The organism is Lactobacillus amylolyticus, from assembly GCF_003999355.1.
Lineage (GTDB): Bacteria > Bacillota > Bacilli > Lactobacillales > Lactobacillaceae > Lactobacillus > Lactobacillus amylolyticus.
Genome location: NZ_CP031835.1, coordinates 1324944 through 1381261 on the forward strand (window position 1 = coordinate 1324944; position 56318 = coordinate 1381261).

Sequence of the window (56318 nt, forward strand, 5' to 3'; positions counted from 1 at the left end):
GTTCAACAACTCTTCTAAGTGGACGTGCACCGAAGTCTTTGTCGTATCCTTTTTCTGCCAAAACCTTCTTAGCTTCGTCAGATACAGTTACTTCAATATTTCTCTTCTTAAGAACGTGTGACATCCTCTTAAGGTAAATGTCGATAATCTTGCTCATGTCGTCTTGAGTTAATGAGTTGAATGGAACAATTGCGTCCAAACGGTTAAGGAATTCAGGTCTGAAGTAGTTTTCAAGAGCGTGGATTAACTTGTCTTGATCTACTTTGCCATCCTTAAGCAAGTTGTCTGAGTAGCCTGCGTTTGAAGTCATAATCAAGATTGTGTCCTTGAATGAAACAGTTCTGCCTTGAGAGTCAGTCAAACGACCATCATCCATGATTTGAAGCAAAGCGTTGAATATTTGTGGGTTAGCCTTTTCGATTTCGTCGAACAAAATCAAGCAGTAAGGTTGGTGACGAACTTTTTCAGTTAATTGACCACCTTCACCGTAGCCTACATAGCCTGGTGCTGAACCGATCAACTTGTTAACTGCCATTTCGTCTTGGTATTCAGACATGTCCAAACGAATGAAGTGATCCTTGCTGCCGAAGAGGTTAATAGCTAATTGCTTAGCAAGTTCCGTCTTACCAACACCAGTTGGTCCAGTAAGAAGGAATGAACCTGTTGGACGGTCGCTGTCTTTGAAGACTTGCTTACGAGCAATAGCGTCAGTAATAACATCAATTGCCTTGTCTTGGTCGATAACGACTGCCTTTAATTTCTTAGCTAAATCAAGGTTCTTCTTAGCTTCATCAGCGTGAAGTTCGCTCATTGGAATATTAGTCTTTTCTTCAATCAGCTTGTAGATGTCTTTTTCGCTAACTACTGGAGTTTTAGCCTTGTCAGCAGTCTTCAATTCTTCTTGAAGCTTTTCGATTTCAGTCTTTAATTCTCCAGCTTTCTTGTAGTCTTCAGCCTTAGCAGCTTCGTCTTTCTGAGCTTCTAAAGCGTGAATTCTATTCTTCAAGCTTTCTTCATCATGTGAGTCAACTGTCAAAGCCTTCTTGGCACCAGCTTCATCCATCAAGTCAATGGCTTTGTCTGGTAAGTAGCGTCCTTGAATGTATCTTTCTGATAATTCAACAGCTAACTTAAGAGCATCGTCATTGTATTTTACGTGGTGGAAGCTTTCGTATCTCTTCTTTAAACCTTCCAAGATCTTAATTGCAACATCAGTTGTTGGTTCTGGAACTTGAACAGGTTGGAATCTACGTGCTAAAGCTGGGTCCTTTTCAATTCTTTGGTATTCACTAGTAGTAGTGGCACCGATTAACTTCAAGTCACCGCTTGCAAGAGCTGGCTTCAAAATGTTAGCAGCGTCGCCGTTGTTAGTTTCTGAGTCAGTTGAACCTGCACCAACAATGTTGTGTAATTCGTCGATGAAAAGAACGATATTAGGGTTCTTCTTAGCTTGGTCGATAACTTCCTTTAATTTTTCTTCGAAGCTGCCACGTAAGCTTGAACCAGCAACCATATCATTAATGTTAATAGAAATGATGTGCATGTCCTTCATCTTAGATGGAACATTGCCTTCTGCGATTCTTTCAGCCAAGCCTTCAACAATTGCAGTCTTACCTACACCAGCAGGTCCAATCAATACAGGATTGTTCTTCTTGCGTCTTGATAAAATTTCAATTACTTCATTAATTTGCTCGTCGCGACCAATCACTGGGTCGTACTTGTTGTTCTTAGCTTGTTCAACTAAGTCGATCCCAATTGATTTTTCCTTCTTTTGTTGTGGGGCTTGAACCATTGCTTGTTGACTTGGGTTAGCATTTGAGCTCATGTTGCTGTAGTAAGCACTTAAGCCATTCGGTGTTCTGTTAAAGTCATCATTAAAGAATGAGCGGTTTAATTCGTTAAATAAGTTGTCAAAATCATTGTTAAAGTATGCCATTGCAAACACTCCCTTATATTTATGTCTTTTTATGAAATTAGCGCTTTCGCTTGTTGAGTGCTAACTGGTTACACTTATAAGTATATCAGGTTATCCACAGATTACAAGCAATTTCCAAAAGTTTTCCACAATTACGCTAATTTTATGCTTTTTTGCAAAAAATATGCTCACAAATGCCGGTATATGGCCATTCTTTGGCCACATAAAATGTTAAAGAAATTCTTAAGATCTAAGATTTTTTGCTTGGTTTTTTCGAAAAAGCAATAAAAGTTTTCCACAAAAAATAAAAAGAGAGCCTGAAATTTTATTCAGATTCTCAATCTTTATTTATTGTCTTTTTCTTTGTTTTCTTTCGTCCTGCGGCTAGTGTTCTTGGAATTGGTCTTACCCAATGGACTATTATTTTTCTTCTTATCTAACAAGTATTGTTTAATCGCTGCTACCACCTCTTTATTCTGTGGCAAATCGGAGTGCGTAGCGTCACTGCCAGTAATAGTTATCTCCGTAAATTGCTTTACTTGATTTTGAAAAATATATTTACCCGCGTGGACACTGTTCTCAGGAACGATTCCGTCTGAGTCGTAATTTTCACCACCGAGTAAAGAATAAACGATTAGATTCTTCGGCAAATTCTTGCGGTATTTGATGAGATCCGACAACATCTGCGTTTTGTGACTAACATTGCTTTCACTGAAGATAAATGGTGAGGCCAAGGTCATTAATTTTTTGATCTTAATATCAGACTTGTAGTAAGAATAGTAATGCTCCAGCCAATACGTCCAGATCAGGCCGCCATTGGAGTGACCGAAGGCCTTAAAATTATTGAATTTGTAGGTTTGTGAGACTTGATAAAAGGCTTCATCCAGCCAGGAAGCCTGTTTTTTGATATTGCTGTAGCCATCATGGTTGTTTTGAAAACCAACTACAATAATGGGCTCATTGTCACCGTGATCAATCGAACCAGAAAAATCAAGGCTGCCATTAGTACCAACTTTAATCTTCAATACGCTGTGAGGATGGGGATTGTTTTTGTTCAAAATCGCTATTAAAGAGTCAAAGCGGTTAATGCTGGCACCTGACCCCGGAATCATAATAAGTGGCGATACAAGCGATTTTCTTCTTTGAGCCCGGTCACGGTTAGTAGTCTTCATCCATGAAAAAGCTGGAATTGATAAGGCAAGTATTATCAGAAAAAGGATAACCAACCATTTAACATTTTTTCGATTAAATTTGAGCTTGGTCATATGCCCTCAACTCCTCACTAATTCTACGACCGATAATAACAAACGGAAGCAGCAATAAAATATCCAGAATAAACAGCAAAATAGTAAAGATAAAGGTAGCCCAGTTGCCGTTAGAGCCAAAGAACGAGATTAAAATTCCCGGTGTTCCCTCAAGAACTGGATAAACTGGTGGCATAATTAAATGAAGCGAGATTGCGCCAGCAGCAATTAATTCATTAATCGCTGGAATTAAAATTACTGGTAAAAGATAGAGCGGATTAAGAATAAGCGGAATTCCGATTGCTAATCCATTTTTTGCACCAAATGCGACCGGCAGGAGGTTGAGCTTGGCGATATCTTCAATTTCCTTATTATGGGTGTACAGCAGCAAGATAACCGTCAGAGCCAGTGCAATTGAAGCATCCCCCATCAGACCATAGCTTTGAACCATTGAACTGCCCAAGAATTTATAGGGCACATTAGCGGCACTGCCATGACGCAAAGCATAGTTCAAGTTAACCAGAGCGGCACCCGAATTATTGTCGTGGGCAAGGGATTGAACGGGATAACCGATTCCGCACCACCACAATAGCATTGACAGCATCGTTAGCAAGATGACTACTGCAAGATTGTTAGAGCTGCGCAGGTTGGTAACAATGCTTTTTACAGAGTAGGAATCAAGCAGTCGAATTTTGAAAAAGTACAGAATAAGGCCAAGAACAAGGCCAAACAAGATAGTGACTATTGCCGGTTTAAGCGATTGGCGCGCCCGCTTTTGAATTTCTTCAACATGCTCGACTTTGATATGCACATAATCTTGCCCAAGCCAGTGAAAAATCTGGCCTACAAAATAACCGATCAGCATAGCAATAAGCAAGCCATTAATACTCAGAAATCTTGAATAGAAAGTTACTTGGCTGTTGGCGGTTTGAGCATTGCCTGTCAAACAAGCACACAGCATAATTACCAGAACTGAGGTAATCCCTGCCATTGTCGCATCTTTGTGATAAAGCCGTGCGGTATAAACCGCTGAAAAGTAGGCCACATAGATGCCAAAAATACCGAAAGTAACTCGAATCATCCCTGAGGACAAAAAATAGCCCAGATTCCAAATTTGATCAGACATTGAATAATCAAAGTTAAACAAGTTATAGATCAAACTATCAGGTGAGAAAATGCAGTCACGAATTATTTTAAAATAAGCGCCGATTGTCGCTACTGGCATCAGCATAACGAAAGTTCTTTGAACAACTCTAAAAAAAGACCGCCTTCTAAGCCAAAACAGTCCCTGGGTAATATTATTGATCATTCTTGCTCGCTCCTAATTTTTATTATAGACATTATACCTAATTATTCTTGATAAAAAGGTGTCATGTTATAATTTAGGAAAGAAATAAAGGTGAAATTATGGCACGAAAAAAGATCGAATTAGACAAAGATATTGAAAATTTAGTTGCAAAATATATCGACACTACTGAAATTGATTGGAACAGATTAGTTAACAAGTCTTTGAAATACTATATTACTAATAAGTTGAATTCAAAAGAAGTTAAAAAGCTTATCAAGGATAGTGATGCGGAATCAGCAAAATACCTTGATGAATATGTTCGCAACAATATTGATAATCACTGGAATATGTAGTTTGTTGTTATTAGCAAAAAAAGCTTGATCTGTAGTGCCCCCCGAAATTCGGACACGGATTTCGGGGGGCACTACATTGATCTTTGCTTTTTTGTCATCATGCATAAAAAACCATCTTCCTATTTTAAATTATACGGGAGGTGGCTTCAATAAAATATTTTACTGCTCTAAAATAGCGATAATTTAGTTTTCCTTAAGGAATTGGTCACCAGCTAAATCACGGTAAAAGTTGACCATGGTTTGACGGTAATATGGAACAAGCCAGATAAAACCGATTCCCAAAGTAATGACGCTAAGAATAGCCCAACCGATGAAGCTTAACCACAAAACGAACAAATCAGTCTTATGACCATTCATCAAATGACGACTCTTTGTAATTGCTTCCGTCATCGTTGGCGTTTTGCCTGCATCATAAAGATCCTTCATGATGTATGGCGTCATTGCATATGAGAAAGCCTTAATAATCCCTGGAATAATGAACAGAAGCGTCCATAAAATAAGGAAGATCAATTCTACCAAATAAGTGATAAATGAACTCGTGAACTTGCCATCAGTATAAGCACTAAACATGCCTTTGAAGATATTTGGCTGATCGCCTTTGTCTCTGAATTGCAAAAGCGTGTAGTAAACGCCCCAGACGATTAAACCGAGCAGCACGCTAACGATTAAATTAATCACTGATGAAGTCGTGCTTTGATGATAAACAACGCCATTTGCCATTTCATCGATGCGAGTATAAACGATTTCGCGCTTATCAAAAATCAAAGACACAATATCTTCAGCACCATAAATAATCACATATGCAAATAATGACAGACAAACTGCCCAGCCCCAATGACCACGAAGTTGGTCCTTGGCTGCTTGTTTTAATTCTTTTCTGCTCATTTTTCTCCTCCAAAATGATTTCAATTACGTTTTCTTAACTGTTACAGTTTAGCCCACTTTGTATATGAAGTCTAATTTAGGTATAAAAAAAGCCTAATTCCACCAACATTGGAACTAGGCTCACACAGTGAAATACCACCACTTCTGACCACATATAGAAGATAACATTTTCGCTACCGGAGAAAATGACTACTTTCCTTAGTGGCGGTACATGAAAAGTTTAGCATTCAAAATGTTAAAAAACAACACTTCTACCTGCTTAATATAAAAATATTTTTGATCATTTTCGATCTAAGTCAAGCATCATTGTCATGATATGATCAATTCGTTTTTTCAAATATGAAAATTTCTTATGATCAACACGATTAGACTGAATAATGATCATATTCTTACCATCATTTGTAGTACGCAAGAAGGTAAAATATCCGTCTCCCGCACCATTGGCGCTCTTAAAGACTTTAGTATTATAAAAGCCACCATTATAATATTTTGGTGCTTTGCCATGATACAAGACAGAGCGACTGTTATTCGTTAGCAATTTGCCAACAAGCATTTCTCTGACAACTTTTGCCAAATCACTATCGGACATTGCCACCGAACCAGCACCTAATTCATTATGAGCATCAGCAACTACTTTCGAATATTTTACCCGGTGGTACTTGCCATCAAGGTAGTTATAACTATGAACCCAGCCACTTGCTTTAAGCACAGCCGGATCTGCCCATAAGAATACTGTATTCTTTAATTTCAATGGTTTAACAAATGTCTTTTCAAACATTTGCTCATATGTCTTTTTCTCAAGCTGAGCTAAAATACCGCACAAATAAACGTAATTGAGTGAAGTATAGTGCCACTTGCCAAATTGCTGCTTATTGAACACGGTCTTCCTCACATCGGCCTTAATGTTGTCCGCATCAGAGACAAAATGATCAGTTCCCAATGTCTGACCTGACTTGATATCCAGTCCCGAAGTCATATCCAGCAAGTTAGCAATAGTTATTCGATCAGCACCAGCTACAGTTGGATAAAACCTGCTCAATTTCGTCTTCAACGATAATTTTTTAGCCTCAATTTCACGCATGATCATGGCAGCTGTCATTGATTTTTGCACTGAATTGATTAAGTAGCTAGTGTCATCCTTATTGGCCGTTGAATATTTCAGCCAAGTCTTATTATTTTTGATAACAAGAACCGAGCCTTTAATTCCTAATTGGTCAATAGCATGTCGCACTATTTTTTTTTCTTTTGAACCATCAAGATGATTCTTAGTTAAGTTTAAACTCTTGACCTTAGTAGTATTTTGCCACTTCTTTGAGTAATAATAATTGCTCATTGAGTAGTCGTAGCGTTCATTAGGCAAACGCATGAACTTTTTTACTGCTTTATCAACAGCAATCCAACCATTCCAGCCCAAGTGAATCGTATCGGTCATGAAATACTTCTTGTTGCCATCTTTTGACAAGTCTTCAATATTTTCAAAACCTTGACTGGTCAACTGTTTTTCTATTTTAGCAACTGACTTTTGATACATCTTCATTGATAAGCCTGTGTACTTAGCCCACTTAGCATTAACAGGCGGAATGATGAACAAAACGTTGGTATGCTGCTTAGCAAATTGATTAAGCATCAACTCAAAGTCCCCATATTCAGGTGACTTGACGTAATCGAAATTGCGTTGACTGCCCTTTAACTTCTTAAGAACTTTCTTTGGCAAACGTGTCCGATAAAAAGTATTATCAATTCCAAAATTATTGGAGTTGGTATGCATTGCTGCTTGTTCATCCGCTACTTTCTTCAAAGCAGCTTCAGAATAAGTCTTAGGCAAAAGCTTTTCTTCCTTTTCGATCTTGTTGATTCTGTCTCGCAATTGGAAGGAGCTGAAGAATTTGTCTTCATTAGCCAGCATCCGTTCACGATCCTTCAATAAGAAACGATCCCAACTAGAAAGCTTTTTGCCTGCCGCTACTTTTTTCAAGCAAGATTTAATAATTCCTGCTTTTACAGTTGGCATAGATGCAATTCTAGCCGCAGCATAACGATCAGTTTTTGTGTTTTTGGCATGCAGCAAGAAAATGGCCGTCCCAAGTGGAGAATAATACAGATCAAAGGCAGCAGGGTCTTGACCCTTCTTGGTAAACCATTGTGGTGAAATAATCACAACAGCCTTTTTATTCTTCAATTGCTTGCTAGTTCCCTGCATCCCTACAAACTGAGCCAGGCTTTGACTGCCAGGGCCACCAAGCAAAAACGGCCGATAACTGCGGTGATACTTCGCAGCTAAGACACTTGGGTGAAGCGGATCAATACGTGATAATTCACTTGAACCATAGAAAGGCACATATCCACTATCAAATGCTTCCTGCTTCATCTTTATCCCTTTAAAGACCGTCTGCGTTTGCGAATTGGCAGCTTCATAGATTGAACTCTTAGAAAAAGTTCTTTCCCATGGCAATAAAAAGACAATGATCAACAGAACAATTGCACATAAAACCGGGCCAAAGATTTGCCAGAGCCGGCGTTTATTACTCATTTTCTAAGCTTTCCACCTTTGCAACGATCTTAGCTGGAGTATCCCATTCTGCACGGTTGAATTCTGATACAGGAACATCGATACCGAACTTTTCTTGCAAACTCAAAAGCATTTGAACGCTTGCCATTGAATCGAGCAAACCATTTTCAAAAATATTTTCATCCATTCGATCTGATAAATCTTCACCAGTCAAATCATTCAAAATGTCTAAAACTTCTTTTTTTGTGTCCATTATTAATACCCCTCAAATAATTAAAATTTCTATCTCCTATACTTAATGCCATCCAAACCATAATTGGCTAAGAAAACCGGAGAAGATCAGCATCCCAAAACAAATAACCTGGAAAGTAATAAAAATTGCAAACCATTTAGTAAATTTATTAGAAGGAATGGTCTTCTTATGTTTCCGCTTAAATCTCAGCCAATAATCATTAATGATAATGGCAATGGCTTGGTACAAACCATACGTGATGTAGTACCAAGTAAGGCCGTGCCAAAAGCCCATGATTAAGAACAAAAGCAAGTATGAAACTTGTGATAAACGAATCCGGTTTTTAATCAATTTCTTCTTCATAGCAAAGAAGGTAAACCGCATGTAAATATAATCACGGAACCAGAATGACAAGGTCATGTGCCAACGATTCCAGAAGTCTTTAATATTTTGGGAAATAAAAGGCTTATTGAAGTTCATTGGCGTGTGGATTCCCATAAAGTATGAAATGGAAACCGCAAATAATGAATAACCGGCAAAGTCAAAGAACAAATACATGGTGTAACAATACATGTATGCTAAAACCCACCATGATAACTTCAATCCGCCTGCAGCATTTCCGGCAATCAAAGCTGCTTGACTGATTTTTGGCAGCCAATAGGTCCCAAACAGCCAGCCTAAAATAAACTTATATAAGAATCCTTGGAATAAATACCGAACTGCATATTGCAAATCCGTAATATATTGATCCCTGGTTGGTGCTTTATCAAAATCCTTTTTAAAGCGCCGGTAACGGTCAATTGGCCCAGAGGAAATCGTTGGAAAGAAGAGCAAGAATCTAGCATATGTTCCAGGTTCAACCTTCTTAATTGCCCCATCGCGAATTTCCATAATTACTTGGACATTCTTAAAGGTAATATATGAAATTCCTAAGAAACCCACGACAAATGGAACTGTTCCCGCTGGCATTACAGTTAAGATCTTAACAGCAGTTAATGGCAAAATCGCCAAAATTACAGCTAAACAGAAAACCCAGGTTTTATTAGGACTATTCTTTTTAGTGCGATAGCGTTCATAGGCAAAGGTTAGCAAGAATTCAAAAACTAGGTAAAGAATTAAATTGACCCCTTGCTGCCAGTGACTAGCATCGAAGATCAAGAATAAGAAGACTAATGAAAAAATAGCTTCATATGTCTTAAATCTTTTACCATTATAAAGGCCGATAATCATTGGAATTAACGCAATCAGCAACCAAATAAAGTATTGCGGATTTGAGTAGGGTTGTAAGTTAATGAAATTAAAATTCACTACTTATTAACCTCCTTAATGACCGCCTTGATGTCAACTTTGCCATTTTGCGAAATTGGCAAAGAATCTCGATAAATGAAACGTTGTGGAATCATATATGGCATTACGTTTTTAGCCAAATCTTCACGAATCATTTTTGTTAAAGCAACATCAGAGTACTTGCGTCTTACGCCTTGCTTTAATTCAATTTCAGCAACAATCTGCTGAACAGCGTGGTCTTTATTGTATTTTGGAGCAGCTACGCCATAACGAACCAATTCATTTTTGCTCAAGTAAAAGTTAATTTCTTCAAGTTCGATTCTGTAGCCGTTAAATTTAATTTGGAAGTCAATCCGGCCACGATAAAATAACATATCGCCATCAAAGAAGCCGGTATCGCCAGAGCGATAGCTTTGATATTGATCATCATCATTCTTAAAGAATGCGGCTTCAGTCTTCTCCGGGTTATTCATATAACCTTTAGAAACGCTAGGGCCGCTGATGATAATTTCGCCTTCGCCTGGTTTTTCACCTTTAGCAGTATCGATTGTGATCTTGGTGTCTTCTTTAGCACGACCAATTGGCAACCGATCATATTTCTTTAAAATTTCATCAGTAATTTCAACTTGCGTTACCGCAACAGTTGTTTCCGTTGGACCGTAAGTATTGAAAATATGTGATCCTGGGAATTTTTTCTTCAGCATTTCTACTTCAGTATGCGGCAATTCTTCACCACAGAATAAGAAATGCGTCAAATCTGGGTGGTGTTGAGCATCAAATGTTTTGTCCAAGAAGCACATCTGTGCAAATGATGGCGTTGATACCCAAACGTTAAATTGCAATTTTGGCAAAGTGCTGAATAATTGTGCAAAGTTTTGCGTCAAATCATGTGGCAAAACAACCAACTTGCCCGCTGCAGTTAATGCAGGATACAAGCTCATGACTGACAAGTCAAATGAATATGGAGCTTGTGCCAAAAAGCTTGGATGTTCTGGCAAATTGAAATCGTTCAATTCCCAGTTAACGAAACTGAGCAAGTTCTTGTGACTAATTTGAACCCCTTTAGGCTTCCCAGTTGTTCCTGAAGTGAAGATAATGTAGTAATTATCATCGCCTTCGACGAATTTGCTTTCGTCAAGCGTGTAATTGCCGTTTTCAACTTCATCTGGCTTAATCACTTGTACGCCAGGCAATTCAATTTTTGGCAAATCATCAATTGCGAGCACGACTTTTGCTTTAGAAACGTCTTGAATCATTGTCAAACGTTCAGCGTTTGAATAGCTTGCAATTGGAATATAAGCATGTCCAGATTTGACACAGCCTAAGAAACTAGCAATCATTTCAAAGTTTTGACCGCCCCAGATCATAATTGGATCTTTATCAGGGATATCTAAGCTTGATAACTTATGTGCCCAAGCATCTGAACGCTTTTTCAAATCACCATAAGTATTAGTATGGCCGAGATAATCATAAACCTCGCGATCAGGTTCATTAATTGCAATCTCGTCTATCTTCTTGATTACATCTTTAATCATTGCTGATCCCACCTGCCTTAAAATTCATTGTAAATAAAGTGGACTGAATTTAAGCCACTATATTCATACAAATAAATTAGGGCCATGAGGATCGCAAAATATACTATTGTTTTCAAGACAAACATCCCTATTTGTTTGCCTCGAGATTCAACTTTTTTTGTTTTCTCCATTTTTCTCCCTCGTTATTCTTCAACAACGTTCAGGCCTTATCTTACTACAAATGAATGTAGTGAAAAGACACTCAGGTCATATTTTAACAAATTTAAATAAACTTAAACAATTGGGAAAAGAAATATTTTTTAATTTCCAAATAATGCATTTATATTAATTGATAAAATTCTATCCATAATCACCATATTTGGTTTGGCATATTGCTTTGAGCCTGACTCAAAAATACAAAGCAATTGGCCCTTATATGCAGTAATTTGTTCCAAATATGGCGGCATATCAATTACCAATTCCGCGTTTTTTTCATCTAAAGCATCAAGTGCGGTAGAAGGGAAAATATATAATTTTGAATCGCTGCTGCCATAGGATTGACTTAAGAAAATTTTATCGTCATAAATCGTAATTCCTTGAATCTGTTTGTTCATTGAAGTTACGCCACTTGGATCGGACCAATCAACCGTACCAGTAACGGATTTGATTTCATTATTGGTAATTGAGTTTTTATTTTTGCCACTGCGAGAAATCGTATAACTTGCTACTCTCCCGCGGCCATACATGTTAAAGAAGCCGACAAACAGCTGATTATCGTAGTAAGTAACAGTCGATGCTTTTTCAAGAGTTGGAATTGAAATTCGGTTGTTATAGCTAATTGGGGCATGGCGTTTTGTATCATAGCTAGCCACCTCTTTTAGAGGAAAGGACATTAACGCGGATGACTTGCCAATTGATCCAGTAATCCAGACATTTTTGCCCACAGGATCATACGCAATTCCGCCAAGGTGAGGTCGACCGGCTACTTGAATGGTTTTGATGTATTTTCCAGTCTTTTTATTAAGCACGTAAATAACGGACGCGTGCGTATGCTCACCGTCATAAGCCGTAAGCAACAGATACTTGCCGGCAACCGTAATTCCCTGGGGCGTCATTTCAGTTGCAGTGTCGTATTTTTTCTTCTTAAAGTCATAGCTTTTGGTCGCAACTAAGCCAGGAATGACAAAATCCTTGCCCACCCAGGTTCTTGGGGGAACATAATTGGATACTTTATTAATGAAAGGATATTTTGTTCGTAAATTTTTTTGATATGTGGACTCTTTTTGCCAAGCAGCATTCGTATTTGTACCATCTTTTGCCTTTACCAGCTTTGGTCGATTATTTAAGAATTCTTGTTCTTGATACCATTGATACCCAAAGTAGCCACCTGTGCCTAATGCACCAACTATCAAAAGAAATAAGACAAAGCTTTTAAGGATTCGTCCTAATTTTTTAACCACATTACCAATCTCCTCAAAAAATTTTCACGTTGACTGCATTTTATCAGTTTATATATTTTATAGGAAATAAAATCCTTGTATTAGCCAAAAGTAATCAATTTAAAATCAAAAATTCGTTTTATTTCAAGATAGAAATAATTTCGTCACACTTTTTTCACAATTAACGTTTATCATATAAATTGTAGCGAACGAACAAAATTAAAAGTTTCGGTCGAATACTATTCAACTTTTTTTGTTTTTCATTCATACTCCTCCAAGTAAATAATGAAAATTAAAAGTGATTGGCTAATCGCCAATTTCATATCTATCCCTTTCGGCTCACGTGCGTTGCGTGGGCCTTTCTTGGTCGTCTTAAACTAATCGCTTATATTTCTTTACCTTTTCATAAGAATTTAGACATTTTTAATTCACATTTTCCCCGTATTATATAAACCGTAGCAAGGAGAAAACAACTTGTTACATACTCCCACTTTTTTCATTCATTCTTACCCCTCCAAAGTAGATGAAACTAATGAGGCTCGTTTAACGGCGAGCCTTTTTCTTTTGCTCAATCTCTAGTAAGATAATGGTAAAAGAAAGAAAGGAAAGCGCTTACATGTTTTCGCCATCAATTAAACATTTAATCCAAGAAAAATCCGGTTCCTTTTTAATTCCTGCCAGCCGAATCGCATTTGTTCAAGATGACAATCCTCTTTATCATGCTTTTTTGATCCTAACCAAAGTTAAATATTCAAAAATACCGGTTTTGGACAAAGATCGTCATGTAGTAGGCCTGTTAAGTTTGGCAATGATTACGGATAAAATGCTGGAAACTGATGACATTTCGGTTGATCCGCTCAACAAGTTAAAGGTTCGTGATGTCATGCAGACCAAATTTGACAAGATCAACTTTGTCGAAACAACTTTGGAAACGCAGCTGCACCTGCTTATTAATAACGCCTTTCTGCCAGTCGTTGATGATCATGGAGTCTTTCAAGGATTGCTAACAAGACGTGAATGGATTAAGGCCTTTAACTATGTCGTTCATACTTTTGATAAAAAATACGAAGTAAAAGAACGCTAGCAAATTAATGTATTATAATGAAGAAGTATTTGAAAATTAGTCTTCCAAGGGTGGAGGACTTTTTTATTTTTGCTTTCTAATTTAGAATGATTATAATTTAGATATAGGCAAAAAATATTTGAGATTTTTCTGGGGGGAGAAAAGTATGCTTAAACGCCAATGGAAATTTTTGGTTGTAATAGCTGCTGGTATTGTCGGTGCTATTCTAGACTTTATTCTTCATATACAACCAATATTTACTAATTTTACCTTTATGGGCAAAACAGGAATAACTTACAGTGAAATTATTATTGATATTATCGGTATTTACACTGCTATTAACATGGCAATCGAAATGATCGGCGATATTCGGCGCGGTCGTTGGGGCGTCGATGTTTTAGCTATCATTGCCATTGTTTCAACGATGATCATTCGCGACTACTGGGCAGCTTGGATGATTTTGGTAATGTTCACCGGTGGTGAATCACTTGAAGACTACGCTACTAGCCAAGCCGACAAGGAATTAAGATCACTACTTAACAACACACCAAGAAAGGCCAACAAATTAGTTGATGGCAAAGTGACTGAAGTCAACGTTGACGACTTGCAAATCGGCGATATGGTTTTAGTAAAGCCGGGTGGTCAAGTTCCTGTTGACGGTAAAATTGTTAAGGGTACTTCAAGTTTTGACCAATCATCACTTACTGGTGAATCTGTTCCAATTAACAAAAAGCCAGGCGACGACTTAATGTCCGGTTCAATCAACGGTGACGCAGCTGTTGAAATGAAAGTAACCAAGTTGGCAAAGGATTCAGAATATCAGTCAATCGTTGCCTTGGTTAAGTCTTCTGAAGCTCAACCTGCCAAGTTCGTTAAGATGGCCGATCGTTACGCTGTCCCATTTACCATTATTTCTTTGATCATTGGTATTATTGCGATGGCTATGGGCGGCTGGAACTTCACAAGATTTGCGGAAGTTATGGTTGTTGCTTCTCCATGTCCATTGTTGATCGCTGCTCCTGTTGCTTTGGTATCAGGAATGAGCTCAATGTCTCGTCACCACATTATTGTTAAGTCAGGTCCAACACTTGAAAAATTATCACGTGCCAAGACTTTTGCTTTTGATAAAACTGGTACTTTAACTCAAAACAAGTTGGAAGTTAGCGAAGTTATTACTGCCGACGGCTTCGATAAAGATGAAGTTCAAAGCTTGGCTGCAAGTGTTGAGCAACAATCAAGCCATATTATTGCTGCTTCTTTGGTTGCTGATACCGACAAGAACAAGATTAAACCTGTTTCTAATTTAAGGGAAACTACCGCTCAAGGTGTTGAAGGCGATGTTGAAGGCAAAACCGTTAAGGTTGGTAAATTAAGCTTCGTTGCTCCAGAACATGAGAAAATTGATGCTGGTGCTACTGCTGTTTATGTTTCTATCAATGGTGAATTCGCAGGTTATATCACTTTCAAGGATGTGATCCGTCCTGAAACTCCAGAAACGATCGTTCGCCTGCGTCGTCAAGGTGCTAAGCAAATCATGATGTTGACCGGTGACCACAAGAATATCGCTGATCAAATCGCTCGTGCAGCTGGCATCAATAATGACGAAGTTAGAGCTGATTTACTTCCTAAGCAAAAAATTGAAGCAATTAAAAACGTGCCAAAAGATTTGCGTCCAGTTGTTATGATCGGTGATGGTGTCAACGATGCTCCAAGTTTAACTGCTGCTGATGTTGGTATTGCAATGGGTGCCAAAGGTGCTACTGCTGCTAGTGAAAGTGCTGATGCCGTTATTATGGTTAACGATATTAGCAAAGTTAACGATGCTGTTGCTATCGGCAAGCACACGATGAAAGTTGCTAACATTGATGTTTTGACAGCTATTTCCATTGTCATTATTTTGGAAATTATCGCTGCTACTGGTATTATTCCAGCCTTCTTAGGTGCGATTTTGCAGGAAGTTGTCGACTTAATTACGATTTGTTTGGCTTTGCTTGCAAAGACTGAGCCTAAGAATCCAGAGCAAACTGGAATTGAAAAATAAATAATAAAGATAGATAGATAAAAAGGCTTTGGGATATCCCAAAGCCTTTTGTTATACGCTAATTTCCAATACTGAAACGATCAGCAGTATCATCGTCATCCCAATGAATTTTAACTCCATGGTTTTTCATTTCTTTTAAAATATTCCGTTCAAGAACATAAATAAAGCCTAAAATAGCTAAAAAGCTCAGAGTCCAAATCCAATTAAACACAAAATAGAAAGCCAATAAAGAAACTGCAGTGAGTAACGTTCCTATAATCTGAATTACGTAATACTTTTTGCTTCCAAACTCTGCTCGTAAGATTATCAAGGCATATTCAATATTATGTTTGCCAAAATAAATCCCATATAAGAATGCTACTCCGACGACAAAGTCATAAAAGCTTATACTCCGTAAATAAGATAATAAAATCGCATAAACGATTGAAGCACCTAAAGCAAAATAAAACAGCTTTTTTACTCGATCTTCATTTTCATGGTTAACAGTATAATTTGGTCTAATCAACAAGCGTTCGGCCAGCCAATTATATTCGTCAATAAAGAAATAAAAACTAGCGACAAAACCAATCTCAGTAAAAAAGAGAACGAACCCACCAAAAATTGGTGAAAAAGTTAAAATCAAAATTCCCAAGATGCCTAACCATGGTAAAAGTGCGGCAATTCTCCGATTACGTAAAAATTTTTTAGTTTCTGAATGCAATGCTTTCGCCCTCTTTTAATATGAAAATTATATTAGTTTTCTATATTTTATAATTTTGTTCAAATATGTCAACCAATACTATTGCATCATCGTATCAAAACAATTAAAATAAAATTCAATTAAATACGTTGTAGTGGTTGGGTTTTTAAACAATAAAAACTTTCAAGATTTGCTTATTTGGGTCAATAAGCGACTTGAAAGTTTTTTTCTTTATTTAGCCTTTAGAAAGGATCCACATGCATTTCTTAGGAGAATTAATTTTAATTTTGTTGGCCACCGTGCTGCTCGGACAACTATTCGCTCGCTTCAATATGCCAGCCGTAATTGGTCAGCTGTTATCAGGGATTATTTTAGGACCTGCAATTCTAAACTTGGTCAAGCCAAATGACATTATTAGTCTCTTTTCTGAATTTGGCGTTATCCTGCTGATGTTCTTGGCTGGACTAGAAAGCAATCTTGATTTACTTAAAAAATACTTCAAATTAAGCTTCACTGTTGCCAGTATCGGTGTCATTCTGCCAGTTGTTTTCATGGGTTTAGCTTCGATGGCCTTTGGCATGAAATTCTTAGAAGCACTTTTTATCGGAATTGTGTTCGCTGCCACCAGCGTGTCCATTTCTGTTGTCGTTTTGCAAGAAGCCAACCAGCTGCACACTCGTGCTGGTACAGCGATCTTAGGCGCGGCCGTTGTTGATGATATTTTAGCCGTAGTTGTCCTCAGCCTATTCACAACATTCAGTCATGAAGGCGGAAAAAGCGGCTTAACCAATAATTTCTTTTTAAATCTCTTAATTGAGGCAGCCTACTTTGTCGCAGTTTGGTTCATTTACAAATGGGTAGCACCTTACTTTATGAAGGTGGCAGAAAAAATGGACGTCAACTATGTTGTCGTTATCGCCTCATTGATTTTATCCATTGCCATGGGTTGGGCTGCTGATTTCGTAGGACTTTCTGCAGTAGTTGGTGCTTTCTTCGGCGGTTTAGCAATACGGCAGACACCACAATATAAAGAAGTTAATTCCTCAGTTTCCGCAATTGGTTATGCGATTTTTATTCCGGTATTTTTTGCGGATATTGGCTTATCCATGACTTTTGCCAGTTTCTTCAGAGACATTTGGTTCATTATCGCGATGACAGTATTAGCAGTTTTATCAAAATTCTGGGCTGGCAAATACTCAAGTGAGCTTTTTGGCTTCAGCAAGAGCGAAGACAATATTGTTGGCGCAGGGATGGTGTCACGAGGCGAAGTCGCCTTGATCGTGGCGCAGATCGGAATCACGCACCATTTGTTCCCTGAAGATATTTATTCCAGTTTGATTTTGGTAATCATTGTGACGACTGTGGTTTCACCGTTTATTTTGAATTACTTTATTAAAAAGAAAAGCAAAGATTCTACTTTTGCATAAATAAAAGAGGCTAACAAACGTTAGTCTTTTTTTAAAGCAATTTTCCCAACGCAAAACCAGCAAATACCAGAATCAAACCGCCTAAATATGACGCAATTAAATAAGTCCAGAACATGCGATAACTTTTATCTTTCAACTTTCCTAACAATTCCACATTCATCGTTGAAAAAGTAGTATAACCGCCTAAAATCCCGGTACCAACAAAAGCATAAACGAAGACTGGCAAGCTCAAAGCAAAGATTAGTCCCAGTAAAAAGGCACCTGACAAGTTAATCAGCAAAGTGGCGTACGGAAAACTCTTCGGCCAATTTTTCTTACCATAACTAGTAATTGCATAACGAATCACTGCACCAAAAATAGCACCTAAACCTGCAGTTACAATTTCCATTACGCTTCACCTGCCAATCTTTTACCTAACTTAGTACCACCATACATCCCTAAAGCCGCAAAGATTAACCCAAAGATAATTGAAGAAAAGAAGTAAATCATTACTGGCATAGAATTAGCTGATTGCAATTGTTTTAGCGTATCCAAATTAAAACTTGAAAAAGTGGTAAAGGCACCGACAAAGCCAGTTGAAAGACCGGTAGCTAGCCAATCGCGTCCTTCTCTAAATTGCAAAAAGAAGTATGTCAAAAAGGCAAGCAGAAAACAACCACTGACATTGGCGACAAAAGTGCCAGTTTGTGACCAGATATTGGTTAAAAAGCAGCGCAGTGCTCCACCGAAAAAGGCAAAGAAACCAACGCTAAAATAATTAGCAAGTTTACTATTCATTAAAACCCTCCAGAAATAAAAAAGCGTCTACTATCCCATTTATTGTGAGGTAGTAGACGTCATCAGATTTTACTCAGTTAATGGCGAACGTCATCGCCTATTTGATTTACTTTTTTACTATAAACTTTTTACATGATTTTGCAAGAGCCTTTACCACTTGCTAGCAGCAATTTTTACTGCTTTATTAAAAACATTGTATAAAGAATTGCTATAAGATTTTTTATCTAATTCTTTACGATAAGCTAATCCATAAACAATTGGAATATCGCAATTTAAAGGAATATATCTTACTGATTTTTCATTTTTATCATAAAGAATTGAAGGGATAATTCCAATTCCTTTGTTAGTTAAAACATAATCGGTCAACGCTATAATGTCCGAAACTTTTTGATAAGTACAATTTAAATCACTAGCATCAATTTTGTTTAAAAGATACCGCACAGTTGGCAAGCTATTATGAGTATCCCAAATCAAAAGATGACGATTCTTTAACTCATTTAAATCCAACGTTTGTTTAGAAAAAAGCGGATCAGTGTTGCTTACTAAAACTGAAAAACTCTTTTTAAATAAAGGTTCGTAAATTGCAATAATAAATTGAACACTTATGCTGTTTGATAGATACGATCCAATTCCTTTTTAAAGATTTCATCTGGGGTATGATATGCTAAGATCTTTCTCGGCAGTGAATTGCACCAGGTTTCAATATTAATGATGTCTTGTAAAGAATAGTTAGCTATTGCTTCTCCTTTAGGAATGAATGGACTTTTTATTTTTTATCAAGTGTTCAATTTAATTTTACAATCAGCGAAAAATTAAAAATAGATTATTAGACAAAAATAGTTCTATTTTAGTTGGTGTATTAGTATATATATATATATATCACAGGATACGTAGTAAATTATTTAGTTTTTTCTGAAAATGAGCCTAGGAAAGTCTTACAGTTTTCTTTAGGCTTATTACTCTTTCAAGCAATTTTTGCGATCTTATTATATGTTGGTGCCGTTCGAATACAAAAAGAGGTACTAACAGAGCAACAGCAGAAACGTATGGAGGCTGAAAATCAGCAGTTAAAAGAATATTCCAACTATCTTGATAAAAATGAAGACGAATTACGTCATTTTAAGCATGATTATGAAAATCTTTTAAACAGCTTGAAAATTAGTGCGGAAAAAGGAGATAGTAAATCTGTTGTAAAACAGTTGGCTAAATATACTAATTCCCAATTTGATGAAAAAGCGCTTCGTAAATATAAAGGTGTTAATCATATTCATGTTGAAGAGTTAAAAAGCATTGCGATTACTAAATTAGCTAAACTCTATAATGAAAAAATCCCCTATAGTTTTGGGTGTGAAGTGGAAATTTATGATATTCCAAAGATAGTAAATATTTTTGATTTAGTACGAATTATTGGAGTAGCATTCGATAATGCAATTGAGGAGAGCCAAAATCTAATTAAACGGACGAGTGACAATAATAGCGCAAAAGTTGATGCTATGTATTATCAAGAAGATGGTAATTTTGAATTTAAGATTCGAAACCGAATAAGTAAAGGTACGACATTATCTCCTAATGTTTTGAGTCAGGAGGGATATTGCTACTAAGCAACATCATACTGGTATTGGATTAGCTAATGTTAAGCGAATAGAGTCAAAGTATGAAGAATTCATGCTTATTAACTATGAAATTAAGAATGGTTGGTTTACTTTTGAGTTAGAAATCATACCGAATAAAGAAAGCATGGAGGAAGATTAGAGTGAAATATTCACTATTTGTTTGTGATGATGATCAAATGCAAGTAAATGACATAGTTAAAATGATTGGAAAAGCAGAAGAAATTATTTCTGATGATCATGCAATTGCATTTGATGTAGCGTCTGCAACTAATTTCGTAGAAGCAAAGGAGTATTTAGAAGATAATGTCTATAATGGTGGAATCTATTTACTAGATATAGAGCTGGGACAAGAAGTTGATCAAAATAATGGTTTTGATTTGGCAGAATTTATCAAGAAGCAGGATAAAAGGGCGCAAATTGTCTTTATTACGACACATGCCGATCTGTCTTTAATTTCGTTTGAAAGGAGACTCGGTCCGGTTGATTATATTGTTAAGCCTAGAGATTCGGAAGATCATGATAGATTCAAACAACGGCTTGTAGCAACGTTAGAGGTTGCGATGTCAAATATTGAAAATTTTGATTATACGGAGAAGCTAACTTTTCATTATAAAGTTGGTAGACAAGTGAGAAATATAAATATTGATGATATTATTTATATTTCAACGACTCCAACACCACATAAGTTAGTTATGGTGAATGTAAGAGGAAAAAATCAATTCTTTGGTAGTATTAATCAATATGCTAAGGAATCTACAGATTTAATTAAAATTAGTCAGTCATGCTTAGCCAATCCTAAAAATATAAAATTAATTGATTTACCGAAATACAAAGTAACATTTGTAAATGGTGATACTGTTGATTTTTCACAATCTGCGTATAAAAGAATGCAACATTTATTTGATAAAATTCAGGCGTAAAAATTAATTAATACAAGAAGATTTAATCATTTTAACTCCTATTTGTATTGTTTTAATATCATATTTAAATTAATGAAACGAATTTGCGTTAGAATAAGCTACTTATGACAGAAAGTTCATATAGAATAGTACCATGCTATAATTACTTATGTAAGTTACGAAAAGGTAGTTGAGTAACTTATAGATATTAGAATAAGTTGATTTATGCGGGAAAAGAAAATGAAAATTCTCAATAAAAAGAACTTATTATCATCCGCAGTTGTTGCAGGTATGCTTTTTACTGTTAGTACTAAGACTGTTTATGCTGATTCAACAAATGGAAATCAAGGATCAACAAATACATTACAAGTAAACAAAGAAGTTTCAGTTCCTGACAAATCTTTGATTATGCCAGTAGCAAGTCGTGATAATCAAACTCTTCGTCAGGTCGCTCAAGCTAATAATACTTCTTTAAGTGTACTAGAAAAATTAAATGGCAACATTGATCCAGATACTGTTATTGCTAATGGTACTTGGTTGTATCTCCCACAAAACGAAGATCTTTCACTTTTGTTTACAGCTTTATATACTGCACATAGTGGCATTTCAAGTTCACAATATCGTAAGTACTATGGTAGATTATCAGCCAGTGAGCGTGCAGCAAAGTTGTGGATTGCTAAAAGAGAATCTGGCTATAATTATCATGCACGTAATGGTAAATACTACGGACGTTTCCAATTAGATTCATCATATTTGCATGGTAATTATAGTGTGGCAAACCAAGAACGTACAGCCGATAGATATGTAAAGGGACGTTACGGTTCTTGGGCTGCAGCTAAAAGATTTTGGTTAGCACATAACTGGTATTAAAAATATAAATTAAATAAAGAAAGTTGTGATAACAATGAAGTTTCAGAAATTAATAGCTGGAGCAATTTTGCTAACAGGAAGTTTAGCTGTACTTTCAGTAGTACCTCAATCGGTAAGTGCTACAAGTACTGAATCTACACCTGTGGCAGTAGTCAAAAACAAGGCTAGTTTTACCAAGGAAGGCTACATCATGCGCATTCTTAATGATAAAGATGCGTCAAAGATTTATGTTGGTAAGTCCAACTACAAGAAATTAGTTAAAAATATCACGCCTTCAAAGAAAGCAAAAACTATTAGTCCTAAAAAGGTTCAAAAAGTTAAGTTTAGAATAGAAAAAGTTCTTAACGTTAAGGGCCGTGGTGCTGGTGCACCAGTATATTTGGTTGCCTCTAAGGATAAGAAGTATTCTAGTTGGACTACTCAATCTGGTTTGCAATACTATTACTTAAATAGCAAAGCAATGAAGAATGTGAAAAATCCACTGATGAGAATTGCTAATAGATTGAATACTAGTCTTAAGAAAGCAAACAACAAACGTGACTTTAATGCTGCTATGAAGGCTGCTAAAAAGTTACATGGTAATCAAAGAAAGTTTGTTTTACGTTTTTTGAAGCAGTTAAAGAAAGATGGCTCAATGAACGTGGGTGGAACTAATCTGTTAATTTTTGGTTTGCAATAAAATAAATAAGCCCAGCATTTGCTGGGCTTTATTTTTTTGCATAATTTATCTTTTCACATTAATCCAGCGACCATGAACTTCAATTTTGCCATCTTTTTCTAGTTCTTTTAACTTACGGCTGAATGTCTCCGGCGTAATTCCTAAATAACTGGCTAAGTCCTTTTTCTTTAGTTCTAATTTTACTTCATTTTTGCCTTGCTCATTGGCAAGGTCATTCAAGTAAGCTAATATCCGTTCTTTGGCATCCAAGGTGTTTCTAAGCACCGAATTATGTTCAATTGCAACTAACTTTTTACCGAAATTATTTAAAAGCTTCAATGACAAATCTGGTGTTTTCTGCAAAAGTTTTTGAAAATCTGCGCGGTTAATTGAGCAAACCCAGGTGTCCTCCACAGCTTCAACAAAGTTTTCATTTTCGCTTTGTTTGAATAAATGTTGTTGTCCTTCAATGTCGCCTTTTTGGGGTATACCTAGCACAACTTCTTTGCCATCTTTACCATCATCAGGTTGTCTAATAATACTTCCTTTAGGAAATTTCTGTTGATGTGTAGAGACGGCTACTAATTTTTTCTTTAAATCTATGGGTAAATCTGTAAAAAGTGCTGCTTTGCTTAAACAAGCGACAGGTGAATGCTTTGTCATAAAAACCATCTTTCCTAATTTTCTTGATTTAAATCAATTTTATCATAATAACTTCTTGTTATAATTAACTGCGATAAGTGTTAAGACAACGGATTATTATTTGAAAGTTATATGATGATTTTGAAAACATCAGAGTATAGAAAGGATTTATCAAGATGAAAAAATATATTGCACACATTACTCCATTAAATGCAGATAAGATTGGTTGCGAAGCTCACGGCACCGCTGAATTTACTGAAGATGGCGACAAGCTTCATGTTAAAGTAGAGATGTTCGATACTCCTAAGAATATTGAACACTGGGAACACTTCCACGGCTTTCCTGATGGTAAGGAAGCCAATGTTCCAACTATGGCGCAAGATAAGAATCATGATGGCTTTATTGATTTGCCAGAAACTGAAGAAGTATCAGGTACAACTATGGTGCCATTAGATGATGCACCACAAGATATGAACATCCCTCACGATGGTTATCCTGTCGCAGACGAAAAAGGTCATTACGAATATGAAATCGATGTTCCGTTGAAAAAGTTGCAAGCTAAGTTCAAGGATGCTTTTGGCAGCGAAGATCTTCAACTAGATAAGCGTGTAGTTTACGTACACGGTGTACCAAAAGATCTTGAATTACCTGACACCGTTGGTGGCTGCGTAATGAGCTATGACGCACACACTACTTTGCCAATTGCTGCAGGTAAGATTGAAGAAGTTTAATAAATATAATCCTATTCATGAGTTACTGTAATTTCTGAATAGGATTTTTTCATGCATAAATTTGTATAAATTGAGCCGACCATCAAAGAAGTATAGAATTAGATGTATCTTAATGAAAGTATTAGAAAGTGAAGATATAGATATGAGCAAATACGATCAATTATGGCAGTACATTAAAGATAACAAAACTGGCGACTTTGAGCTCTCATTTGATGAGATTGAAAAAGCAGCAGGACTGCCAATTGACCATTCATTTTTGCGCTATAAGAAAGAGCTGCCTGACTATGGTTTTGAGGTAAAAAAGATTTCACTCAAGAACAAGACAGTTAAGTTTCATCAATTATAGAGGCAGGACATGGCATACGATTTTAAAAAAGAAGAAAAGCAGTTTTATCGTCCAGGCAAAAAGCCTGAATTAATTGATATTCCGCAGATGCAATATCTTGCTGTTCAAGGTCAGGGCGATCCAAATCAAGAGGGCGGAGAATACAAGCAGGATCTACAATTGTTGTATAGTTTAGCCTATACAATTAAAATGAGTAAAAAGGGCTCACATCAGATTAAAGATTATTTTGACTTCGTGGTTCCACCGCTTGAAGGATTTTGGTGGCAGGATAGCGTTGAAGGCATTGATTATGCTCATAAAGAAAGATTCAATTTTATTTCCTGCATTCGAATGTCTGAGTTTGTGACAGATGAAGTTTTGGCTTGGGCTAAAAAAGAATCTGCAATTAAAAAAGGCTTGGATTTTTCATCAGTCAAGTTAATTACTTTGACAGAAGGAAAATGCGTATAAATTATGCATCATGGTAGTTATGATGATGAGCCTGCTACTATCGCTAAGATGCACCAATTCATTGCTAAAAATGATTTGGAATTAGACTTTTCAGATCAGCATCGTCATCATGAGATCTATTTATCAAATCCTCAACGCACAAAGTTAGAAAATTTAAAAACGATTATTTGCTTGCCAGTTAAAGAAAAGAAGATGAAAAATGACTAAAAAAGTTACACCACGTTTGATGATAGCGATTTTATCGGCGGGGATGCTCTCATTTTTGGGAATCCTTGATGAAACGGCAACGACAGTTACTTTTCCAATCTTGACTAGAGACTTTGCGATTACTACCGATCAAGGTCAATGGGTTAATACCCTGGTGTTGCTAGTGATTGCAACGATTGTGCCAATTAGTTCACAGATTAGGTTGAGAATTCCTATCAAAAAACATTTATTCTAGGAGTTTCATTATTTATATTGGGCTTACTGATTGATATCGTTACTCCATGATTTGATCTCTTGTTAGTAGGTCGAGCCTTGCAAGGAATTGGTACCGGTATAGGCTTGCCGCTGATGTATAACGTTATCTTGGCTGAGGTGCCAAAAGAAAAGCTGGGCTTCATGATGGGAATCGTGACGATAATTACCGCTTGTGCCGTAGCCTTTGGTCCGGTGTTCGGTGGTATCGTGACTGATGCGCTTAATTGGCGCTGGTATTTGTACCGAAGCAAAGTAAATAATTGAATAGTTAAAAGGGGAAGTCTATGAATTTAAATAATGACAAAAATTTAAAATTTTTTTACAAGGCAAAAAAAGTAGAAATTCATGCCATTACTAAAATTGGTAGTTTAAAAGATCTAGATCAGTGGATAGATAGTTTATGATTTGTAAGTTCAGTGAAAGCTGAACTTTTTTATTTTGCTTTGTTTAATAATTAAAATCTTTGAAAAATTGATCAATACATTAAGCTAAATTATGGTAATTTTGATTAATATAGAAGGCATAAAGTAAAAGGCCCAACATAAGTTGAGTCTTTTAAATTTCTCTGAAAAATTGATACAAGTATTCCCGATAAGCGAAGGCCATGATGACGTTGCGCAGCATTTGTTTTTGACTGGTATTATTGTGACCGATCTTTTGCAGTTCTTTCTTTTGGTTGAAAACATATAATAAGACATTCTGCAATTCAGCAGCAAAGTAATTATAAGCTACTTCGGTTGAATAGGTCTTTTGCTGGATAGCAATCGCCTTGCGCAGGTCTTCTTGATCCATCACGTTTTTGGCAATGGTGATAAAAAGTAGGGTGGCGATTTGCTCACGGCTGTATAGGCGGCCTTCAGGGGATGCAATTAGATCATGTTTAACATAATTGCTGACCATTGAACTCGTAATCTTGATATTTCCTAAGGGCATTAAACATTGATTAATGTAGTTCACTACTTGCTTTAAATATAATCCCATCGCGGGAATTTCTTGGTATGAAGGAAATTTTAATTGTTCTACTGCTACTTCCTTTTTCATATTTTTCTCCTCATTTTAGTTAAATTAATTATTTTCTATTTTGAGAGTTCTGTTAATTAATATCTTACTATAAGTTTTTTAAAAACCGTTGACATAATATTTAAAAACGTATATTATCAAAGCCATAAGTGAGGTAACGAAAATGACGATAAAGATAATTACAGATTCCGGTGCTGATGCCTTTGTGTCTTCGATCGAAGGCGTAGCACATCAATCCGTTCCATTAACAATTAGAGCAGGTTCATCTTCTTGGATCGACGATGGCAAGCTTAATATTCCAGAGTTTGTCACTGCATTGAAGCAGACTAATGAACGGACGTCGACTGCTTGTCCCAGTGTTCACGACTGGTTAGATGCTTTTGCTGGCGCAGATGAAATTTTTGTATTAACGATTACTAGTGCATTGTCAGGAACATATAATTCTGCAGTGCAAGCAGCCAAGATCTTTACTGAAAAACATACTAATGTGAAGATTCATGTATTCGATACCTTGTCAGCAGGACCACAGATTCGGTTGCTTGCGGAAGATATTGCGACGATGATCAATGATGGATTGCATTTTGACCAAGTTGTTGAAACGATGAAGTATCGCATTCGTCAGACGGATTTGCTTTTTGTATTGGAGAACCTGGATAATCTAGCCAATAATGGTCGGATCAATCCTGCAATGGCGCGGATCGCACATGCACTTAAGTTGAATATTGTTGGTACAGCTAGCGATGCTGGTAAGTTTGAGATGCTCGGCAAGATTCGCGGTAGTAAGAAGATCTTTTCAAAAATGCTTAAGATCATGGAAAAATATGGTTATTGTGGCGGCAGAGTATTGATCGATTATGTTGGCTTTAGCGATAAGGCAGCTAAGATGAAGGAGACTATCCTATCTGTATATCCATCAGCTCAGGTTTCTTTGTCTGAATGTGGTGGGCTTTGTACTTATTATGCCGAAGATGGCGGCTTGATGATTGGTTACGAGAAAAATTAGTAATGTAAAAGCCCAAGGTGTGTAGTATACCTTGAGCTTTTTGGAAACTGTCAAATCTTTTGTGTAAATAGATCTTTCTCATAGATTGATTTTTTATTATTTATTTAATCAAAGTAAGATTCTAAGGTGTCCTGAACCTGACCAAAGCCTTTGTGAATTCGGTTGAAGTAGCGGTCATTGTAGCTCATTACCTGAATGCCAATGAAAGTATCAAGCGACTGTTCAGTCGGAAACTCTGCTTTGGGCTTAGCCTTGCGCTTAATGACGTTGTTAAAAGATTCAATCATGTTGGTAGAGTAAATTGAAGCTCTGATCTGCTTAGGATAATTATAGAAGACCAGCAGGTCCGGCTCGATGTCTTTCAGGTTTCTTATGACATGATTATAACTCTTGTCCCATTTGGCATAGAAGGCATGCAATACATCAACAGCAGCTGCTTTATTGGCTTGCTGGTGAATCTGTTTGAATTCGTTCATAATTGCCTCGCGATCCTCCACGCGTACTTTAGCGCAGATATTACGCATGACATGAACCAAGCAACGCTGGAAATGAGCTTGAGGATAGGTCTTTGCCAGTGCTGTCTTCATGCCCACAACGCCATCTGAAAGAAAAAGCTCTACTTGCTCTAAGCCGCGAGATTTCATGCTTTGGAGCAGCTCCGTCCAGACTTCAATGTTTTCATTGGGCGCAATGCAGTAGTCGATAACTTCCTTGTGGCCATTAGGTTTGATACCAATGGCAATATAGACAGCTTCACGTTCAAAAGTTTCTCGGTGCAGAGGAACGTAGGTAGCGTCTAGATAAACACAGAAGAACCTATCGCTAAGCTTACGCTTGTGATAAGCCTCTACCTTGGGGATCATCTGCTTAGAAATATTGGAATACTTGAGCGGGGCTGTAATGGCTGCCATACATTTTTTCAATCAAGTCAGCTATCTCTCTGGTAGTTACGCCTTTAGAGTAAAGCTTGATGATCATGTTTTCCAACACATCTGCATGCTGCTTGTAGTCAGGCAGCGTGTGCTGATGAAACAGGCCGTTGCGGTCTCGTGGCACCTGGATTTCAATTTTGCCAAACTGCGTATCCACCTTGCGAAAGTAGGCACCGTTCCTAGAATTGCCGGTATTCCAGCCGTCTCTTGCATAAGGATCATAACCTAGAAAGGCAGTTAATTCAGCTTCTAACAAGTCATTAACTGCCTGTTGTAGTTCTTTACGCAATAAATCATTTATTTTGTCTTGATTATTGGAGTGCTTGAGCAATATTTTTGGTAAAATCATTCATGAAGGAGTTCCTCTTTCTGTATGTGTTTTTTGTTCAAACCAATCATACGAGAAAGGAACTCCTTTTTCTAATATTTTAAGAAATTAATTTAAGGAATCATTCATCCTTACACAAACTATTTTACAGTCTCGCTTTTTGAATGAAATTAAAACTCAATTTTCATTTGCTTATTACTGAAGAAACTACCAATCATTATGATTTTTTGTTTTTCATCTACTCGATAAAAGATAGCATATTTTTTACCAATAGTAATACGATAGGTAGGGATCGGAAAATGATAAATTGAACTTACATCTTGGCTGATAAAAGGAAAATCACTGAGTAAGTGAATATTTTTAGAAATCAGTGAAATATAATTTTGAATTGTATCATCGGAAAATCCTAAATCCATTTGCCAATAAGTTATGGTTTGAGATAACGATGAAGCGAAGCTCTCACTATATTTAATTTGATACATTATCCCATCCATACTTTCCAAACTTTGCTTGCATGTCTTGTTCCGTCAATGATTTTTTATCAAATTCGGCAAAGCTTTTTTCTATTAGTTCACGATCATGTTTAACAGCAGTAGAATTTAAATCAATAATTACTTTATGATGTTGCTGATCGACCTTGTATTCCAATTTAGCACCATCTTCAACACCCCAATCTTTAGGGAAAATGCTTCCTAAAGAGTTACCAATTTTTCTAACTTTAAGTTCTTTCATGATAATCACCTCTCGTATTATTTATGTTAATTAGATTATAACATGTTATAACATGGAAAATTCCATTAATCCTTATCGATTATTCTTCCGATACTGACTCGGAGAAATCTTCATAATTTGATGAAAGCAACGTTCAAAATGATTAGGCGAACTATAGCAGGTCAAGTTGCTTATTTCTGCAATGCTATGATCAGTAAATTGCAGAAGTTGGCAGCTTTTTTTAATGCGATAATAATCGCAAATTGCAATAATAAATTGAACACTTTTAGTTAAGCTGCTTGATAGATTAGATCTAATTCTCTTTCAAAGATTTCATCTGGTGTATGATAGGCCATATCTTTCTTGGCAAAGAATTGCACCAGGTTTCAATATTAATGATGTCTTGTAAAGAATAGTTAGCTATTGCTTCTCCTTTAGGAATGAATCTGCGAATAAGGCCGTTATGTCTTTCAACAGTGCCTTTATCGCAAGAAGTGTAAGGATGGGCATAGTAAACCAGTGTATTGGATGCTTTTTCTAGGTTGGAAAGATCTGCAAACTCTGAGCCATTATCAGTGGTAATGGTTTTAAAAATATCATTCCAATGTTCGCTGTATTGCCTTTGGAGTTCTTTAAAGGCCTGCATGACACTGACAGAAGTCTTGTCAGGAATACAAAGAATTAAAAACTCACGACTCATACGCTCAGATAAGGTTAGCAGCACTTGATCATCTCTAGTCTTATGTCCTAAAACCAGGTCGCATTCCCAATGACCGAATTCATTACGTTTATTGATCTCTTTAGGACGTTCTTCAATGCTTCTGCCAAGTTTTTTCTTATTTTTGCGAATACGATGAAGCTTGGTATTGCGTTTAAGCTTCTCTGGCAAGTCGTAATTATGTATATCTAATAGACCTTGGTCGACATAATTGTAAAGAGTCTTAGTACAGACAACATCTCTGCTGCTAAATGCGCCAACAGCAGTGGCACGATTACTGCACACATCAAGCGACCAGCCGTCTTTAAAGAAATGCTTGTGGACATATAGCGCATGAATTGAGTTTTCCTGAGAAAGTCTGATTTGCGCCCACAATTTTTACGATGAGCTTGATATGCATCATGTCCTTGAGTACCCTTGAGTAGCCTTATATCTTTTGACTTTGCCATGATACAGTTCTACAGTACCGCGCTTAACCTCATAGCTGATAGTAAAAGGAGAACAGTTTAATTCACGGGCGATGGCACGCAAAGAATAGCCATCTTTCAAACGCAATTGAATAATAACTCTTTCCTCGAATGATAAATGCTTGCCTTTAATGTGCTGATTCATGGTAGAATGTAAAGCGTCCATTTTGACCTCGTTTCTAAATGTTGTGTGGTAACTACATTCTATCAAACAGGTCCGAATGGACTTTTTATTTTTTTATCAAGTGTTCAATTTAATTTTACAATCAGCGTATTTTTATCTTTAATATCAAGCGCAAATTTAATACAATTATTTAAAGAGGACATAGTACACACCTTTACTTATAAAATGTTTAGTGGAATAAAAAACCTGTTAACAGCTTATCATATTGATAAGCAATCAACAGGAAAAATTATAGAGCCAAAAAAACTAGCCATGTTGTTAAAACATGACTAGTTTTTATCTTTATAATTTATTTTTATTAACGATTAAATTAGAATCTTGCCATACCTAATGCATGTTGAGCAGCTAGGTTAAGCAAACTCCATTGACGGTCAAATCCTGGTTGGAAGAAGAAGTCTTGTTCAGCCAATTCTTCCAAGCGCATCTTATGACTAATTGCCAAAGCTAAAACATTGCCTTGAGCAGTAATATCATACTTAGAAAGGACAGCACCGCCTAAGATTTGGTGAGTATATGGATTAAAGGTTAAGCTGACATATACCTTAGGATTATCTGCTTCTGGAACATAAGCTGGACGCATATGATCTTCATAGAAGCTAGTTTGATAATCAAGCTTATTCTTAGCAGCTGAAAACTTATTTAATCCCGCAGTAGCGAAGTGATAGTCAAAGACGCTAAGAGCTGAAGCACCGATAACACCCTTGAAAGCGCGATCTGGCTTATCTTCAAAGATATGATCAACCACATATTGTGCTTCTCTTCTAGCAGTAGTAGCTAAAGCAATTGGCATTGGCTTACCTACTGGAATAGAAAGTGGCAAAATTGCATCTCCAATAGCGTAAACGTCTTTAACATTCGTTCTCAAGTATGGATCAGTCTTAATCCAGCCTCTTTGATCTAAATCAACGGTGCCCTTTAGCCAATCAGTATTAGGAGTTACCCCTGCTGAAACAACAACCAAGTCAGCTGGTACATCGCCTTGATCGGTCTTGACGCTTTCAACTTTTTCATTACCATTGAAGCCTTCAATTTTAACGCCCATCTTCAAGTCCATATTCTTCTTAAAGGTAGGTTCCAAAACATCAAGCAATTCAGGGTTCAAGTAAGTTCCTAATGGACGATCAATCATGTCCATTAAAGTTACATGCTTGCCAGCTTTAGCAAATACTTCACTAGCTTCAGTACCAATATAACCAGCACCAACAATAGCAACATTCTTAATTGCTGGATTGTTAACAGCACTCATTAACTTAGAAGCCCAATCACGTCCACGCATTAAATAGATATTCTTAAGATCATTGCCAGGTACTGGTAAAACCTTTGGCGTTACACCTGATGAAAGAATTAACTTATCATATTGAACTTCTTCTTCAGAATTATTGGTTAAATCCTTAACTGTTACTGTCTTATGTTCAGGATGAATCGCGGTTACTTCATGGTTGGCATAAACATGACCGCCCTTCTTTTCAACATCTTCAGGAGCAAAGTTTCTGACGTCATCTTCAGCCGTAACTTTATTTTCTAAGTATAATTGCATACCACAGGACATAAATGAAATAAAGTCGCCAGCTTCATAAACAGTTACATCTACATCATTATATTTATCCAACAGCTCAATTGCTGATTCATGACCACCATGTGAAGCACCAACAATTACAATTTTACGTTTATCCATAAAATCCTCCTAACACAATAGTTTCTTCATTACATTTTCAAGGGTAACACTTATTACTTAATGTCTATCATATTTTGCTCAATAAATTGATTAAAAATAAAAGTTTGGAGTTGACGCTCCAAACTTTTTTGCTATATCTTCTGCTCAACATCATGAATCTTCACAACTAATACAGCGCGAATCCAATCAAATTGGGCTTTCATTTGATCAAAATATGCGCCTTCATTAATGAATTGACCACTGCCATGAATATGATAACCGCGACCCATTCCAGCGGTTCCTGAATAATTATAAGAACCAATCGTAATGATCAGTTCATGTTTTGGATCTTTTTCAAAATCTTGTTCAATCGAGTGCATCCCCGCAGCTGGAATCAAAATTATATCATCAGAAACCACGTTAATATATTGTGACCAAGTATTAACTACGCTAGCTGGATTACCATTAATCGAGACAATCGTTGCCGGCTCTTTGTCTTGTAAAACATCTAAAAAATCTTCGTTCATTATTTTTGTCATGATTTTTACCTCCTATGTTCTGCTATTCAACTATATTCCTAAACACCGCCAAGTTATGACAGAATTTCAAAATTAATATTGCTGGATAATTCGTTGCAACTTTTCCAAATATTTTTCTTTTAATTCTCTTGACTTAATTATCTTTACTTCAGAACCAAGTGAAATCAAATAATCCACTAGATAATGCAATTCTTCTTTATTGTAACTGCCATTTAAGTAAATTCCTTGTCGGTTATGAATCACTTTCATAATTGGATATGAATTATATTTTACTTTCTGCTCGCCAGCCTTAGTTAATAAACACTGATATGGGATACAATAATGCTTTTGTTCATATTCTTGGTAGCTTTCACTTAATTCATTTTTACTCATTATTACTCGATCAGGTTTCAGTTGTTTGACCATCTTAAATTTATCCAGACGTAAAACAAACCAACGTTTCAAATCTAAATTATAAGCATGACAGAACCAATTCCCTGCTTGATAAAACAAATCAAGTAGTTGCAACTTTTGTTTTTCTTTAATAAACTGCTGATTTTCAGCCAATACCAAATCATTATTAATGCATGCCTTAAGTAGCAAATCAAAAAATGTCACTTTATTCAAACTAGGCTGACTAACATACTGAACAAATTCTTCCTGAAGATTTATTTGTTTCTGCAACCTAGTAGGCAAATTCTTTAATAACTTGACCTGAATTTTTTGATATGCATTACTATACGGTGTTTCACTAATATTTTTAATCGCCTGTAGGGCAAAGAAAATAGCATTAATTTCTGCTGTATTAAAACGAATTGGCAATAGCAGTTTACTATTAGTAATGTGATAACCACCACTACGACCAGTTTCACTATAAAAAGCTAATCCTAATTGTTCCAAATCCGCAATATCCCGTAAAGCAGTGCGTTCAGATATAGCAAAAGCTTCTTCTAATTCCTTTAAGTGAAATACTTTTTTATCGCTTAGATAGATCAATTCTTGGTTAAGTCGTTCAGATTTTTTCATTTTCTAGTATTTCCTGTCAAAACATGTCAGTCTTTAAGCTTATAATAAAACTAACAAGCTACTAGAGCAAGGAAGGTATTATTATGGTGGATATTTTAACTAATCAAACTACTAATCAAGAATTCTCAGACTTCGCTGTAGAGCAAATTCATAATGTAGATGTTGCCACTACTCATCATGGTGAACCAAGTACTCAAGTATGTGATCTGCTTTTAAACAAGAATGGAAAACTATATATCGCTACTTCAAGTCAAAATCCATTCTTCAAAGATTTAATCAAACAACCAAAGGTCATCGTTAATGACTACAAAGGTAATGGCACCATGGATTCATGTGGCTTTTCTATCCGCGGCACTATCCAAAATGTTGGACATGAATACATTGATGAAATATTTGGAAAAAACGATTACTTAAATGAAATATATGCTGATAACGTTGAAGCGGCTAAAGAAGATCTAAGAGTATTGGAAATCACTCCGTTAGAGGCTGGCTATCTTGATCATCGTACCCATCCAATCTTTATGCGAAAATTTAAGTTTTAGTTTTGCCCAGTTATTCACATTTTGACCAAATGAATCTCAAGCTTAAATAACTGCCGCATTAAAAAATAAGCTGGTCGGAAAGACTAGCTTATTTTTCTTTTCAATCTGATAGCCTTGCTTTTTAGTTTCTTCAACTAAGCCGGCATCAACTTCTTCTAGTGCTAATTTCATTAATTCTCTAATCAAATCAAAGAAGTAGCACATTAATGCCTTTTCACGAGCAATAACATTATTTTCAGACTTAATAATTTTGACGATTTCAGTTACAATTAATTCCATAAAAGACCAGCTTCTAATGTGTTTTTTTTGCTTAACATCATACTACTGGTCTTTTTGTTTCGGAGTCAAGTCCTGAAATGGATTTGACTCTTTTTAATTTATATTTAAACGTTATCGCAAACTATTTTACACTTAGCAATCATTGATGAGTGTAGCTATTTCTTTTTTCGCTTAATAAACATGCTGCCTAAGCCTAGATTTGATAAAAGTATGCTTAGCCATGAAAGTGATTCTTCTCCTGTTCGTTTGTTTCAACAGTTTCAGGTTGAACTGGCTTATCATTATCCAGTCTTTGTGGTTTTCTACCACATATCCTAAATCTTCATACCTTTTAGCCACTGCATTAAATCCAGCATCCGCTGCTTTTGAATCATAGCCTCTTAATTCAGCGCTTGCCTTCCCCTGAGCAATTGTATAAGTACCAACAATTCCTGGATCTTTGGATAAAGTGGGATTATCATTTCTCAACTTTTTAGCAGCTGAATCTGTTAATTTAGCATAATATGTACCAACATTTTTAGGATTTTCTACAATAGCATCACCATTTTTATCAACCCATTGAAAGCTACATTATTGATGCTGCTGGTATTTAGTTTTTTATCACCATCTGACAAACTAAACTTATTAACATCAATCTTATTAGTTTCTTTTCCGTCATATTCCTTAGTGTTTTGACTTCCAATTTGCCAAGTATCTGAATCAGTTGCCGGATTATTATGTCCGTTGCTGCTATTATCAGCAGTATTTATTCCGGTATCTGCACTCACCACTTGAGAACTAAAGCCGAAAAAAAGAAACTCCAATCAAAGCTGAGACAGCTCCAACTGATAGTTTCCTAATTGAATATTTATTTCTTTTATTATGTAAATTGCTTGCGTAAGTCATGAAGGCTAAGTAGAAAAGGATGTCGCCTGCACCAGATAAGAAACTGGCAACTGAAAATCTTCTGTAATCTGCGTTTTTAAGGAATACGTTCATAAGTCCTAACCTCTTTTTTCTTTATTTCGTTTCTTGTTGAAATTATAATAATGTGAAAAAGAGATTAATTTTTAAAAATGGCGTATACGACATTTTTAGGAGAAAAAGATGACAATTGGCGAATTATTGAAGCAAAAACGACTTGAGAATAATAAAACTCAAAAAGCCTGGGTTGGGGATATTGTCAGTCCTTCTTACTACGCTAAAGTTGAAAAAATCAGCATCGCATTTCTGCCGAAGATTTAATTGCTATTTTGAAACAGAATGACGTTGATGTCGCAGGCTTTTTCAAAGACTTACAAAATGAAGAAGATAATACTAAAAAGCTAGAAAATGAAATTGATCATATCATGATTCAAGCCGTCTATAATAAGGACACAAATCGACTTAAAGCTCTTATTCCTCTTATCGATAAATGTGATTGGTCTCAAAAAACAAAAGATGAATATCATCTAATTATCAAAGGAATGATTGAAAGCACAAAGTTAGATATTATCCCTAATTATGATCCTGATAAAAAAGTAATTCAGGATTTAAAGGACAGAATTTTTAGCATTCCTGATTTCAATCAATTCAAATTAGAAATGTTCGGTAATTTCATGATCTTTTACGATTGGCAAACAAATATTTTTATTACCAATCAGATTCTCAAACAATTTGATAATAAGAATGATAATAAAGAACTCTTGGCTATTTCGGCAATTCTAAGTAACCTAATTTCACAATTAGTTGAAGCAAAGCAATACGATAAAACAAAACCATTCTTTGATGCGGCAGAAAAAATTCCAGCCACCCCGGAATTATATTTTACAAGAACTGTACTTGACCTTCACAAATATGTGGTTGCTTATCACTACAATCACCAGCAAGGAGATCTTGATAAGGCAAAACTGATCGCTAAAACTTATCAAGTTACTGGTTTTAAGGAGTTCAGTAAGACTGTGCAGCATTTTATCAACCAAGAAATAGAACGTCTAAAAGAGGCTAAAAAATAGCATTGCAACCATTAATTGACAAAAATTATAGCCATGTTGGTAGAATGCAACCATCGTTCACGCTATGATTTTTAGTAAAATCAAACTAAGTGAGGTAACAAGCATGAATTTAAATCAAAAAATCACCCAATTAAGGAATGATAAAAAGTGGTCACAAGAAGATTTAGCAGAAAAAATAAATGTAAGCCGTCAATCCGTTTCTAAATGGGAAAGTGGACAAGCAAAACCAGATTTAGATAAAATTATTGTTTTATCTGAAATTTTCAATGTCTCAACTGATTATTTATTGAAAGATGATGAAAAAGAAATAAATAATGCATCAACTAATAAACATCGATTTAATTTTTCATATTCACATCTAAATTCTGCTATTTGGACAATAGCAGTAGCGATTTATATCATCTGCGGTTTTGCATTTGACAACTGGGATCTTAGTTTAATCATTATTCCAGTCGCAATGATTCTTTCTGTTCTGACTAGATTATTTATAAATTAAAAAGACGATTCCAATGAATCGTCTTTTTTAATGCGTATGTCCTTCAATCGCAACAATGTCGCCTTGACCATCTCGTTCAACAATCGCACCAATCGCTGCCGTCAAGCCTTTGACAATATTGTCCAATGACATCGATGGCATCGTCGGCCGCCTTACAACCTGTTCCGGCAAAAACGGAATATGAATAAAACCTGCCTTGAGCGTTGGAAATTCTTTTTCCCGCAAATATTGCACTTGATAAAAAATATGATTGCAAACATAAGTCCCTGCAGTATCCGACACCATAGCGGGAATTCCAGCATCTCTAATTGCCTTAACTTCAGCTTTAATTGGCAGCTGCGTGAAATACGCCGCAGCTCCATCTTCATGAATTGCTTCGCCCAATGGTTGATAGCCAGCATTATCTGGAATACTGCCATCATTAATGTTGATTGCTATTCTTTCCGGCGTTAAGCACGCGCGTCCGCCAGCTTGTCCAACATTCAACACATAATCAGGGTTTTCTTGTTCAATTGCCTTTTTAACAATCTGTGCGCATTTATTAAAAATCGTCGGTATTTCCAACTTAACAACTTCAGCATCGGCGATTTTATCTGGCAATCTTTTCACTGCCTCAATAGCCGGATTGATTTTTTCACCAGCAAATGGATCAAAGCCCGTAACTAAAATCTTCATTCTCTTCATCTTCTTAAAAGTTTCACGTGTAACCTACAGCAAAGTCATCATGTGAACAAAACCTAATGAGTTGTAGCACATATGCGTCAGTATTGAGTAGCGCAAATCTTTTGTCGACATATATACCCAGCCAAGAACGCAGCCTAAAACCCAATAAACATAGATAAACTTAGTGAAACCAGGATCATGCATATAAGCGAACAAAAAGCCTGAAACTAAGATACCAGCCCATTTATTAAATCTAGTTGCCTTAGTAAAAAATGTATTGAAAAACATCCCTCTAAAGATCACTTCTTCGCAGACTGGAGCAACGAAGCAAACCATGATTTCAAATAATTTCCCACTCTGCTTAGAAAGCTGGTCTAGATTCTGCTGGTTAGTTGAAACTGTTTTTCCTTGACTAACCAATTGCAGCATAATGCCACCCAAGACCGTGATCAAAATAAAGCCAGCAAGAAAAATCATTATCCGGCGTGCACTCCAGTGCGGTCGCTCATTGAAGCCCCAGTCATTTACCGATTGCAGCTGCTTTTTGTACATCCAAAAGATAAACCAAATTACAGCAACTGTTACTAGTGCCGTTGCAAACCCTTGAATTGATAATGGTAAATGATATCGTTGTTTGATTTGTTTAGGAAAGAAATAAAAATCTTGCAGTATGCCATATAAAAACAATGCAATTACTGCTTCAGCAATATTGCCACCATAATGAAAGATTTTTTTCATTCAATAACTCACCTTAATTTCTTAGGAATTTAACTAATGCTTTTATTATAATGGATATGTGTAAAAATACCTAAGGGATGGTTTATATGACTAATTTAATTCACTTTTTTGAACAAAATCGGGGCTTCAGCTATTTTTCAATTTTACTAACAATCGCCTTGCTTATTTTCTTAGTCTCATGGCTGATTGAACCTAGAAGATTGATTAATGGCATTTTCTTTACTTTTTTTCTGTTGATGTTCGCCGGCTGGCTAACTATTTTAGTTCTCGCCACTCAGTTAAGGACGCTCAGAATCGTATATGTCTGCCTTGTTTTGCTGTTTTTCCTGCTAATCTTCTTGATTACCGCCTTCTCTTGGCTATTTTGTCTGTGGAACGCTTATTTTGTGTGGAAATATGAAAGTCATACCCTGCCTAACTTATTAACCTTAATCTTGGGTATTGGCTTAATTGTTGTTTGGGTTATCACGCTTTTGGGGCCAGCAAAATACTTGCCTCGCTGGTTAAATGTGCTCTTGACAGCCGCACCAACGATCGCCTTTTACTTGGTCTTTTTAATGTACAATTATTTAGTCAACAGCATCCTTTACCAATTCGTACCGCGCCACTACAATCAAGATTATTTAATCGTGCTAGGGGCCGGTTTAATCAATGGTGAAAGGGTAACGCCCCTTTTAGCAGGCAGAATCAATCGCGCTATCCAGTTTGCGCAAAAACAAGTAGATAAAGGAAGAAAAATGCCTAAAATCATCATGTCTGGCGGCCGCGGAGGCAATGAAAAGATCTCTGAAGCTCAAGCAATGATGAATTATGCTATTAGCCGCGGAATAAAACGGGACGATCTTTTGCTTGAAGACAAATCCGAGAACACATATCAAAATATGCTCTATTCCAAGCGCGTTGCCACCAAAGATTTTGGCAGCGATAAATTCAAAGCAAAATTCTTCAGCAACAATTATCATATTTTCCGCGCTGCATTCTATGCAAAAAAGGTGGGATTACGTGCAAATGGCGTAGGTTCCTATACTCGCTTCTACTTCCTGCCTAATGCAATTATTCGTGAATTTGCTGGTGTTTTTGTCATGCACAAAAATCGCCATGCAGTTGTTATCTGTCTTATCGTTATTTTCTGCATTATTCAGGCAATCCTCGTCGCAACCGGCAGTGAAAAACTGCAAATGATGTAGGGCATTTATCTCACAGTTAATGAATGGTCGATGTTATACTACTTTTAACTAATAAATTGTTAGTTTGGGAAAGGTAAAAAGTATGCTTCAACTAAAAGATATTCGTAAATCTTACCACCTTGGAGACACCGTCACTCATGCTTTGGACGATGTCTCTATTTCTTTCCGTGATCAAGAATTCGTAGCCATCTTAGGTCCAAGTGGTTCTGGTAAAACTACGATACTAAATATTATCGGGGGACTTGATCATTATGATAGCGGTGACTTGATTATCAACGGAAAATCTACCAAGAATTTTAAGGAAACTGATTGGGATGCTTACCGCAACAACACGATCGGTTTTATTTTTCAAAACTACAACCTAATCTCTCACCTATCAATTATTGATAACGTAGAATTAGGAATGAATTTATCCGGGGTACCTGCTAAAGAGCGCCATGAAAAGGCTATTCAAGCATTGACCGAAGTTGGCTTAAAAGAGCACATGTACAAAAATCCAAACCAGTTATCCGGTGGTCAAATGCAGCGTGTTGCAATTGCCCGGGCAATCGCAAATGATCCCGACATCTTGCTATGTGATGAACCAACTGGGGCGCTAGATACTGTAACTTCCGTTCAGATCATGAAACTGATCAAGAAGCTATCCAAAAATCGCTTGGTAATTATGGTTACTCACAATCCAGAACTAGCTAAGGAATATGCCACTAGAATCGTTAATTTCCAAGATGGCAAAATTCTGCATGATTCTGACCCTTACCAAGTTAACGAAGTTAAAGACACTTTCAACCTTAAACGAACAAAGATGTCTTATTGGAACGCGATTAAACTTAGTTTTACCAACATTATGACTAAAAAAGGGCGAACTATTTTAACCGCTTTTGCTTCGAGTATCGGAATTATCTCTATTGCGGTCGTATTGTCGATTTCAAACGGTTTTCAAAAACAAATCGATACTACGATGAGCAAGGCTCTGGCAAAATATCCAGTGGCAATCACGGCAACTGCCACTGACATGACAGCCATGAAGAACCGTAAGGAATCCGATAAAAATGTCAAAAATCGCGGCTATGTCACGGCTAAGCCTGACGAGGCCGAACAGAGCACGCACATCAATAAAATCACGGAAGCTTATGTTGACTACGTTAAAAAAATCAATCCTAACTATGCCAACAATATTTCTTATCAACGAGCAATCAGCTTGCATCTATTAGGGCTAAAGAATGGCAAGGCTGAAAAAGTACAGTTTTCTACTACTGACCCTAATTCCAATCAATCGGTTTCTCAAATGCGCAGTCAAGCGCTGAGCTCGATGGGAATCGGATCCAGCGTATTCCCCACTACTTTGAATAAAAACAAAGGCAATTTTTTGAAACAGAATTATCAATTGCTTTCTGGTACTTGGCCAACTAAAGCGACAGATTTAGTTATTGTTGCCGACAACAAAAATACGGTTAATATCAATGCATTGAAGAATTTAGGTCTCAATGTGAAAAACAATTCTAAGATCAAATTAAGCAGCTTGATTGGTAAAGAATTCAGTGTTGTTGCTAACGATGACTACTACCAAAAATTGCCAATTGGCATGTTTATTCCGAAAAAAGCGACTAGCAGTATGTATAACAATGGTACCAAACTAAGAATTGTTGCAGTTATCCGACCAAAGAGTGAAGATTCAATGCAGCTTCTTTCAAGCGGTGTCGCTTACAGCGATAAGTTGACTCAAAAAATTATCAACGAGAACAAAAACTCAGCAATTGTTAAGGCACAAAAGAAGACCAACCGCAATGTGATGACTGGTCAAGTAATGACTGCAACCGAAAAGAAGCAAATGATGCAAACACTTGGCGGCAGCAGCATCCCTACTGGCATCATGATTTATCCAAATAATTTTGACGCTAAAGATAAGGTACTTGATTACTTAAATAAGTGGAACAAAGGCAAGAGTAAAAAGAATCAAATTGTCTATACCGATATGTCCAGCGCCGTAACCAAGATGACTGGTGGCCTGCTTAATGGTGTGACAACGATTTTAATCGCCTTTGCCGCTATTTCATTGATTACTTCAATGATTATGATCGGTATTTTGACCTACACCTCTGTTTTGGAAAGAACCAAAGAAATTGGAGTGCTTAAAGCATTAGGTGCCAGAAAACGCGACATTACACGCGTCTTTGATGCCGAAACCTTTATTCTAGGTGTCTTCGCCGGTGTACTTGGCGTTGGAATTGGATACTTGTTGACGTTTCCAATTAATACGGTTATCTATAACATAACTGACTTGGCAAACGTAGCTCAATTAAATCCGCTTCACGCGCTTTATCTGATCATCATCTCTACTGTTTTGACATTAATCGGTGGACACTTGCCAGCAAGAATGGCAGCCAAAAAGGATGCCGCAATCGCTCTTAGAAGCGAATAAAACAGCTCCATTAACTTTTATGTGAAAAAGTCATAAAATAAAGCTGAATATCTTTAAAGAAAAAGTCGCCTTTCCAATCTGGAAAGACGGCTTTTTCTTTATATCATATCGAGTGGCAGCTTGTGAGTCGGTTGTGGAAAATCAGAATTGATTAACCGCAATTCATCATCGTTAAGTTTAATTTCTTGTGCTGCAATATTTTCCTTCATATGACTAACCTTGCCTGATTTAGGAATTGATAAAATTTTCCCACTGCGCAGGGCCCAAGCAAGCATTATTTGGTGTGGCGTAGCATCATGATCACGCGCTACAGTCTTTAAATTATGCGTAATTCTGATCGTATTGCCTTTGCCTGAATTGAATGGCGAGTAGCCAATAAAGTTAACCTTATTTTCCTCTTGCCATGGCAATAGATCATATTCAACGCCGCGGTGATCCAAGTTATACAAGTCTTCATTGGCAAAGCATGCTCGACCACCTGGTACGGAAAAAAGTTCTTTCATATCAGGAGTATCAAAGTTTGAAACACCCCATTGCCGAATCAGACCTTCCTTTTTTAGATCTTCCAATCCACGAATCGTATCTGATAACCGGTGACTGCCCCGCCAATGAAGCAAGTATAAGTCTAAGTAGTCCGTTCCTAATCTCTTAAGACTAGCTTCAAGACTTTTGCGCTCAAGTTTAGGCGTTGCATGATAAGGGTAAAACTTAGAAATAAGATATATTTGGCTACGATCATAACCTTTAATTGCTTGACCAACCAAGGTTTCGCTTTTGCCTTCACCATACATCTCGGCAGTATCAATAATCTTAATGCCATTATCTAATCCATATCTAATTGCTGCAATTTCGTCTTTTTTCTTTTTAGGATCTTCACCTATATTCCAGGTACCTATCCCTAAGCCAGTTAAGTCCATCTTTTTCACCTCACTTAGATTTTACTACATTTTTCGATTGACAAAATGGCATAGACCACTTTATAATGGACTAGACCAGTAAATAAAGGAGGATTTATTCATGATAAAAGTTATTGTTACAGAAGACCAAATTGAAGGCGGAGCTAAAGCATTTGAAATTTTCGAAAAAGGGATTAAAGACGGAGCCAAGGTTTTAGGCCTTGCTACTGGTTCTACTCCAGAAACTCTTTACCAAAACTGGGTAAAAAGCGATCTTAACTGCTCTGGTCTTACTAGTATTAACCTGGATGAATACGTTGGTTTAAAGCCAGATAATCCTCAAAGTTATCATTACTTTATGCAAAAACATTTATTTGATAAAAAGCCATTCAAGAAGACTTATATTCCAGATGGAATGGCAAAAGATATTCCTGCTTTTTGTAAAAAATACGATCAAATCATTAAGGACAACCCAATCGACATTCAACTGTTAGGTATCGGTCGCAATGGTCACATTGCTTTTAACGAACCAGGTACTTCATTTGAAATCGGCACCCACGAAGTTAAGTTGACTGAAAATACAATCAAGGCCAACTCTCGCTTCTTTGACAATATTGATGAAGTGCCAAAGAGTGCTATCTGTATGGGTCCAGCCAACATTATGGCTTCTAAGAAGATCGTTTTGATGGCTTTTGGCGAAAAGAAAGCTCATGCCGTTAAAGAAATGATCGAAGGTCCAATCACTGAAGATGTTCCTGCATCAATTTTGCAAAAGCATGCTGACGTAACGGTAATCGTTGACAAGGCAGCTGCCAAAGAACTTGACGATAAGTATAAGAACTAAACAAAATTTATGATAAGAAATGCCAGTTAAGCAAAAATGCTTAGCTGGTATTTTTATTTCTATTCGATTTCTACTCAAAATACAAATCCAGAACTTGACTTTTTACCGTTTAACAGAATTAAAAAATTGCTTGTTAGACCCAATATATCGTATTAAACTATTTAATGTTCTACATATTGTGTTGAAGAAAGAGTGTGATTCAAGTTATTGTCTTAAGTGGGCCCATTGGAGCCGGAAAATCCAGTTTAACCAGTATTTTAGCCGAACATCTAGGTACGCAAGCATTTTATGAAGGCGTCGATAACAATCCCGTTCTTCCCCTATACTACAAGGATATGAAGCGTTATACCTTCTTGCTTAATACTTATCTGCTCAACCACCGCTTAGCTCAAATTAATCAAGCAGTTCAAGAAAAGAACAGCGTTTCTGACCGTTCAATTTATGAAGATGCACTTTTCTTCAAGATGAACGTGGATAGCAAGATTGCCGATCCAACTGAGTTCAAGATCTACGACGATTTGCTTGAAAACATGATGGAAGACACGCCTGGCAATCCAAGCAAAAAGCCAGATTTGCTTATCTACATCCATGTTTCTCTTGATACTATGCTTGCTAGAATCAAGAAGCGCGGCAGATCCTTTGAACAAATCAGCACTGATCCAGGTTTAAAGGACTACTATGCTCGCCTTTTGAAGTACTACGAACCATGGTATGAACACTATGACGCATCTCCTAAGATGATGATCGATGGTAATAAGCTTGATTTTGTCACCAACATGGGTGCTCAACGAGAAGTATTAAATGAAATTGATGATAAGTTGCACCAAATCGGTAACTTATAGTCTTAATGAATGAAATAAAAAAGAAGGAACGTGATGACAGTTATTGTTTTAAGCGGGCCAATTGGAGCCGGTAAATCCAGTTTAACCAGTATTTTAGCTAGATATTTAGGAACTAAGCCATTCTACGAAAGTGTTGACGACAACCCTGTTCTGCCACTCTTTTATGCTGATCCAAAAAAGTACGCATTCTTGCTTCAAGTATATTTTTTAAATACGCGTTTTCACAGTATCAAAGAAGCCTTAACCGCAGATAATAACGTACTTGACCGTTCAATTTATGAAGATGCCTTATTTTTCCAAATGAACGCAGATATTGGTCGTGCCACACAAGAAGAAGTAGATACCTACTATGAATTATTGAACAATATGATGGGCGAATTGAAGCGGATGCCGAAGAAGAACCCAGATTTGCTTGTTCACATTAATGTTTCATATGATACGATGATCAAACGAATTCAAAAACGTGGTCGTCCGTATGAACAGCTTAGTTACGATTCAACGCTAGAAGACTACTATAAGCGTTTATTAAGCTACTACAAGCCATGGTATGAAAAATATGATCATTCACCTAAGATGGAAATCGATGGTGACAAGTTTGATTTTATAGCTTCTGAGAAGGACCGTGAGATCGTCTTGGATCAAATCGTTGCTAAATTGAAATCTATCGGCAAATTGCCACTCAACTGGAATAAATCGACCGATATTCAAATCGAAGCATAAAAAAACTCCTGCAAGATTATATTCTCGCAGGAATTTTTATTTAATGAAATTAATGCATGATAGTAGTTAAAATTGCACCAGCAAAAATTAAAATCAAACCAGTAATAGTAAAGAATATAGCCTCCTTGCTCTTCTTTTCATGCAAGAAAATCATTCCGCCTAAGGTAGAAATAACTACTGAAAGTTGAGAAACAACGAATGCCGTGTTAACGCCATTATCTTTAACTGACAAGATATAGGTCGTTGCCGCAATTGAAAAGATGAAACCAGCAAGCAGGCTTTGCCGGCTGCTTTTTGACTTTATTTCTTTCATTTGCTTGGTAAATAGCAGATAAATTAAAACTGCAACAACCATCCCAACTGATTCTGGGAAGAAAATTGCTAAACCAGATGCGCTCAAAGCACGTGGAATTGCGTTGTAAATGATAAAACCAAGCGTGGTGCAGACCAACATGATAATAGTGCCGACTTGATTCTTTTCACTGCCTTCACTTGTGCCGGAAGCTGAAACAGAGGTAAGGATTGCTCCCACAATTAAAAGAGCAATTCCGATAAAGCCCCAAATTTTAGCATTAGTTGAAGCCCATTCTCCAAAAATCACAACCCCAACCAATGAAGTTCCGATTAATTGCAAACCAGTTGAGATTGGCATTGTTTCAGAAACACCGATCTTGGCATATCCAGTATACTGACCTAATTGGCCCACTACCCAAAAGGCACCAGCCAAAGCAGCCATCAAAAATGTTTTGCCATCAAGAGCAGTAGCAGCCTTGATAAAAGGCAAGGTAATTAATCCAACGATTAACGTTCCAACTGCAGTTCCGAAAATCTGATTAATCGGTTTCCCATTAATCCGTGCAACGGCAAGCGGCAAAATGCCCCAAGCCAGTGCCGGTAGCAGCATATACACAATATTCATAAATTTTTTCTCCCTATGTTTGTATTATCTAAAAGTAAGTGAATGAAGTTATTTTAGCGGTTGAATCACCGGAAAGTCAATTATTTTATTCAATCGAAGAAATAAGTCCAAACAATAAATAACTATTTTTAATAAGATTTCTTTCATAATTCGTGTTTACATTTTTATATGAGAATGATAGAGTAAAAGAGTTGTTGAATTGGGATAAAAACACGAACATTATATACGGGGGATAAAAATGAATTTTATTAAGTCTTATTTTCAGCTTGATAAATATAAGACGACAGTTAAAACCGAATTTTTGGCCGGTTTAACTACTTTTATCAGCATGTCTTATATTTTATTTGTTAATCCTAATGTTTTAGGTGCTTCTGGTATGAATACCGGTGCAGTTTTCACTGCTACTGCCCTTGCCGCAGCACTTGGTACTGCAATTATGGGGATTGTCGCCAACTATCCAATCGGTGAAGCACCTGCTCTAGGAATCAATGCTTTCTTTGCTTATACCGTCTGTGTAGGCATGCATGTTTCCTGGCAAACTGCGCTGGCCAGCGTTTTTGTTGCTTCTTTCATCTTCATTTTGATTACTTTGTTCAAGTTGAGAGAAAAGATCATTGACGCAATTCCAGCTGATTTGAAGTTTGCTATTTCATCTGGTATCGGTTTGTTTATTGCCTTTTTAGGTTTGCAAAATAGTAAGCTGATTGTTGCTAACAAATCAACCTTGGTTGGTTTAGGCTCCTTCCACGATCCACTCGTTTGGATCACCATTTTTGGTTTGATTGTAACGGTTGTCTTAATGATTTTGAAAGTGCCTGGTGCAATCTTCATCGGAATGATTTTATCTGCTGTTTTCGGTATTTGCACTGGACAAATTGCCCTTCCACATAAGGTAATTTCCGTAGCTCCAAGTTTGGCTCCAACTTTTGGTCAAGCTGTTTTCCACATTAAAGATATTAATACCGTTCAAATGTGGGTTGTTGTTTTGACCTTCTTATTAGTTACCTTCTTTGATACAGCCGGTACTTTGATTGGTTTGGCCCAACAAGCTGGCTTTATGAAAAACAATAAGATGCCACGTATCGGTAAAGCTTTAACTGCTGACTCAAGTGCGATGATGGTTGGTTCCGTTCTTGGTACTTCACCAGTTGGTGCTTTCGTTGAATCAAGTGCCGGAATCGCTGTAGGTGGTAGAACTGGCTTGACAGCCGTTTTTGTAGCTATTTTCTTCTTAATTTCAATGATCTTCAGCCCACTTTTAGGTGTCTTTACCGTTCAAGTTACTGCTCCAGCTTTGATCATTGTTGGTGTCTTGATGGCTCAAAATACCGCTCATATTCACTGGAATAAGCTTGAAATTGCCGTTCCTTCATTCTTAATCATCTTAGGAATGCCACTTACCTACAGTATTTCTGATGGTTTATCATGGGGAATGGTCACCTACCCAATTTGTATGCTTGCTGCAAAACGTGGCAAGGAAATTAGCCCGATGATGTGGGTATTGTTCGTTGTCTTTATAATTTTCTTGTGGGTTTTGAATTTCTAATTTTAGTAATTAATGTTGCTGATCTAAGTGAAAACTTAGGTCAGTTTTTTTATTGCCAAAGATTTATTTAGAAAAAACCGAATATATTTAATTAAAAACGTTGTAATTGTTAACTATTTAGTTATAATAAAAATTGAACATTCGGTATTTTATTACAATCTTCGTATTTTATCTTTAATTTATAGAATATAATCAGATATTTACGAACAATATATTCTGGAGGATTACATGAATTCTATCAATAGTTTTTTTCATTTAAGTGAGAACAAAACCTCATTTAAAACAGAATTATTAGCAGGTTTGACTACTTTTGTAAGTATGTCTTATATTCTTTTCGTTAACCCTAACGTGTTGGGTGCCAGCGGAATGAATAAAGGCGCTGTCTTCACGGTTACAGCCTTAGCAGCTGCTTTTACTTGTATTGTGATGGGGCTTGTAGCTAATTATCCAATTGCTTCTGCTCCAACATTAGGCTTGAATGCGTTCTTTACTTACACCGTCTGCCTAGGAATGAAAGTTAAATGGGAAACAGCATTGGCTGCCGTTTTCGTAGCTTCAATTTTGTTCATTTTGTTAACGGTATTTAAAATCCGTGAGATGATCATTGATGCGATTCCAGCAGATATCAAATATGCTATTTCAGCTGGTATTGGTTTATTTATTGCTTTCATTGGTTTGCAAGGTGGTAAATTAATCCAAAACAGTGATTCAACCTTGGTTACAATCGGTGCTCTAACCAACCCAACCGTTTGGATTACGATCTTTGGTTTAATTGTCACTATTTTCTTGATGATCGCTCGTGTCCCTGGTGCTATCTTTATCGGAATGATTTTGGCAGCTATTTTTGGAATCTGCATCGGCCAAATTCCAATGCCTACTTCTATCGTTTCATCAATTCCAAGCATCGCACCAACCTTTGGTCAAGCTATTTTCCACGTTAGCTATATTAATACCATTCAGATGTGGATCATCGTTTTAACCTTCTTGCTTGTTACCTTCTTTGACACTACTGGTACTTTAATCGGATTGGTTCAACAAGCTGGCTTAATGAAGGACAACAAGATGCCACGTGCAGGTCGCGCTTTGGCTGCCGACTCTTCTGGTATGCTTGTTGGTTCTGTTCTTGGTACTTCACCAGTTGGTGCTTTCATTGAATCAAGTACTGGTATTGCCGTCGGTGGTAGAACCGGTTTAACCGCTGTTTGGACAGGGATTTTCTTCTTGATTTCAATGATTTTTAGTCCAATCCTTAGTGCTTTTACCACTCAAGTCACTGCTCCAGCCTTAATCATCGTTGGTGTATTAATGGCTGAAAACTTGGCCCACGTTCACTGGACCAACCTGGAAGTTGCTATTCCATGTTTCTTAATTGTTTTAGGTATGCCACTTACTTATTCAATTTCCGATGGTTTAGCTTGGGGAATTATTGTTTACCCACTTTCAATGATTGCTGCTAAGAAGTTCAAGCAAATTACACCTATGATGTGGTTGCTGTTCGTTGTCTTCATCATTTACTTTGCAGTATTAAACATCTAACCTTATATAAAAATCTCTTTCAATCATAGAAAAAACCGAGTCCAAATTTGAACTCGGTTTTATTGTTTATCGTGATACTTCCAGACAATATGATTTTTTATGGCATTCAGGGCAACGCAGTCTTCTGAATTTAGGCGTATGAGCAGCCCAGAAAAACTGTTTAAGTTTTGGAACAAATTTTCTACCGCAATTCGGGCAAATATACGCTACATTACGATAATACATCAACGTTAATAATGTGCCACCAATAATAATTAAAATCATCATTATGGCAAAAGTCAGACTTGCTGCAAAAGCTTTTTCTTGTTTAGCCATTAGCACTGTGCCATAGATTCCGATTATTTCAATTAAGAAAAGCATCGCTGCATAAACCCACATTTTTCTTCTGTAATGCGTCAACTTAATTTCATTTCTCATAATTTTTGTAAGTCAGCAACATTTTCATTTTTCAAGTTTCGTGGACGCAAGATTTTTCAAAATTTTTTATTTGCCTTTGTTTATCTTTTAATGCTTCTATTTTTTCTTCGTTAATTTCTTTTTGTCTTTCAATCAAAAGCTGAAATGACCGCGTGCTATTCTTGTCAGCTAGCAATTTTTGATGTCTTTTAAAGAAAGGCCCAGTTCTCTTAAATACGAAATCAATTTTAATTGTTCTACTTCTTTGGCTGTATAAATCCGATAGCCATTTTCTCCAACGCTTGATGGTGAAACTAAATTTTTTTCGTCATAAAATCGAACCGTCCTCGGCGAAACGTTAGCCAATTTTGCAGCCTCGCTAACACTATATTTATCATCTGACATTACTGTCACCTCTTTCTACTATATAAAATACAGGTTTACGATGCGTTAAGGTCAAGCCTCTTTTTTTATTTCCCAGGAAATGTCACTTCAAACACGAACAATCTGTGCTAAACTAAATACAATACATTTTATAGTATTAATATTTTGGAGGAAATTTTTAAATGCAGACATTAGATAAAGTCTTTCATTTACAAGATGCTCATACCACTGTTAAACGTGAGTTAATCGCTGCTTTAACCACGTTTGTCAGTCTCTCCTACATCTTATTCGTTAACCCAAACATTTTGCACGCAGCTGGAATCCCTTCTGGAGCTGCCTTTACCGTAACAGCGATCGCTACCGCAATCGGATGTTTCATTATGGGATTAGTTGCCAACTATCCTATCGCATTGGCTCCCACTTTAGGAAGTGCTGCCTTCTTTGCTTATAATGTCTGTGGCAATATGCACATTAATTGGCAAACAGCGTTAGCAGCTGTCTTAGTTGCTTCAATTTTGTTCGTATTAATTACGACTCTTCACCTGCGTGAATTAGTCGTTGATGCCATTCCACAGGATTTAAAATATGCTATTTCTGCCGGAATTGGGTTATTTATTGCCTTCATCGGTTTACAAAATGGTAAATTGATTGTTAATAGCAGTTCTTCACTTGTAACTCTGGGTAAATTCTCTTCACCAGCCGTTTGGATCACCTTATTTGGCCTTGTACTTACAGTTATTTTAATGGCAATGAATGTTCCAGGTTCGATTTTTATCGGCATGATCGTTACCGCGATTTTCGGAATCTGTATTGGTCAAATTCCTTTGCCACATACATTTATTTCTACCCCACCATCTATGGGACCAACTTTTGGACAGGCCATTTTCCACTTGAAGGATATTAACACTCCTCAATTGTTTATCGTCGTTTTGACCTTCTTGCTTGTTACCTTCTTTGATACTGCGGGAACTTTAATCGGAATGACTGAACAAGCTGGTTTGGTTGATGAAAATGGCAAAATTCCACGGATTGGTCGAGCCTTCGCCGCAGATTCAACTGCAATGATCGAAGGTGCAATTTGTGGTACTGCTCCACTTGGTACATCCGTTGAATCAAGTGCCGGTATTGCAATGGGCGGACGTACTGGTTTAACTGCGATTTTCATCGGAATCTTCTTCTTGATTTCAATGATTTTCAGTCCACTTTTGACGGTTATTCCAACCACTGTAACAGCACCGGCATTAATTATTGTTGGTGTTTTGATGGCATCCAACCTTAAGAAAATCGATTGGGAAAAATTTGAAATTGCTTTTCCTGCTTTCTTAATCGTTGTCGGTATGCCACTTACCTACAGTATTTCTGACGGACTTGCTTTAGGTATGATCGCTTACCCAATTACAATGATCGCAACTAAGCGTTATAAAGAAGTTTCAATAATGATGTATATTCTGTTCTTCATCTTTATCGGCTTCTTCCTGATCACTAATTTATAGATAAAAACAATTTTTAAAAGGACAAATTTTATTAAATCTGAAAATTTGTCCTTTTTTAAGCCCTTTCATTCATTTACATTTATTCTCATTATCCTATCATAGATATCTGGTTGTATTTTTTGGAGAATTGGGAAAGAATAAAAGATCGCATTATACATAAATTTATTATCGGTTCTGTCAGTATTTTTGCCTTTGCTTTATTAGCAAACTGTCGAACCACTGTTTTAGCTACTATGACTGCCACACCCCGGTTAGTTTATCGACTTAAAAATTTAACCGCTGATGTTGTTCAAAAAAGCAGTTATCAAATCAAAATACATTTATTCATTGCAAGAGGTAGGCAATGATTCAATCATTGAACGTGCCATGCCAAAAGCGGTAGATGGTTCGTCGGTGCTAAACCACGTCATACTAAGAGCGGCTGGGATACCGAACTTGCTCGCGTAAGATTTCCTAAAGGATCATAACTAGTAACCAAACTAAGTTCTTTTCCCCATTTAACGCATTTAATTACGCTACTGATGTAGTGCAAGCTGCTTATCCGCACGTAAAGAGATCACAGCTTAAACTCTGTCAATTATGCATTGGATTGCGTAGCTCATAAGAAGAATAAGGCCGTTAACCTTGATTCAATAGAAAAAGTAAAAGCATTTCATATTAATCATTTGTTCGGACATAAAAAACACCAGTTAAACTCTATTCAAGGATACGCAATTGATAATAATTTAACTATCTATATTTCACGTGAGCGTCGTCCAACTCGAACCAAGAGCTCGTTTCCACGTGAACTAGTTAAAATCCCATTGGGCGCAACATCATATACTCAATGGACGCATTATAAAGTAACCAGTTCTCACTGGCGCAAAATTGCGACTGAGCTAGAAAGTGTTGATGTTTCAGCAACTAATCTAAGCTTAACTACGGCATATCATAAAAAGAATAAAGCTCATTCCGTATCTGAAAATCGAATTTACTGGGTCGCAAATGTTGTGCAATAAAATCAGAGAGTCAAGAAGACTCTCTTTTTTGTTGCATCATTGTTTACATTTGTAAACTTAAAGAGTATAGTTACATTGTAAACGAAAGGAAAACTATTATGGTTAAATTGCAAGAAAACGAAAGCACCATTTCTGATAGCGAGTGGGAAATTATGCGCATTGTTTGGACATTAAAGCACGCTAGTTCTACTCAAGTAATCGAAGAGTTGCAAGCTAAAAAGAACTGGACGGAGTCAACAATCAAAACTTTATTGCGCCGTTTGGTTAAAAAAGGACTCATTGCAACAAAAAAGGACGGCAGACGGTTTATATACACAGCTACGGTTAGTCAGACGCAGATTATGATTGAAGCCGCTCAGGAGCGCTTAAACCGCATGTGTGACATGCATAAAGGCGAAGTCATCTTAAAGCTATTATCTGATTCACCAATTTCTAAAAAAGATTTAGCTCAGATGAAAGAGGTTATCACTGAAAAAGAAAAAGACGCACCGGAAAAGGTTCCCTGCAACTGTTTACCGGATAAAGCGCATTTATGTTAGGAGTGAATAAAATGACTGTTTTTCAAATTTTGGCAATTATTATCGGACTTGGATTAATTGGTTTTATTATTTGGTGGTTCTTTGGCAAACACACTGAGGCAGTGGGCAGCAGCCATGTTTCAAACAACCAGCAAAACGCGACAATCGTTGTAAAAGGCGGCTATTCACCATCAACGATTGTACTGAAAAAGGGTGTGCCTGCCCAAATTGCGTTTGACATGCAGGACTCCACAGCATGTTTATCACATGTAGTTTTTGAACAACTAGGCATTAATAAAGATTTAACTAAGCAAAAAGTTACTAAAATCAATATTCCAACCGACAAGGCTACTACCTATAATTTTGCTTGCGGAATGGACATGTTTCATGGAAAGGTTATTGTGAAGTAATGAAACTTTCAAATATTAAGCGCTTTTGGATATCTTTTATTTTGGCTATTCCGATGTTGATTCAAATGGTGGCCATGCCATTTCACTGGATGATGCCAGGATATAATTGGATCGCTCTGATCACAACGACAATCATCATGGCAATTTCAGCCGCTCCATATTGGGAAAGCGCCTGGGCAGCGTTTCAAAAGCATAACGCCAATATGAATACGCTAGTTGCTGTGAGTACATCCGTGGCCTATTTTTACAGTATTTTTGCGATGTTCACTGGTCGAGAAGTCTACTTTGAAAGTGCTGCTTTTGTAACCATTTTCGTTCTTCTGGGCGATGCAATGGAAGAAAAAATGCATGACAACGCCTCAAATGCCTTAGCAAAATTAATGAATCTACAGGCAAAGGACGCTGAAGTTTGGCGCAACGGCGAATACATTAAAATTCCACTTGTAGAAGTAGAAGTTGGCGATTTAATTCGCGTTAAACCCGGCGAAAAAATTCCTGTTGACGGTGTTATTACCGATGGTTCATCTACGATCGATGAATCAATGGTAACAGGTGAAAGCATGCCAGTTGCTAAGAAAAAAGGCGATGCTGTCGTTGGTTCAACCATCAACAGCAATGGAACGATAATTTTCAAAGCAACTAAAGTTGGAAAAGATACCATGCTGAGTCAAATCGTAGATTTGGTCAAAAAGGCCCAGACCAGCCATGCACCAATCCAAAATATTACTGACAAAATTTCCAATATTTTCGTCCCAGCCGTTCTCATTATTGCTATTTTGACTTTTATTATTTGGTTTGCGTTTCTGGGTGCAACTGCTGTTGAAGCAATGCTGTTCGCTGTTTCTGTAATTGTTATTGCATGTCCATGTGCACTCGGACTGGCAACACCTACTGCTTTAATGGTAGGAACTGCAAGAAGTGCCAGAATGGGAGTCTTGATAAAAAATGGGGAAGTTCTAGAAGAAGTTAGCGACATTGATACTGTTGTTTTTGATAAAACTGGAACAATTACCATTGGTAAGCCAGTTGTTACCGATATTGTCGGAAAGCAAGACGAAGTGCTGACCATTGCGGCCAGCCTCGAAGAAAATTCTGAGCACCCATTGGCTGCAGCAATCGTCAATAAAGCTAAAGAAGCAAAGGTACCCCTAGAGCAAATCACTCAATTTCACGCAGTCGAGGGAAAGGGCATAAGAGCTATTTATCAAAAGCAAAATGCTTTTGTCGGCAGTGAAAAAATTTTGAAAGATGCAAAAATTTCCCAGGAAATAATTGAACAAGCTGCAAAATTGCAAAGCCAAGCAAAAACAGTGGTCTATGTTGGCTTAGACACTACCATTATTGGCTTAATTGCAATCCAAGATACTCCTAAGCCTAGTTCCAAGGAAGCAATTGCTGAACTTAAAAAGCGTGGCTTAAAGACAATCATGCTGACAGGCGATAATGAAAAAGTAGCCGTAGCAATTGCAAACGAAGTTGGAATTGATCAAGTAATCGCTGGAATTTTGCCCACGGAAAAAGCACGTGAAATCAAACAGTTGCAGTCTGAAGGTCGTAAAGTAGCTTTTGTCGGCGACGGTATAAATGATGCACCAGCACTATCAACCGCCGATGTTGGAATTGCTATGGGTTCTGGTACTGATATTGCCATTGATTCTGGTGGAATTGTCCTTGTCCAAAACGATCTGTGCGGTGTTGTACGGGCTCTTGATATTTCCAAGAAAACTTTCAACCGAATTAAATTAAACCTCTTCTGGGCACTCATTTACAACACGATCGGCATTCCAATTGCCGCCGGCTTATTCGTTGGATTAGGTTTGACCTTAAGTCCTGAACTTGCCGGTTTAGCAATGGCATTCTCATCCGTGTCTGTTGTCAGCAGCTCCTTGCTTTTGAATAAAGCCAAAATTGCTGGTGATAGCAAAAAGGCGTAGCATTAAAGCTACGTCTTTTTTAATTATAATTATTGTCTTATTGCTTATTTTTCTTTTCCTCATGCTTACGCATCCATGGCAAGATCAACCCTAAACCAAAGAGTACGAAAACAGTGATAAAGTTCATAATCAATTGGTGGCTAAATGCAGGTGTACCCATTTTTACATTTTGTGGAATAAATCCTAAAGTAGCACAAACGAAAGTGAAGATCAGGCACCACCAACCAACGGTTAAAGCTCCAGTTTTATTTTTGATAAAGACATAATCTGAGTGGTATCTTTCTTGGTGCATCCGCATTGCTACGAAGGCGAAGAAAACCCAGCAAGTCTTATATGGTGAAATAATTCCGTTGATGTTCAACAACCAATTATAGATGGTATTAATATTAGGCAAAGTTCCCGTTAGCAAAAGCAAGAACAAGCTCAAGCCAACAGTAAAAGTGTAGGAGTGGACCGGACGTCCGCTCTTATTTTTCTTTTCAGTTAACCATTTAGGCATAAATCTGTCAGCAACATCCCCAGCAAATACACGACTTGAAGCATCAAGCAATACCGCCAATTGGGCCATCATAAACAGTGCTTGAACTACGGCAAAGATGTACATCAAAGTCTTGCCGATACCTAAACTGTTTCCTAATAATTGAAAAGCATAGTATGGACCATTCATCTTAAAGTCATGTGGAATATGGTGTGCATTAAA

61 protein-coding genes, 6 pseudogenes, 1 riboswitch and 1 other annotated feature (2 of these 69 cut by a window edge) are annotated in these 56318 nt (G+C 36.9%); of the genes and pseudogenes, 31 read left to right on the top strand and 36 right to left on the bottom strand.

Annotated elements, in window-relative coordinates; translation table 11 throughout:
• From D0Z64_RS06815 to D0Z64_RS06825, 3 genes are all read right to left on the bottom strand, one after another.
• Window positions 1-1936 carry the 5' portion of an ATP-dependent Clp protease ATP-binding subunit gene (locus D0Z64_RS06815; RefSeq protein WP_080881830.1) on the bottom strand. The gene continues 167 nt to the left of window position 1, outside the view, so 1936 of the gene's 2103 nt are visible here — the first part of the coding sequence; the start codon lies at window positions 1934-1936; its stop codon lies beyond the left edge, outside the window.
• A gap of 323 nt (window positions 1937-2259) precedes the next feature.
• Window positions 2260-3180 (bottom strand): alpha/beta hydrolase, encoded by a 921-nt coding sequence (locus tag D0Z64_RS06820; protein WP_080881831.1) that lies wholly within the window; start codon window positions 3178-3180, stop codon window positions 2260-2262.
• Window positions 3161-4468, bottom strand: coding sequence for a PTS transporter subunit EIIC (locus D0Z64_RS06825; RefSeq protein WP_080881832.1), 1308 nt, complete (start codon window positions 4466-4468; stop codon window positions 3161-3163). Before D0Z64_RS06825 ends, D0Z64_RS06820 begins: the two co-directional genes overlap by 20 nt.
• Before the next feature lie 98 nt (window positions 4469-4566).
• Here D0Z64_RS06825 and D0Z64_RS06830 point away from each other — a divergent pair, with 98 nt between their 5' ends.
• Window positions 4567-4800, top strand: coding sequence for a hypothetical protein (locus D0Z64_RS06830; RefSeq protein WP_080881833.1), 234 nt, complete (start codon window positions 4567-4569; stop codon window positions 4798-4800).
• Between the two features lie 183 nt (window positions 4801-4983).
• Here D0Z64_RS06830 and D0Z64_RS06835 read toward each other — a convergent pair whose 3' ends face one another.
• The 7 genes from D0Z64_RS06835 to D0Z64_RS06865 all read right to left on the bottom strand — a co-directional run bounded on the left by D0Z64_RS06835 (window position 4984) and on the right by D0Z64_RS06865 (window position 12687).
• Window positions 4984-5685, bottom strand: coding sequence for a DUF975 family protein (locus tag D0Z64_RS06835; protein WP_006351842.1), 702 nt, complete (start codon window positions 5683-5685; stop codon window positions 4984-4986).
• 280 nt (window positions 5686-5965) lie between these two features.
• A complete protein-coding gene (gene dltD / locus D0Z64_RS06840) occupies window positions 5966-8215 on the bottom strand; it encodes a D-alanyl-lipoteichoic acid biosynthesis protein DltD (protein ID WP_127345808.1) in 2250 nt (749 codons plus the stop codon).
• On the bottom strand, window positions 8208-8447 hold the full coding sequence (dltC, locus tag D0Z64_RS06845) for a D-alanine--poly(phosphoribitol) ligase subunit DltC (RefSeq protein ID WP_006351840.1): 240 nt from the start codon (window positions 8445-8447) through the stop codon (window positions 8208-8210). The genes dltD and dltC overlap by 8 nt, the downstream gene beginning before the upstream one ends.
• 42 nt (window positions 8448-8489) lie before the next feature.
• Window positions 8490-9734: a D-alanyl-lipoteichoic acid biosynthesis protein DltB gene (gene dltB / locus D0Z64_RS06850; protein WP_080881835.1), complete on the bottom strand. Its 1245-nt coding sequence runs from the start codon at window positions 9732-9734 to the stop codon at window positions 8490-8492.
• Window positions 9734-11248, bottom strand: a complete 1515-nt coding sequence (dltA, locus tag D0Z64_RS06855; RefSeq protein WP_080881836.1) for a D-alanine--poly(phosphoribitol) ligase subunit DltA — start codon at window positions 11246-11248, stop codon at window positions 9734-9736. The genes dltB and dltA overlap by 1 nt, the downstream gene beginning before the upstream one ends.
• Window positions 11249-11265: 17 nt before the next feature.
• Entirely contained in the window at window positions 11266-11418 is a 153-nt protein-coding gene (locus D0Z64_RS06860) for a teichoic acid D-Ala incorporation-associated protein DltX (protein ID WP_006351837.1), read from the bottom strand.
• Between the two features lie 129 nt (window positions 11419-11547).
• Window positions 11548-12687, bottom strand: a complete 1140-nt coding sequence (locus D0Z64_RS06865) for a YncE family protein (protein WP_127345809.1) — start codon at window positions 12685-12687, stop codon at window positions 11548-11550.
• Window positions 12688-13282: 595 nt separating this feature from the next.
• Here D0Z64_RS06865 and cbpB point away from each other — a divergent pair.
• Window positions 13283-13750, top strand: coding sequence for a cyclic-di-AMP-binding protein CbpB (cbpB, locus tag D0Z64_RS06870; RefSeq protein WP_080881838.1), 468 nt, complete (start codon window positions 13283-13285; stop codon window positions 13748-13750).
• A gap of 145 nt (window positions 13751-13895) precedes the next feature.
• A complete protein-coding gene (locus tag D0Z64_RS06875) occupies window positions 13896-15770 on the top strand; it encodes a heavy metal translocating P-type ATPase (RefSeq protein WP_127345810.1) in 1875 nt (624 codons plus the stop codon).
• A gap of 58 nt (window positions 15771-15828) precedes the next feature.
• Here D0Z64_RS06875 and D0Z64_RS06880 read toward each other — a convergent pair whose 3' ends face one another.
• On the bottom strand, window positions 15829-16401 hold the full coding sequence (locus D0Z64_RS06880; RefSeq protein ID WP_127345811.1) for a hypothetical protein: 573 nt from the start codon (window positions 16399-16401) through the stop codon (window positions 15829-15831).
• Window positions 16402-16605: 204 nt separating this feature from the next.
• Window positions 16606-16661, top strand: a sequence feature (sodium ion sensor (DUF1646 type); this cis-regulatory element may regulate processes involved in with the transportation of sodium ions).
• Between the two features lie 45 nt (window positions 16662-16706).
• On the opposite strand from D0Z64_RS06880, the gene D0Z64_RS06885 reads away from it, so the two are divergent.
• Entirely contained in the window at window positions 16707-17876 is a 1170-nt protein-coding gene (locus D0Z64_RS06885; RefSeq protein ID WP_127345812.1) for a cation:proton antiporter, read from the top strand.
• Between the two features lie 31 nt (window positions 17877-17907).
• Here D0Z64_RS06885 and crcB read toward each other — a convergent pair whose 3' ends face one another.
• From crcB to D0Z64_RS06905, 4 genes and pseudogenes are all read right to left on the bottom strand, one after another.
• A complete protein-coding gene (crcB, locus tag D0Z64_RS06890; protein WP_127345813.1) occupies window positions 17908-18264 on the bottom strand; it encodes a fluoride efflux transporter CrcB in 357 nt (118 codons plus the stop codon).
• Window positions 18264-18653 (bottom strand): fluoride efflux transporter FluC, encoded by a 390-nt coding sequence (locus D0Z64_RS06895; RefSeq protein ID WP_127345814.1) that lies wholly within the window; start codon window positions 18651-18653, stop codon window positions 18264-18266. The genes crcB and D0Z64_RS06895 overlap by 1 nt, the downstream gene beginning before the upstream one ends.
• Window positions 18654-18699: 46 nt before the next feature.
• Window positions 18700-18760, bottom strand: a riboswitch (Fluoride riboswitch).
• Between the two features lie 43 nt (window positions 18761-18803).
• Complete coding sequence (locus D0Z64_RS06900; RefSeq protein ID WP_081451949.1) at window positions 18804-19283, bottom strand: LysR substrate-binding domain-containing protein; 480 nt, start codon at window positions 19281-19283, stop codon at window positions 18804-18806.
• Window positions 19256-19411 (bottom strand): annotated as a pseudogene (locus tag D0Z64_RS06905) (IS30 family transposase); the annotation flags it as partial. The gene D0Z64_RS06900 and the pseudogene D0Z64_RS06905, both read right to left, overlap by 28 nt.
• Before the next feature lie 288 nt (window positions 19412-19699).
• Here D0Z64_RS06905 and D0Z64_RS06910 point away from each other — a divergent pair.
• The 5 genes from D0Z64_RS06910 (at window position 19700) to D0Z64_RS06925 (ending at window position 22714) form a co-directional block, all read left to right on the top strand.
• Window positions 19700-20254 carry a sensor histidine kinase gene (locus D0Z64_RS06910; RefSeq protein WP_236943516.1) on the top strand — a complete coding sequence of 185 codons (555 nt, stop codon included), beginning with the start codon at window positions 19700-19702 and terminating at the stop codon, window positions 20252-20254.
• 40 nt (window positions 20255-20294) lie between these two features.
• The gene (locus tag D0Z64_RS08570) at window positions 20295-20405 is read left to right on the top strand and encodes a hypothetical protein (RefSeq protein WP_236943540.1); all 111 of its coding nucleotides are present in this window, start codon (window positions 20295-20297) and stop codon (window positions 20403-20405) included.
• Between the two features lies 1 nt (window position 20406).
• Window positions 20407-21186, top strand: coding sequence for a LytTR family transcriptional regulator DNA-binding domain-containing protein (locus D0Z64_RS06915; protein WP_080881845.1), 780 nt, complete (start codon window positions 20407-20409; stop codon window positions 21184-21186).
• A gap of 219 nt (window positions 21187-21405) precedes the next feature.
• Complete coding sequence (locus tag D0Z64_RS06920) at window positions 21406-22035, top strand: aggregation-promoting factor C-terminal-like domain-containing protein (protein ID WP_006351733.1); 630 nt, start codon at window positions 21406-21408, stop codon at window positions 22033-22035.
• Window positions 22036-22069: 34 nt separating this feature from the next.
• Window positions 22070-22714, top strand: coding sequence for a hypothetical protein (locus D0Z64_RS06925; RefSeq protein ID WP_127345815.1), 645 nt, complete (start codon window positions 22070-22072; stop codon window positions 22712-22714).
• Window positions 22715-22759: 45 nt separating this feature from the next.
• On the opposite strand, the gene D0Z64_RS06930 is transcribed toward D0Z64_RS06925, so the two are convergent.
• Entirely contained in the window at window positions 22760-23356 is a 597-nt protein-coding gene (locus D0Z64_RS06930) for a Crp/Fnr family transcriptional regulator (RefSeq protein WP_127345816.1), read from the bottom strand.
• A 155-nt stretch (window positions 23357-23511) separates the two neighbouring features.
• Between D0Z64_RS06930 and D0Z64_RS06935 the strand changes: the two genes are divergently transcribed.
• The 5 genes and pseudogenes from D0Z64_RS06935 to D0Z64_RS08580 all read left to right on the top strand — a co-directional run bounded on the left by D0Z64_RS06935 (window position 23512) and on the right by D0Z64_RS08580 (window position 25588).
• Window positions 23512-24066: a hypothetical protein gene (locus tag D0Z64_RS06935; RefSeq protein ID WP_006351730.1), complete on the top strand. Its 555-nt coding sequence runs from the start codon at window positions 23512-23514 to the stop codon at window positions 24064-24066.
• A gap of 142 nt (window positions 24067-24208) precedes the next feature.
• Complete coding sequence (locus D0Z64_RS06940) at window positions 24209-24412, top strand: hypothetical protein (protein ID WP_080881847.1); 204 nt, start codon at window positions 24209-24211, stop codon at window positions 24410-24412.
• 9 nt (window positions 24413-24421) lie between these two features.
• A pseudogene (locus tag D0Z64_RS06945) lies at window positions 24422-25069 on the top strand (GyrI-like domain-containing protein).
• A complete protein-coding gene (locus D0Z64_RS08575) occupies window positions 25062-25304 on the top strand; it encodes a multidrug MFS transporter (protein WP_236943518.1) in 243 nt (80 codons plus the stop codon). The pseudogene D0Z64_RS06945 and the gene D0Z64_RS08575 overlap by 8 nt, the downstream one beginning before the upstream one ends.
• Window positions 25305-25363: 59 nt before the next feature.
• On the top strand, window positions 25364-25588 hold the full coding sequence (locus D0Z64_RS08580) for an MFS transporter (RefSeq protein WP_236943519.1): 225 nt from the start codon (window positions 25364-25366) through the stop codon (window positions 25586-25588).
• Between the two features lie 291 nt (window positions 25589-25879).
• Here D0Z64_RS08580 and D0Z64_RS06955 read toward each other — a convergent pair whose 3' ends face one another.
• Entirely contained in the window at window positions 25880-26365 is a 486-nt protein-coding gene (locus D0Z64_RS06955) for a DUF1836 domain-containing protein (RefSeq protein ID WP_006351724.1), read from the bottom strand.
• Window positions 26366-26507: 142 nt separating this feature from the next.
• Here D0Z64_RS06955 and D0Z64_RS06960 point away from each other — a divergent pair, with 142 nt between their 5' ends.
• On the top strand, window positions 26508-27347 hold the full coding sequence (locus tag D0Z64_RS06960) for a DegV family protein (protein WP_127345817.1): 840 nt from the start codon (window positions 26508-26510) through the stop codon (window positions 27345-27347).
• A gap of 104 nt (window positions 27348-27451) precedes the next feature.
• Here the strand turns inward: D0Z64_RS06960 and D0Z64_RS06965 are convergent.
• The 8 genes and pseudogenes from D0Z64_RS06965 to D0Z64_RS07000 all read right to left on the bottom strand — a co-directional run bounded on the left by D0Z64_RS06965 (window position 27452) and on the right by D0Z64_RS07000 (window position 33885).
• A pseudogene (locus D0Z64_RS06965) lies at window positions 27452-28632 on the bottom strand (IS256-like element IS1201 family transposase).
• Between the two features lie 145 nt (window positions 28633-28777).
• Window positions 28778-29089, bottom strand: a complete 312-nt coding sequence (locus D0Z64_RS06970; RefSeq protein ID WP_006351722.1) for a type II toxin-antitoxin system RelE/ParE family toxin — start codon at window positions 29087-29089, stop codon at window positions 28778-28780.
• A complete protein-coding gene (locus D0Z64_RS06975) occupies window positions 29076-29339 on the bottom strand; it encodes an AbrB/MazE/SpoVT family DNA-binding domain-containing protein (protein ID WP_006351721.1) in 264 nt (87 codons plus the stop codon). The genes D0Z64_RS06970 and D0Z64_RS06975 overlap by 14 nt, the downstream gene beginning before the upstream one ends.
• A gap of 72 nt (window positions 29340-29411) precedes the next feature.
• Window positions 29412-29636, bottom strand: coding sequence for a helix-turn-helix domain-containing protein (locus D0Z64_RS08825; RefSeq protein ID WP_080881849.1), 225 nt, complete (start codon window positions 29634-29636; stop codon window positions 29412-29414).
• A pseudogene (locus D0Z64_RS06985) lies at window positions 29609-30669 on the bottom strand (IS30 family transposase). Before D0Z64_RS06985 ends, D0Z64_RS08825 begins: the two are co-directional and overlap by 28 nt.
• 328 nt (window positions 30670-30997) lie before the next feature.
• The gene (locus D0Z64_RS06990; protein ID WP_080881850.1) at window positions 30998-32362 is read right to left on the bottom strand and encodes an NAD(P)/FAD-dependent oxidoreductase; all 1365 of its coding nucleotides are present in this window, start codon (window positions 32360-32362) and stop codon (window positions 30998-31000) included.
• A gap of 131 nt (window positions 32363-32493) precedes the next feature.
• Window positions 32494-32880, bottom strand: coding sequence for an FMN-binding protein (locus D0Z64_RS06995; protein WP_080881851.1), 387 nt, complete (start codon window positions 32878-32880; stop codon window positions 32494-32496).
• Window positions 32881-32952: 72 nt separating this feature from the next.
• On the bottom strand, window positions 32953-33885 hold the full coding sequence (locus D0Z64_RS07000) for a helix-turn-helix transcriptional regulator (RefSeq protein ID WP_080881852.1): 933 nt from the start codon (window positions 33883-33885) through the stop codon (window positions 32953-32955).
• A gap of 83 nt (window positions 33886-33968) precedes the next feature.
• On the opposite strand from D0Z64_RS07000, the gene D0Z64_RS07005 reads away from it, so the two are divergent.
• On the top strand, window positions 33969-34427 hold the full coding sequence (locus D0Z64_RS07005) for a hypothetical protein (RefSeq protein WP_080881853.1): 459 nt from the start codon (window positions 33969-33971) through the stop codon (window positions 34425-34427).
• A gap of 87 nt (window positions 34428-34514) precedes the next feature.
• Here the strand turns inward: D0Z64_RS07005 and D0Z64_RS07010 are convergent.
• The 4 genes and pseudogenes from D0Z64_RS07010 to D0Z64_RS07025 all read right to left on the bottom strand — a co-directional run.
• Window positions 34515-34706, bottom strand: a pseudogene (locus tag D0Z64_RS07010) (ISLre2 family transposase); the annotation flags it as partial.
• A 171-nt stretch (window positions 34707-34877) separates the two neighbouring features.
• Window positions 34878-35240 carry an MBG domain-containing protein gene (locus D0Z64_RS07015; RefSeq protein ID WP_164742137.1) on the bottom strand — a complete coding sequence of 121 codons (363 nt, stop codon included), beginning with the start codon at window positions 35238-35240 and terminating at the stop codon, window positions 34878-34880.
• Window positions 35234-35509 (bottom strand): hypothetical protein, encoded by a 276-nt coding sequence (locus D0Z64_RS07020; protein WP_080881855.1) that lies wholly within the window; start codon window positions 35507-35509, stop codon window positions 35234-35236. The genes D0Z64_RS07015 and D0Z64_RS07020 overlap by 7 nt, the downstream gene beginning before the upstream one ends.
• A gap of 7 nt (window positions 35510-35516) precedes the next feature.
• Window positions 35517-35684, bottom strand: a pseudogene (locus D0Z64_RS07025) (YSIRK-type signal peptide-containing protein); the annotation flags it as partial.
• 108 nt (window positions 35685-35792) lie between these two features.
• Between D0Z64_RS07025 and D0Z64_RS08585 the strand changes: the two are divergent.
• The 3 genes from D0Z64_RS08585 (at window position 35793) to D0Z64_RS07040 (ending at window position 37175) form a co-directional block, all read left to right on the top strand.
• Window positions 35793-35930 (top strand): transcriptional regulator, encoded by a 138-nt coding sequence (locus tag D0Z64_RS08585; RefSeq protein WP_006351709.1) that lies wholly within the window; start codon window positions 35793-35795, stop codon window positions 35928-35930.
• A gap of 8 nt (window positions 35931-35938) precedes the next feature.
• On the top strand, window positions 35939-36679 hold the full coding sequence (locus D0Z64_RS07035; protein ID WP_080881856.1) for an Rgg family transcriptional regulator: 741 nt from the start codon (window positions 35939-35941) through the stop codon (window positions 36677-36679).
• Window positions 36680-36782: 103 nt separating this feature from the next.
• Window positions 36783-37175 (top strand): helix-turn-helix domain-containing protein, encoded by a 393-nt coding sequence (locus tag D0Z64_RS07040; RefSeq protein ID WP_164742132.1) that lies wholly within the window; start codon window positions 36783-36785, stop codon window positions 37173-37175.
• Window positions 37176-37202: 27 nt separating this feature from the next.
• Here D0Z64_RS07040 and pcp read toward each other — a convergent pair whose 3' ends face one another.
• Window positions 37203-37850: a pyroglutamyl-peptidase I gene (gene pcp / locus D0Z64_RS07045; protein ID WP_080881857.1), complete on the bottom strand. Its 648-nt coding sequence runs from the start codon at window positions 37848-37850 to the stop codon at window positions 37203-37205.
• Between the two features lie 33 nt (window positions 37851-37883).
• Complete coding sequence (locus D0Z64_RS07050) at window positions 37884-38576, bottom strand: type II CAAX endopeptidase family protein (protein ID WP_080881858.1); 693 nt, start codon at window positions 38574-38576, stop codon at window positions 37884-37886.
• An 86-nt stretch (window positions 38577-38662) separates the two neighbouring features.
• Here D0Z64_RS07050 and D0Z64_RS07055 point away from each other — a divergent pair, with 86 nt between their 5' ends.
• Both D0Z64_RS07055 and D0Z64_RS07060 read left to right on the top strand, forming a co-directional pair.
• Window positions 38663-39763 (top strand): YdcF family protein, encoded by a 1101-nt coding sequence (locus D0Z64_RS07055; protein ID WP_080881859.1) that lies wholly within the window; start codon window positions 38663-38665, stop codon window positions 39761-39763.
• Window positions 39764-39845: 82 nt separating this feature from the next.
• The gene (locus D0Z64_RS07060; RefSeq protein ID WP_080881860.1) at window positions 39846-42182 is read left to right on the top strand and encodes an ABC transporter ATP-binding protein/permease; all 2337 of its coding nucleotides are present in this window, start codon (window positions 39846-39848) and stop codon (window positions 42180-42182) included.
• Between the two features lie 98 nt (window positions 42183-42280).
• Here D0Z64_RS07060 and D0Z64_RS07065 read toward each other — a convergent pair whose 3' ends face one another.
• Window positions 42281-43099, bottom strand: coding sequence for an aldo/keto reductase (locus tag D0Z64_RS07065; RefSeq protein ID WP_080881861.1), 819 nt, complete (start codon window positions 43097-43099; stop codon window positions 42281-42283).
• Between the two features lie 103 nt (window positions 43100-43202).
• On the opposite strand from D0Z64_RS07065, the gene nagB reads away from it, so the two are divergent.
• The 3 genes from nagB to D0Z64_RS07080 all read left to right on the top strand — a co-directional run bounded on the left by nagB (window position 43203) and on the right by D0Z64_RS07080 (window position 45484).
• Window positions 43203-43922 (top strand): glucosamine-6-phosphate deaminase, encoded by a 720-nt coding sequence (gene nagB / locus D0Z64_RS07070; protein WP_040457207.1) that lies wholly within the window; start codon window positions 43203-43205, stop codon window positions 43920-43922.
• Window positions 43923-44116: 194 nt separating this feature from the next.
• Entirely contained in the window at window positions 44117-44764 is a 648-nt protein-coding gene (locus D0Z64_RS07075; protein WP_080881862.1) for a deoxynucleoside kinase, read from the top strand.
• Between the two features lie 33 nt (window positions 44765-44797).
• Entirely contained in the window at window positions 44798-45484 is a 687-nt protein-coding gene (locus D0Z64_RS07080; RefSeq protein WP_127345819.1) for a deoxynucleoside kinase, read from the top strand.
• Window positions 45485-45533: 49 nt separating this feature from the next.
• Here D0Z64_RS07080 and D0Z64_RS07085 read toward each other — a convergent pair whose 3' ends face one another.
• Window positions 45534-46403: a GRP family sugar transporter gene (locus tag D0Z64_RS07085; protein WP_127345820.1), complete on the bottom strand. Its 870-nt coding sequence runs from the start codon at window positions 46401-46403 to the stop codon at window positions 45534-45536.
• A 238-nt stretch (window positions 46404-46641) separates the two neighbouring features.
• Here D0Z64_RS07085 and D0Z64_RS07090 point away from each other — a divergent pair, with 238 nt between their 5' ends.
• Both D0Z64_RS07090 and D0Z64_RS07095 read left to right on the top strand, forming a co-directional pair.
• Window positions 46642-47949 carry an NCS2 family permease gene (locus D0Z64_RS07090; RefSeq protein ID WP_127345821.1) on the top strand — a complete coding sequence of 436 codons (1308 nt, stop codon included), beginning with the start codon at window positions 46642-46644 and terminating at the stop codon, window positions 47947-47949.
• Between the two features lie 228 nt (window positions 47950-48177).
• The gene (locus tag D0Z64_RS07095; RefSeq protein ID WP_127345822.1) at window positions 48178-49485 is read left to right on the top strand and encodes an NCS2 family permease; all 1308 of its coding nucleotides are present in this window, start codon (window positions 48178-48180) and stop codon (window positions 49483-49485) included.
• Window positions 49486-49551: 66 nt separating this feature from the next.
• Here the strand turns inward: D0Z64_RS07095 and D0Z64_RS07100 are convergent, their stop codons facing one another.
• Together D0Z64_RS07100 and D0Z64_RS07105 are read right to left on the bottom strand one after the other, a co-directional pair.
• Window positions 49552-49902, bottom strand: coding sequence for a hypothetical protein (locus tag D0Z64_RS07100; protein ID WP_127345823.1), 351 nt, complete (start codon window positions 49900-49902; stop codon window positions 49552-49554).
• 168 nt (window positions 49903-50070) lie between these two features.
• Window positions 50071-50286: a MerR family transcriptional regulator gene (locus D0Z64_RS07105; protein ID WP_127345824.1), complete on the bottom strand. Its 216-nt coding sequence runs from the start codon at window positions 50284-50286 to the stop codon at window positions 50071-50073.
• Between the two features lie 161 nt (window positions 50287-50447).
• Here D0Z64_RS07105 and D0Z64_RS07110 point away from each other — a divergent pair, with 161 nt between their 5' ends.
• The 5 genes from D0Z64_RS07110 to D0Z64_RS07130 all read left to right on the top strand — a co-directional run bounded on the left by D0Z64_RS07110 (window position 50448) and on the right by D0Z64_RS07130 (window position 55618).
• On the top strand, window positions 50448-51758 hold the full coding sequence (locus tag D0Z64_RS07110) for an NCS2 family permease (protein WP_080881869.1): 1311 nt from the start codon (window positions 50448-50450) through the stop codon (window positions 51756-51758).
• Window positions 51759-52342: 584 nt separating this feature from the next.
• Window positions 52343-52756: a helveticin J family class III bacteriocin gene (locus D0Z64_RS07115; RefSeq protein ID WP_080881870.1), complete on the top strand. Its 414-nt coding sequence runs from the start codon at window positions 52343-52345 to the stop codon at window positions 52754-52756.
• 98 nt (window positions 52757-52854) lie between these two features.
• On the top strand, window positions 52855-53295 hold the full coding sequence (locus tag D0Z64_RS07120) for a CopY/TcrY family copper transport repressor (RefSeq protein ID WP_080881871.1): 441 nt from the start codon (window positions 52855-52857) through the stop codon (window positions 53293-53295).
• Between the two features lie 11 nt (window positions 53296-53306).
• On the top strand, window positions 53307-53684 hold the full coding sequence (locus D0Z64_RS07125) for a cupredoxin domain-containing protein (RefSeq protein ID WP_040457202.1): 378 nt from the start codon (window positions 53307-53309) through the stop codon (window positions 53682-53684).
• Window positions 53684-55618: a copper-translocating P-type ATPase gene (locus D0Z64_RS07130; RefSeq protein ID WP_080881872.1), complete on the top strand. Its 1935-nt coding sequence runs from the start codon at window positions 53684-53686 to the stop codon at window positions 55616-55618. The genes D0Z64_RS07125 and D0Z64_RS07130 overlap by 1 nt, the downstream gene beginning before the upstream one ends.
• 37 nt (window positions 55619-55655) lie before the next feature.
• Here the strand turns inward: D0Z64_RS07130 and D0Z64_RS07135 are convergent, their stop codons facing one another.
• Window positions 55656-56318: the 3' portion of an APC family permease gene (locus tag D0Z64_RS07135; RefSeq protein WP_050776636.1), read on the bottom strand. The gene runs 750 nt beyond the window's last position; the window shows 663 of its 1413 coding nt (coding positions 751-1413); its start codon lies off the right edge, out of view; the stop codon is at window positions 55656-55658.

What these genes read in the sequence shown, in the direction of transcription:
- D0Z64_RS06820 (WP_080881831.1), bottom strand. Translation starts at nt 3,180, where the DNA reads ATGACCAAGCTCAAATTTAATCGAAAAAATGTTAAATGGTTGGTTATC.
- D0Z64_RS06825 (WP_080881832.1), bottom strand. Translation starts at nt 4,468, where the DNA reads ATGATCAATAATATTACCCAGGGACTGTTTTGGCTTAGAAGGCGGTCT.
- D0Z64_RS06830 (WP_080881833.1), top strand. Translation starts at nt 4,567, where the DNA reads ATGGCACGAAAAAAGATCGAATTAGACAAAGATATTGAAAATTTAGTT.
- D0Z64_RS06835 (WP_006351842.1), bottom strand. Translation starts at nt 5,685, where the DNA reads ATGAGCAGAAAAGAATTAAAACAAGCAGCCAAGGACCAACTTCGTGGT.
- dltD (WP_127345808.1), bottom strand. Translation starts at nt 8,215, where the DNA reads ATGAGTAATAAACGCCGGCTCTGGCAAATCTTTGGCCCGGTTTTATGT.
- dltC (WP_006351840.1), bottom strand. Translation starts at nt 8,447, where the DNA reads ATGGACACAAAAAAAGAAGTTTTAGACATTTTGAATGATTTGACTGGT.
- dltA (WP_080881836.1), bottom strand. Translation starts at nt 11,248, where the DNA reads ATGATTAAAGATGTAATCAAGAAGATAGACGAGATTGCAATTAATGAA.
- D0Z64_RS06860 (WP_006351837.1), bottom strand. Translation starts at nt 11,418, where the DNA reads ATGGAGAAAACAAAAAAAGTTGAATCTCGAGGCAAACAAATAGGGATG.
- cbpB (WP_080881838.1), top strand. Translation starts at nt 13,283, where the DNA reads ATGTTTTCGCCATCAATTAAACATTTAATCCAAGAAAAATCCGGTTCC.
- D0Z64_RS06875 (WP_127345810.1), top strand. Translation starts at nt 13,896, where the DNA reads ATGCTTAAACGCCAATGGAAATTTTTGGTTGTAATAGCTGCTGGTATT.
- D0Z64_RS06885 (WP_127345812.1), top strand. Translation starts at nt 16,707, where the DNA reads ATGCATTTCTTAGGAGAATTAATTTTAATTTTGTTGGCCACCGTGCTG.
- crcB (WP_127345813.1), bottom strand. Translation starts at nt 18,264, where the DNA reads ATGGAAATTGTAACTGCAGGTTTAGGTGCTATTTTTGGTGCAGTGATT.
- D0Z64_RS06895 (WP_127345814.1), bottom strand. Translation starts at nt 18,653, where the DNA reads ATGAATAGTAAACTTGCTAATTATTTTAGCGTTGGTTTCTTTGCCTTT.
- D0Z64_RS06910 (WP_236943516.1), top strand. Translation starts at nt 19,700, where the DNA reads ATGGAGGCTGAAAATCAGCAGTTAAAAGAATATTCCAACTATCTTGAT.
- D0Z64_RS06920 (WP_006351733.1), top strand. Translation starts at nt 21,406, where the DNA reads ATGAAAATTCTCAATAAAAAGAACTTATTATCATCCGCAGTTGTTGCA.
- D0Z64_RS06925 (WP_127345815.1), top strand. Translation starts at nt 22,070, where the DNA reads ATGAAGTTTCAGAAATTAATAGCTGGAGCAATTTTGCTAACAGGAAGT.
- D0Z64_RS06930 (WP_127345816.1), bottom strand. Translation starts at nt 23,356, where the DNA reads ATGACAAAGCATTCACCTGTCGCTTGTTTAAGCAAAGCAGCACTTTTT.
- D0Z64_RS06935 (WP_006351730.1), top strand. Translation starts at nt 23,512, where the DNA reads ATGAAAAAATATATTGCACACATTACTCCATTAAATGCAGATAAGATT.
- D0Z64_RS06940 (WP_080881847.1), top strand. Translation starts at nt 24,209, where the DNA reads ATGAGCAAATACGATCAATTATGGCAGTACATTAAAGATAACAAAACT.
- D0Z64_RS08575 (WP_236943518.1), top strand. Translation starts at nt 25,062, where the DNA reads ATGACTAAAAAAGTTACACCACGTTTGATGATAGCGATTTTATCGGCG.
- D0Z64_RS06955 (WP_006351724.1), bottom strand. Translation starts at nt 26,365, where the DNA reads ATGAAAAAGGAAGTAGCAGTAGAACAATTAAAATTTCCTTCATACCAA.
- D0Z64_RS06960 (WP_127345817.1), top strand. Translation starts at nt 26,508, where the DNA reads ATGACGATAAAGATAATTACAGATTCCGGTGCTGATGCCTTTGTGTCT.
- D0Z64_RS06970 (WP_006351722.1), bottom strand. Translation starts at nt 29,089, where the DNA reads ATGTATCAAATTAAATATAGTGAGAGCTTCGCTTCATCGTTATCTCAA.
- D0Z64_RS06975 (WP_006351721.1), bottom strand. Translation starts at nt 29,339, where the DNA reads ATGAAAGAACTTAAAGTTAGAAAAATTGGTAACTCTTTAGGAAGCATT.
- D0Z64_RS06990 (WP_080881850.1), bottom strand. Translation starts at nt 32,362, where the DNA reads ATGGATAAACGTAAAATTGTAATTGTTGGTGCTTCACATGGTGGTCAT.
- D0Z64_RS06995 (WP_080881851.1), bottom strand. Translation starts at nt 32,880, where the DNA reads ATGACAAAAATAATGAACGAAGATTTTTTAGATGTTTTACAAGACAAA.
- D0Z64_RS07000 (WP_080881852.1), bottom strand. Translation starts at nt 33,885, where the DNA reads ATGAAAAAATCTGAACGACTTAACCAAGAATTGATCTATCTAAGCGAT.
- D0Z64_RS07005 (WP_080881853.1), top strand. Translation starts at nt 33,969, where the DNA reads ATGGTGGATATTTTAACTAATCAAACTACTAATCAAGAATTCTCAGAC.
- D0Z64_RS08585 (WP_006351709.1), top strand. Translation starts at nt 35,793, where the DNA reads ATGACAATTGGCGAATTATTGAAGCAAAAACGACTTGAGAATAATAAA.
- D0Z64_RS07040 (WP_164742132.1), top strand. Translation starts at nt 36,783, where the DNA reads ATGAATTTAAATCAAAAAATCACCCAATTAAGGAATGATAAAAAGTGG.
- pcp (WP_080881857.1), bottom strand. Translation starts at nt 37,850, where the DNA reads ATGAAGATTTTAGTTACGGGCTTTGATCCATTTGCTGGTGAAAAAATC.
- D0Z64_RS07050 (WP_080881858.1), bottom strand. Translation starts at nt 38,576, where the DNA reads ATGAAAAAAATCTTTCATTATGGTGGCAATATTGCTGAAGCAGTAATT.
- D0Z64_RS07055 (WP_080881859.1), top strand. Translation starts at nt 38,663, where the DNA reads ATGACTAATTTAATTCACTTTTTTGAACAAAATCGGGGCTTCAGCTAT.
- D0Z64_RS07060 (WP_080881860.1), top strand. Translation starts at nt 39,846, where the DNA reads ATGCTTCAACTAAAAGATATTCGTAAATCTTACCACCTTGGAGACACC.
- D0Z64_RS07065 (WP_080881861.1), bottom strand. Translation starts at nt 43,099, where the DNA reads ATGGACTTAACTGGCTTAGGGATAGGTACCTGGAATATAGGTGAAGAT.
- D0Z64_RS07080 (WP_127345819.1), top strand. Translation starts at nt 44,798, where the DNA reads ATGACAGTTATTGTTTTAAGCGGGCCAATTGGAGCCGGTAAATCCAGT.
- D0Z64_RS07085 (WP_127345820.1), bottom strand. Translation starts at nt 46,403, where the DNA reads ATGAATATTGTGTATATGCTGCTACCGGCACTGGCTTGGGGCATTTTG.
- D0Z64_RS07090 (WP_127345821.1), top strand. Translation starts at nt 46,642, where the DNA reads ATGAATTTTATTAAGTCTTATTTTCAGCTTGATAAATATAAGACGACA.
- D0Z64_RS07095 (WP_127345822.1), top strand. Translation starts at nt 48,178, where the DNA reads ATGAATTCTATCAATAGTTTTTTTCATTTAAGTGAGAACAAAACCTCA.
- D0Z64_RS07100 (WP_127345823.1), bottom strand. Translation starts at nt 49,902, where the DNA reads ATGAGAAATGAAATTAAGTTGACGCATTACAGAAGAAAAATGTGGGTT.
- D0Z64_RS07105 (WP_127345824.1), bottom strand. Translation starts at nt 50,286, where the DNA reads ATGTCAGATGATAAATATAGTGTTAGCGAGGCTGCAAAATTGGCTAAC.
- D0Z64_RS07110 (WP_080881869.1), top strand. Translation starts at nt 50,448, where the DNA reads ATGCAGACATTAGATAAAGTCTTTCATTTACAAGATGCTCATACCACT.
- D0Z64_RS07120 (WP_080881871.1), top strand. Translation starts at nt 52,855, where the DNA reads ATGGTTAAATTGCAAGAAAACGAAAGCACCATTTCTGATAGCGAGTGG.
- D0Z64_RS07125 (WP_040457202.1), top strand. Translation starts at nt 53,307, where the DNA reads ATGACTGTTTTTCAAATTTTGGCAATTATTATCGGACTTGGATTAATT.
- D0Z64_RS07130 (WP_080881872.1), top strand. Translation starts at nt 53,684, where the DNA reads ATGAAACTTTCAAATATTAAGCGCTTTTGGATATCTTTTATTTTGGCT.